Here is a 57,671-nt window from a genome sequence, read left to right as displayed (position 1 = left end):
GGTGTGATATCGAGGTTACCGGAAAGGTACATGCCTTTCAACCGGGTAGTCTGGTATTTGAGGCTGTCTTGTTTTGCCAGTAACGCCGAGTCGATGGGATTAGACAGGTCCACGAATTCTACGATTCCTTCCCTGCTGGCCAGGCTGGGTTCATCCTGTGGCAAGGTCATAGTGACACTGGATTTATCGCGCAGTTTTACGGTTGCGTCAATCCTTGGAAGGTCCAGCGAGCCACGGATTTTCACTTTGCTATCTATATAGGCCGGACCATAAATCCATTGATCGGGGTTTTGTTGTCTGCCAAGGGCCATGAAGTTATCAGCAGTAACATCCAGGTTGAAGCTGTAACGGGTATAGTTTTTTGTATTGATACGGCCATTCACTACCAGCTCATTATTGGCGCTGTCGGCCACAACGAGATTGTTGAGCAGAATACCTTTTTCGTCAATTACGATATCTTCATCTGGCAGGTGGAAGGTACTACCAATCATGGTGACCATGCCGGAAGCATTATCGAAATGCAGGCTGCCGGCAATTTTGGGAGAAGCCGTGGTACCGGAAATATTAAACTGTCCATCGGCGCTACCAGACATGTGTGTTACACTCCCCATGGTAAAAGGTTCCAGCGCGGCCATGCTCAGCTTATTGATATTGAGCTGGGCATTGATGGTGCTATCGTAGGTACCTTCTACTTTAATATCATTGTTGTTGCCATTTAATCCGGCTACCAGTTTATATTGGCCTGGGCCATTGTTTTCCACATTAGCATCCAGTGTACCCATGTGAGTATTTTTAACGGTCAGGCTATCTACTTTTAGCGTAGCATGTATAAGGGGAGATTTATCCCAGTTGCGTACTGCTGCATCTGCATTCAGTGTACCGTTGGCGAGTAAGGTATCTGTGGCCAGTAGCCCTGTAATGGTAGACAGCTGGAAATTTTTAATACTCGCCAATAAGGCTGGTACGGCGCCGGTGTCTTGCTGTGTGGCTATCTGAATGGATTGTTCCCCATACGACAGTTTGATGTTAGCGGTATCCGGTGCACCATGTTTTATACGCAGTATATTATCATCGGCTACAGTCCAGAGCTGTTTGTTGAGCAGGAGGCCTGGCTTCAATGATAGCTGCATGGCGTTATCTTTCAGGAAGGTGAAAATACCGCCCAGCTTATATTTAGCTTTTCTGTTAACATCATCCAGCTGGAGATTAAAGTCTACTACGCCGGTATTAGCGGTAGCCCTCAGGAACGTATGTTGCAGCGGAAACGTAGGATGCATCATGTGGGCCAGCGAGATGTTGGTTTGCATGGAGGTATCCAGGATACGTGCAAAAAAGCGGAGGCTATCTACCTGGATGGAATCGTAAGTTACTTTAGGTAGATTGGCATGCAGTACCAGCAAGCTACTATCGCTGTTTAAGCGACCATCCACTACCAGGGGAACCTGCATGTGCAAGGTGGGTAATAGGGCCTGCAGGCTTTTGGGCCATATCAGGGAAGCATTCCAGGCGAGTAATTGTCCGCCGGGAATTTTTATGATGTTAGTAGAATCTGGTGGCAATAATGGCTTGTTGATTACCCCAGTAAATGCGCCAGCTACCTTTCTATAATCTATATGTCCATATGCATTGATTAAACCAAGCGGGCTTTTCAGGGTGATGTATTGTTGATCATCGTATTTGGCCACTAGCGCAATGCTATCCAGTGGAAAAACCTGCCCATTGGTGCTAATTTGCCAGTTGGTTAAAAAGGCGTTTCCTTCAATGCGCTGAGGTTCAATACTATTGAAGTCGGCGATTACCTTCCCTTGAATAGTTAATGGTTCGGTGTACCAGTGTGTAGCGTACAGATCTGCTTTAGTCAGGTCCATATCTACTTTAAGTCCTTGTATGGTGGTGTCTATCAGCTGACCGCTGACGTTAAAGGTGGTGGTAATATTGCTGTCGGCGCTTTCCCCTTGCGCTTCAAAATCGCCTTTATTGAGGCCTGCATTTACGCTGACATCATGATAGGTGTATGCGTTATAAGTAGCTTCGCTTAACTGGATAGTTGCCTTGGCTGCCATTTGTTTCAGCGTATAGCCCTGACCGGTAGCGCTCAGTTTCCCTGACATCCAGCCATAGGTGGTATCGTATAACATGATACCGGGATTGGCACGGAAGTAGGGAACGCTGATGGTATAGCTACTGCGAATACTGTCGGTTATATTTATGAGGTGCGCATTAACAGACGCGTTGGCGTAATCGCTTTTAAGTTGTAACTGTGTAACCAGGTCTTTCATTCCTCCCTTGAACATCCCGGTGATGAGCATATTTTCCGGCAAGCGGGGGGTATCTGGCAGGGTGCCTGCTGGCAGCCAGGAACGCAGGGCCTTGTTACCAGACTGGATATAAAGATTGGGTAAATTGGCACTGAGCAGATCAGGGTTGGTGGCATGTTGTACCTGGCCATTGTCTGTTTTAATGAGATTTCCCTGGTGATCGTTGACGTATAATTGTTTGATGTTTAAATCGCCCAGGGTTCCTTTTAGTATAGCCGCCAACGTTAGTTCCTTATTCCATAGCGGAGCAAATGATTTATTTTTCCGTGCATCTAGTACAAATGGGAGCCATTCTCCCAGCGCCACATGGACGGAGTCGAGATTAGCGTCGAGGCCTAGTTGGTCTAACTTATCGGCAATACCTGACCAGGATGGAACGGTAACCGTGATTTGTTTGCGGAGAATGCTTTTGTTGGTTTGTAACAGGAAGTTGCGCAATGCCAGGGTATGTGGTGTAAACAGTACATCCATATTGGCTTTACGGATAGCAAACCCTGATTTATCCTGCGCGGTGAGTGATTTTATGGCCACCGTAATGCTGTCGGGCTTATACCGGATATCATTTATTTTTCCGGAGAAGCGGGTCAGCATGAGGTGATTATAATCCGGATCAGGCCCCGCGGCTTTGGGTGCTGGTCCGCCGTTATCGTATTTAACAGCCAGTTTATCGAGGTTGACTTGTGTAGCAAAAACCTGCCAGGTATTCGGAGTGGTGTCCTGGGGAGCAGTGGGAACAGTATCTTTTCCTGGTACCATCATCACCAGGCCGGTAGTGCTTCCAATGGTGAGGTCGCCCACTTGTATATGAGTAGAGTCCTGATCGATGCTGCTGTTGCGGAGCAGCAGGCTGCCGATGTTCCAGGCGGTGGAAATACCGCTACCCTCATCGGAGTAAACGAAGCTGCTATTACTGATTTGCAGTTTTTTCAGCAGCAGGTGCAGGGAAGCGCTATTGGTATCCTGGGCCGGTGGCGGCGGTGGGGCCGCTGATGTTATTGCTGGGCCTACATAGTTTTGGCGGAAGAAACCTTTGAGGCCATCCAGTGAAATACCTCTGAAGGCATAGATGCCGTCGTCTATGAGCAGATCGTCCGGATCTACGTGCAGGCTATCCCAGGTTACTACGGCATTCATGCCTCCGGGGGCGTCTGCATAGCTTAGTTTTACTTTGCGGAGTGTAATATCTTTCAGTCGGAACTGCATGGTGGTCCCTGTTTCCGGGGCCAGTGTATCTGGTTTTTTGGAGGGGCTTACAAAAGCGTCGATGGCAAACTGAAAATTGAAAGCGGAGTCGCCGGGGTGTTTGTATACATTGATCAATACAGTATCCCAGTCGAGCTTATCTATTCTGAGTTCATTGTTAATAAGTGACAGGAGGTTGTAATGTACTGTCAGTGTGCCGCTATAAAGGAGTGCCTGGTTGGCGGTATCGCCCACGTATACGTTGCGGAGTTCGAGGTATTGCCAGCCTCTTGCCCGCAGATAGCCAATTTGTACTTTGGTGTGTAATTTTTTACGCAGGTAAACTTCCCCCTGTTCTCTTAAATAATTCTGAACACCATCGAGTTGTAGCAATAGCACTGCCATTACGGGCAAAAGAAGCACCGCAACAATTATCCATAAAAGCCATCGCCACCAGGGGCGGCCGCGTTTTTCTCCGGTTTCTGCTGGTTCTGTCACTATGATGTATTACAAAATCAATTACTGAATATAAACGTAAAAGCACGCTTATAGTTTACTTCACCGGCAGGATAGTTTTACCGGGGCACATGCCTTCGGGGAACAACAAAATCCATACCTGAGGGGGTACCGGGAATAATAGTTAGTGCAAGAATACGTCAAATACGGTAACGGACACACTATTTTTGGAAAGATGCTGCGATTGAAGTGAGTAGGAAAATGCACAGGTTGGCGGAAAACAGATGGATCGGACGGAGTATAGGATTAATTATTCTTCTTTTCGTGTGCCCTGGTGTAAGGCGTGTTTATCTTCTTTTTCGATTCGCTTTTTTACTTTATCCACATCTTCTGCGGGAGGAAGGGTTTCGGGTTTAACGCCTCTTTCCAGCAGTATTTTTCTGACGGCGGAGTTATTATCTACGTGTTCTTCGGTGATATCGACTTCCCCTTCCAGATCTTTTTCCACCACATTATGACTCGTAAGCTCCGTTGCAAAGTCTTTGGCTTTGATGGTCAAGGTTGGTAAAAATCAGCCAGGGGCCTATTATCAGGCACCATCAGTTTTTTCTTCATATCACGGGTGTTGAATCCACCAAATAAGGCCTGGTCTCCCTTGGAGCGAATGTTGGCGAAACCTTTTTCATCAACGCCTCTTTCATACAGGATTCCAGACAGCACTTTCTCTGATTTTGATAATTTTTCGCGGGCATTAATCCGATCAATGTCAAGGAGTCTTTTTTCAATAATCTCCTGTTTACGGGTTTGCACAGCGAAGTACGTTTGTGCAAAAGCAATGGGATCTTTTTGGGAATCTCCGTTTTGAGCAATGAGGTAACAGGCGTAACGGGTAAGTGCGATGTCTTGCAAGTTTCTTGTTGCCTCACTTCCCACGGTGACCATTTTGCTGATGTCAGCAAAATGGTCAGAAACCGCCACCCCGCTGTTTTCACAAGCAATTTTTGCTTTCTCAATTACCTTAGTAAAGTTTCGCCACTGAGTGTATCCAAGAATTTCCTGCAATTCTCTGGCACTCCAGCATTCAATTTCTTTGTGGTCGTAACGGGCTTGTTCAAACTGAGCAAACAGTGCTTCAATCAATTCTTTTTTCATGAAAAGAAGTGTTTAAAATCATTTCACAATATTGTGAAGCACAAAAGTAAAATCAGTAAAAAGGAGTTTAGTTAATGAGGCTCAAATAGGCTCAAAAGGATAAAAATCAGATCGGAGCAGCGGAAATAGTATCTTATTGCAACACGGGTTTATTCCGTTCATTAAACCGATAAATATAATTCACCAGTTGGTCCTTCTTTTCTTTATCTGCCCGGAATTCATCCAGCAGTGCACTATCCTGTGGAAGAATATATTTTTTTAGATTATAGGCAGATAAATCCAGTATTTGCCCGGTAACCACATTCAGTACTTTTTTAAACACCACCGGGCTGCTAATGCTGTTCGTTGTCATGTCGGCCTGGTTAAGATAACTACGGGAAGGCTGGATGCCGTGCAGGGTGTAAATGCAGTAGTAGCCGGTTTCTTCGAGTTTATTAAGGCCGTTGTCTCTGATATAGATATTGATGCCATCACAGAAGCCCCAATAGTTTTTTACTTTATGTTCCTGGCCGGCGCCATCGCGGAGTACCAGTTCATTTCTATTGGCCAGCAGATAGATTTGTGCGGCAGAGCTGCGGTTTTTGATTACCAGGTCCCCTTCTTCAGAAGGGCTGTTATGCTGAAATTCTTCAAAGGTTTTGTATAGCCCTTTTTTCAGTGGAGCGCCATTCGTTATGAACACGGCATGCTGTGCMTGTTGCTGCGCAGCGGCGGCAAGTGTCAGTAATAAAAAGCTCCAAAAGCACCCCCATTTTTTCATAATGAACAAATGTATTGGGTTTAGGAGGAGGCTATTAGCAGAAATAGCTGAACAGACTTATTTCTTCTACTGAGATGGTAATTGTATCGCTGATTGTGTGGATAACTATTTTTTAGTGTTGGAGATCAACTTATTTTCCTGCATTTCCGCAATTAGGTTGCGGCTGATACCAACAAATACTTTTTGTGCATCCTGCCTGATATCGGTTTGAAGCATACCACGCCACACGGGTTCGCTATTCAGGTTTTCAGTGACCAGTAGCTCCACTTTTTCTGCCAAACGATCCTCAACACGATAGGGATAAGGATTTCCTTGTGATGCTATTTCGCTACCGTCTTGCATTCGCATTGTTGAAAGGGATTCTTCTTTATAGACGATTGTCTGTGTGATAGAACGTAGAGGAGTGATCATGAGGATGGCATCATACTTACCAGACGACACACTCTTTTTAAGATTGTCGTTAATGATCGCTTCCTCCGCACCAAGATAGACATAAGTATACGTGATATGGTAGTCTGCCAATTGTTTATCCAGTTCATAAATGATATCATGAATAAATTTTCTACTGGCCATGGAGCCGGAGCTAAGGATTAGCAAGGATTTATAATCCTTTGTAACAGTATTTTCCTTAAGCGTTTCAATGGTTTTGGAGCTTCTGTAATTCTTCTTCTGGTGTGTTTGTGCCTGGATACTGCAGCGCAATACCAACAGCAACATTACAAGGGATAACTGCTTCATTGTACAGGGATATAGATGTTAACAGCCCCGAATATAGACAATTTTAAAAAAATATAGGCCGGGTAAAAACCCGGCCCGGCTGAAGGTTACAACAAAATCTAAACCTGCTTATGAGAAAAATTTAATTACAGTGCCATAGCCTGTAAGGAATGGTCCTTGCTTTCCAGTTGGGAGCTGCCCATCAGGAATTCATCTACTTTTCTCGCACACTCGCGACCCTCGCTTATTGCCCATACCACCAGTGATTGTCCGCGGCGCATATCGCCGGCAGTAAACACCTTAGGGATGGATGTCAGGTAATCTTTTTCGGTAGCTTTTACGTTACCGCGTTCATCTTTTTCTACTTCCAGCTGATCCAGCAAGCCAGTATGCTGCGGATGTACAAAGCCCATTGCCAGGAGTGCCAGCTCGCAAGGTACATCTCTTTCCGATCCTGGGACCTCAGTGAATTTGGCTGGTCTGCCATCAGCGCTGGCGGTCCATTGCAGGTCTACCAGGCGCAGGGCTTTCAGGTTACCGTTCTCATCTCCTATAAAGGATTTGGTAGCGATGGCCCATTTACGGTCTGCTCCTTCTTCATGAGAAGAAGACGTTTTTAATATCATTGGATAAGTAGGCCAGGGCATATACGAAGTTCGTTCGCCCGGCGGTTTTGGAAGCAGCTCCAGTTGCGTAATGCTGGTAGCACCATGACGGTTGCTGGTACCTACGCAGTCGGACCCAGTATCTCCACCACCAATAACAATTACATTTTTTCCGGTTGCCCAGATGTCGTTGCCATCTACTGTTTTATCGCCTACTCTTTTGTTCTGTTGTTTCAGGAAGTCCATCGCATAATGGACGCCTTTCAGCTCACGACCAGCAATCGGCAGGTCGCGGGGAATAGTAGATCCGCCGGCTAGTACAATGGCGTTGTATTCTCTCAACAGGTCATTGGTACTAACGTTTACGCCTACATTGGCGTTGCATTGGAATACTACTCCTTCTTCTTCCATCAGCTTCACCCGACGGTCAATCACCCATTTTTCCAGTTTGAAGTCAGGGATACCATAGCGTAAAAGTCCGCCTGGCGCATCATCACGTTCAAATACGGTAACGGTATGGCCGGCATAGTTTAACTGCGCCGCCGCTGCCAGACCTGCCGGTCCGGAGCCAATAACAGCAATCTTCTTGCCGGTACGCATGCGGGGCGTTTTGGCCTGTACCAATCCTTTATCGAACGCTACCTCAATAATATGTTTTTCTATTTCCTCAATAGCTACTGGTGGCTGGTTAATGCCCAGTACACAAGCGCTTTCGCAGGGCGCCGGACAAATACGTCCGGTAAACTCCGGGAAATTATTGGTAGAAGTAAGAATATCGTACGCTTCTTTCCAGTCCTGGCGATACACGGAATCATTGAATTCCGGTATCACATTACCCAGGGGACATCCGCTGTGGCAAAAAGGCACGCCGCAATTCATGCAGCGCGCAGCCTGCTGATTTAGCTTGTTATCAGGAAAGCGTTCTACAAATTCATTATAGTGGCCAACCCTTTCCCGGGGGTCTGCTTTCCCGGGCAGCTCGCGTGTAAATTCCAGGAATCCTGTAGGTTTACCCATAAATTTCCTCCACAAGTCCCTTACCTGAAAGGGATATTTTGATGATGAATGTTATTGTTTCTTTTAGTGACCTACTTTCTGGCCTTGTGTGACACCTGCTTTCAACACTGCCTTGTATTCTTTCGGGAATACTTTCACGAAATGACGCAGTTGGTTTTCCCAGTCTTTCAGGATAAACTTCGCTACGGTACTATTCGTGTAGGCGTGGTGTTTAGTAATCAGGTCCTGCAGTTGTGCTATATCTTCCTGTGCCAGCGGATCGAGGTCGATCATTTCGCGGTTACAGTGATTAGCAAAAGTGCCTTTCACATCGTATACATATGCAATACCGCCACTCATACCTGCGCCAAAGTTGCGACCGGTTTCACCCAGGATCACTGCTTTACCATTGGTCATGTACTCGCAGCCGTGATCGCCTACTCCTTCTACTACTACGGTAGCACCGGAGTTACGTACACAGAAGCGTTCACCAGCTTTACCACGGATGTAGGCTTCACCGGAGGTAGCTCCGTAGAAACAAACGTTGCCCGCAATAATATTTTCTTCTGCCTTAAATCCAGCTTCTCCTTGTGGATAAAGGATCAGTTTGGAGCCAGACAAGCCTTTACCGAAGTAGTCATTGGCTTCTCCTTCCAGTTCCAGCGTTAGGCCTTTCGTCGTGAATGCGCCGAAGCTCTGGCCTGCAGATCCAACAAATTTGAAGTGCAGGGTATCTTCCGGTAATCCCTCGCTCTTGTAGCGTTTGGATATTTCGTTAGACAGGATAGTACCCACTGTACGATCCGTATTTTTTACGGGATATTGCTGATATACCCTGGCTTTCTTTTCCAGCGCAGGCTGTGCAGCCTTCAGCAACTGCCAGTCAATTACTTCGCTGATGCCGTGATCCTGTTCTTCCTGTTTGTACAGGCCAGTTTCGCCGGCAGGTGCTTCATTGAATAATATTGGCGACAGATCCAGTTTTTGTGATTTCCAGTTGGTGATGTTATCACGTACCTGTAAGCAACCCACCTGGCCTACCATTTCGTTTACTGTGCGGAAGCCCAGTTCTGCCATGATTTCGCGGAGTTCTTCCACGAGATAGGTGAACAGGTTTACAACGTGCTGTGGATCTCCGGTGAAGCGTTTACGCAGTTCCGGGTCCTGGGTAGCTACCCCAACAGGGCAGGTATTCACATGACATTTACGCATCATGATACAACCTTCCACTACCAGTGCAGCAGTGGCTACACCCCATTCTTCTGCACCCAGCAGCGTAGCAATAGCAATGTCACGGCCGGTTTTCAGCTGACCATCTGTTTGCAGTACTACACGGGTACGGAGTTTATTTTTAACAAGTGTTTGATGTGTTTCCGCCAAACCAAGCTCCCAAGGCAAGCCGGCATGTTTAATGGAGCTTTCCGGAGATGCACCAGTACCACCATCAAATCCGGATACCAATACTACATCCGCATGTGCTTTCGCCACACCGGCAGCAATGGTACCTACTCCTGCTTTAGATACCAGTTTTACACTGATACGGGCAGCACGGTTAGCATTTTTCAGATCATAGATCAGCTGCGCCAGATCCTCGATAGAATAGATATCGTGGTGAGGCGGCGGTGAAATCAAGCCCACGCCTGGTGTGGAGTGTCTTGTTTTCGCAATCCATTCATCTACTTTATGACCTGGTAATTGTCCACCTTCACCGGGTTTAGCACCCTGAGCCATCTTAATCTGCAGTTCATCAGCATTGGTCAGGTAGTAGCTGGTAACCCCAAAACGGGCGCTGGCAACCTGTTTGATGGCGGAGCGCATAGAATCACCGTTAGGCAGTTCTGCATAGCGCATTTCATCTTCCCCTCCCTCACCGGTATTACTTTTAGCGCCTATGCGGTTCATGGCAATGGCCAGTGTAGAGTGTGCCTCATGAGAGATAGAGCCAAAGCTCATGGCACCGGTAGCAAAACGCTTGAAGATGCTGGTAGCTGGTTCTACTTCATCAATAGAAATAGATGGACGGTTAGGTTTAAATGAAAACAGGCTACGTAAGGTGGCTGCTTTTTCACTTTGGTCATTTACCGATTTGGAATATTTCTTGAAAGCAGCGTAGTCGCCCATACGGGTTGACAACTGCAGATAGTGAATAGTAGTAGGATTAAAGAGATGGAATTCTCCTTTACGTTTCCACTGGTATACACCACCTTCTGTTAAGCGCTGAATAGGCGTTTCTTTACGACCATATCCCATCCAGTGTTTTGCCAGTGTTTCACGGGCAATATCATCCACGCCTAATCCCTGAATACGGGAAACGGCGCCGGTGAAATATTTATCAACCGTTTGTTGATTGATACCGAGTATTTCAAAAATTTGCGCACCCTGGTAAGATTGCAGGGTTGAAATGCCCATTTTAGAGAATACTTTCAGGAGCCCATCGCAGATGGCTTTGATGTAGTTCTTTTTCAGCTTGTCTACATCATGGGAAGTGTCCAGTTTGTTGTTCAGCTTCATATCGCGTATGGTGCTGAGTGCCAGGTACGGGTTGATAGCGGTTACGCCAAATCCGAGCAGGCAGGCAAAGTGGTGTACTTCCCAAACGTCGCCGGCTTCCACAATGAGGCCTACCTGACCACGATAACCCTTGCGGATCAGGTGGTGGTGAACCGCTGAAGCAGCGAGTATAGATGGAATAGCAGCATGTTCAGAGTCGATGGCACGGTCAGACAGAATGATTACTTCAAAACCATCTTCCACGGCATCTACCGCATAACGGCAAAGACGGGCCAATCCTTTTTCCATGGAGCCGGGCTTGCCGTCTGCCTTGAAGTAGGTATGTAATGTTTTAGCCTGGAATAAACCGGTATCGATACTGCGTATTTTTTCCAGTTCATGGTTGTTGAGAATGGGATGACGCAGCGCCAGTCCATGGCAATGCAGCGGGTCCTCATTCAACAGGTTACCATTGTTGCCTACAAAGGTAGCCAGCGACATCACCAGTCTTTCCCGGATAGGATCAATTGGTGGGTTGGTTACCTGTGCAAACAGCTGTTTGAAATAGTTACACAGATGTTGCGGCTGATTACTCAGTACGGCCAATGGTGTATCGGTACCCATAGAGCCCACTGGTTCTTTGCCATCAATAGCCATTGGGGCGATGATGTGATCCAGGTCTTCTGTGCTATAGCCAAATGCGCGTTGGTATTTAAAGATCTGCTCATGTTCCAGATGAGTAAAGGTGACTCTTGGCTCAGGCAGTTCTTCCAGACGGATTTTATATTTATTCAGCCACTCGCCATAAGGTTGCTGAGAGCAGATTTGTTGTTTCAGCTCTTCATCACCAATGATGCGGCCCTGTTCCATGTCTACGATAAACATTTTACCAGGTTGCAGGCGGCCTTTTTCTTTAACATTTTTGGGATCTATCGGTAATACACCAGCTTCAGAGGCCATGATTACGCGATCATCTTTTGTTACCACAAAGCGGCTCGGACGAAGCCCGTTACGATCCAGGGTAGCACCAATGATTTTACCATCGGTGAAAGAAATGGAAGCAGGACCATCCCATGGCTCCATCAGAGAAGCATGGTATTCGTAGAATGCTTTCTTTTCTTCTCCCATATCTTCATTACCATCCCAGGCTTCCGGTACCAGCATCATCATTACATGTGGTAAGGAACGGCCGGTCATGGTAAGGAGTTCAATCACATTATCCAGGCTGGCGGAGTCGGATTGTCCTTCTTCTACAATAGGAAGGAGCATGTCCATTTCCTCTGTAGTGAAGAATTTAGACACAAAGTCTCTTTCACCGGCGCGGAGCCAGTTGAGGTTCCCTTTGAGAGTATTGATTTCACCGTTGTGCGCAATGTAGCGATACGGGTGCGCCAATCTCCAGCTGGGGAAAGTGTTGGTAGCAAAGCGGGAGTGGATGAGTGCAAAGGCAGATACCATTTTCTCATCACTCAGGTCAGTATAATAATGACGTACCTGGTAGGTGGTCAGCTGACCTTTATATACGATTGTTTTATAAGAAAGTGACGCAATATAGAACAGTGACTTTTCTTTAGGCACTGTATTGCGTACTGTTTTGGAAACGTAGTTGCGGAGCACAAATAGTTTGCGCTCAAAAACTTCCGGGTCGCTGATATGATAAGGACAGGCAATAAATACCTGTTCAATTTCTGGTTCTACAGAAAGGGCGGTTTCACCGATGCCATCGGGGCGTACTGGTACTTTACGGTAGCCCAGGATTTCCAGGCCTAATTTCTCTGCGCTACGTTGGAGTATCTCACGACACTCTTCGCGCCAGCGTGGTTCTTTCGGAAAGAAGACCATGCCTACACCGTATTTCCCGAATTCTGGCAGGCGAATACCCAACTTCAGGCACTCGTCGTACAGAAATTCGTGGGGCGTTTGAAACAAGATTCCTGCACCATCTCCCGTGTTTTGCTCACAACCGCAGGCTCCGCGGTGTTCCATGTTTTCCAGCATGGTTAAGGCATCACGAATAATATGGTGGGATTTACGACCCTTTATGTGGGCGGTAAAACCTGTTCCGCAGGCGTCATGTTCAAATTCCGGACGGTATAAACCTTGCGTTTGCTTCACTTCATCCATTTGGTTTAGATTTTTTGCTTTGGCACACTCTCCCCTCTGACTTACGCCGCGGGTGATGGTGTACGATATAATTCGGGAACGGTTTAAAGATACTAAAGGAATGCGGTATTTTTTATACAAACTTTTGTTAGATGGTTAAAATTTAGAAAAAAATAAAAAGATGGCGTTATTTGTTAGAATATTTGAAAAAATGAATGGCCGGTCAAGGTAAATTGGGGTCATTTAATGGTAGCGACAGCTGGTTTTGGACCCTATTTATTATTCTTATCTTGTCATATAAGAAGGAATCAGTATTTGTGTTTGTGCAAAATCGGGTGCTGTGCGGCAAGTTGGGGAAACAATCGTCAACCGGGGTGTTGTGTTAGGGAGGGTTTATTTACAGGTATTAAAAGGTATTGGGAGAAGAAGAAGTTTGTTGGCGCCATGCACATTAACGAGCATGGCGCCGGTATTTTATTCAAAAAGGAACAAAGCCTTGCCATTCTTTATCTCCATCCTCAACGGCTGACTGATTTGACTTTCATTCTGAAAACGGTCAAGGGCCGTAACTACGTAAGTATACGTTTTCCCTTTTACATAGGTAATATCTTTATATACGGGGTCAGGCATCTGTTCCAGGATAGCGAGTATTTTCGTAGGGTCGCTGACGTTAACCGCCTCGTTTTGCTCAAACCGATAAAGGACATACTGTTTGGTGTGACCGCTGGTATCATCATCAGACCAATGTATTTCCAGCCCGCCAGGGCGTTCAAAGGCATCAATGAAGTAAGGCGCCTCCGGCGTTTCTTTTGGTAGCCACGGCATAATAGGCCGCAACGCCGGATATTTATACACACCATTCCGCAACAGCGTTTCTATGCCCTGGGGATTGCCCCTGAAGGAAGCAGCGCTATAAAAGATGCTTCCCTGGATAGTGTTGAGTGTTCGGGCTTCTTCAATCTGCGCAGGTATTTCATTTGGATTCTTCCAGGCGGCGCTACTGTTGATACGGTACACGCCGTGTCCAATATACACCTGCCGGCCATAGCCATGCTGGCTCCACCAGTTCAGTAATATTTCATAATCTGCCAGCCGGTGCCCCCGCTCCCAGTATAGCTGAGGCGCTACATAGTCGATCCAGCCATTTTTCAACCATTTCAGGATATCGGCGTATAGGTCGTCGTAGTTGGTTTGCCCGCCTTTTGTATAAGAACCTTCAGGGTCTTTGTCTTTATTCCGCCACACGCCAAAAGGACTGATACCAAATTTCATCCAGGGCTTTTCTGCTTTAATGGCAACACTTAGCTGCTGTATAATAGCATCCACATTAGACCGGCGCCAGTCGTCTTTCATCATATTTTTACCATACAGCCGGTAAGAGCTGTTGTCAGGAAACTCTTTTCCTGGCGCGCGATATGGATAAAAGTAGTCGTCGAAATGTACGGCATCAATATCATAACGCTTTACTACATCACGAATTACCGCGGTTACATAGTCGCGCACTTCCGGAATGCCCGGATCAAAATATTTTTTGCCATCATAGGTAAGAAACCATTGTGGTTTAAGACGGGTAATGTGGTTTGCTGCAATGCTGCTACGGCTTACATTAAACACTGCGCGATATGGATTAAACCAGGCATGGAATTCCATTCCGCGTTTATGCGTTTCTTCCACCATAAATTGCAGTGGATCATAGTAAGGGTTAGGTGCTTGTCCCTGTACGCCGGTGAGGTATTCAGACCAGGGTTCGTAAGACGACTGATAGAAAGCATCTGTAGCAGGACGAACCTGTACCACAACAGCATTCATACCATTACGCTGTTGCTGATCCAGTATAGCGATAAACTCTTGTTTTTGTTGCTCTGTACTCAATCCACGCCTTGACGGCCAGTCAATATTTTCAACAGTCGCGATCCAAACAGCTCTTAATTCGCGTTTAGGAGGCAACTGCGCCCATGCCTGCTGTGCCAGAATGATCCATAGAAAGATACCTGCTATAAATTGCTTCAACATCTGCCTTACTTTTATCCGTAAGATGCGAAAATAGCAAAAACCGGGGGCTGATAGGATACAAATATGTGATTCTTATGAAGATAGAAGGAAATGGAGTGAATATTATGGGAAAAGTTTCTGGATAACATGGGTGATGAACCATTGAGGTAGTTGGTCATCCAAAATGTTTAGATCTTCTCCGTCCTTGGTAGCAATCATTTTTAAATCGGATGAATTATCAAAAAAATATGCTTTATCTACCATCAGCGTTGCTTTCGCGAGATTATCTAAGGATTTAGGATAGCGACTAACAATACTTGACTCGGGGACATAGTGCCCAGATTTTGAAATGCGATTTTGCACCCGGGAGACATTGATTGCAGGAGCGGTTGTTGCAATAAAATATAAATAAGTCTTATATCCAAGATCCTTGGCATGACTAATCTCCGCTAGTTTTGAAGGGTGGGACATGACTGTTTCAAACGAAAATGTTTGTCCCGAAGTTATAAGTTGATTCCGAAGAAAATCCGCAATTAACGCTCCAATATACCCTCCTGGAATGGCTAATGGCTCAAGAATCTGAAGCAAATTATCTTTGACTAAAACTGCGGATTTGAAGAGGTCGAGATCTAATTTCTCAAAAAAAGAGCTTTTACTTAAGAAAAGATTCCATTGATCAGGAAAGACAGAAAGTTGGTAATTTTCGAAATTTAAGAATCGCTTTTCTTCCAATTCTTTTTCCAGATTATCAGCATTAATGAAGTACCCGGTTCGTAATGGTTTCCCGGTAACCTCATTAACTTCCTGACAAAGGGAGTTAAACAACGTGGACGTGCCGGAACCATTGGGCCCGGCAATAACTCTCATCCGTTTAGTTAACACGTTTAATAATGTATTTTTTCTGTGTTACTTTAATAAATGGGTTTTTCAACTCTTCAATGACCTCCTCTTTGCCATCGGGGAAAAGATTAATAACCTTGGAATCTTTAAGAATAGCAATGGGAAGCCCCAGTGCGAGAGATTCTCTCGCAGCTCTGCCACCGGCTTTTTCTGCGGCTCGCTTGACCAGTTCATCTTCTTCCTGGTCTTCCTCTCTTATTTTATTGGTATTTTCCATCAGATTCATTTTCTTAAAGATACATAGAAAAACACTAGAGGTCTTTCTCCAACTTTACTTTAAATACTGGTGGTGCATAGTCTTCAGGGAGGTGATCTTTTGGCACGGTACTGGTATTCCCATCCCTATGCGCAATAAAATGCGGCGACATAATCTCCACTCCTGCACCATTAAAGTGATCAATAATATTTCGATGTAAATCCGAATAAATCACCGCCATTTTATGCGAATGATCTGTATACACATTGATTTCATAAGCAATGGCAAAATCATCGAGGCTTGTTTGCAATACAAAAGGTGGTTTATCTTTCAAAACTCCATCAGTAGCCAGGGCAGCGCCTATCAGCATTTCGTGTACCTGTTTCCAGGGAACATCATAGCCAATAGTGACGGTGGTGTGTAGAATCAGTCCGAGATCCTTACTGGAGGTAGTAAAATTGATGGTATGGCCGTTTAAAATACTGGCATTAGGCACCGTTATTTCTTCATTTTTTATAGTGCGGAGCCGCGTTACCAGCAGGTTTTTTTCGATTACATCACCGGTGATCTCCCCTATTTTAACCCGGTCGCCGATCTTAAAGGGACGCATATACGTAATTACAAAACCCGCTATCACATTGGAAATAGCGGAAGAAGAGCCGAGTGAAAAGAGTATCCCMAGAAAAACAGATACTCCCTGGAATATTTTAGAATCTGATCCGGGCAGATAAGGAAACACCACAACAAACATAAAGGCATACAACAGAAACTTGATGCCGCTAGCAGTGGGCCTTGCCCAGTCGGGATAGAAGCCATTTATAGTGAGATTGCCGACGGCTATTTCTTCTGCGAGGTAATTCACAAACTTCACCAGGTAACGGGTAATAAAGTATATCACCAGTATAGTGAGTAATTTAGGGAGATAATGAACAAAGCTCAGGACAATGGATTTAACCGGAGATAATGTCCAGCTGATGAGTTTATCCGCAATCCCTTTGGTCCAGGGGAATATGCTGAACACAAATGGCAGGGTGATATAGAAAATAAACAGGATAAGGATGATCCTGGCGATACGCAGTGCAGTGAATACGATCCCAATTTGTTTCTGTTGGTTCAGCAGGGCGTATTCCTTCACTTTTACGCCCTTAAAATACTGGTCTTTTTGCCTGACGGCTTTGTTCCGCAGGCGTTTAAACAAACGGTTGATGCCGAATACAATCGCCGAAAATACCACGATGATTAATAACAGCCAGGCGATGCGGATCAGTATACTTTTTAGGCTGGTATCTTTCTTTTCCTTTATCAGGGCAGACTTGATGGTGTCTGCATATTGTTGGGCTACTATTAACTTATCCTGATTGAGCCAAAGGGCGTCGTCGTCAGTAACACTGAGCAGTACCAGATCGTTATAGATAACGTCTATATTATTTTCATTGGGTATAGGACGAATGGAGTCTGCTGCAAAAAAGGGATCACTGGCTAATTGTGCCAGCTTATGATTAATGTTTTGTGCGCGGTCGCTGGGTTGCAGCGGTCCTAGTTTATTATAAACATAAAAGAGGGTATCACCGAATGGAACAACCGGAATACCGGTGTGGGTGGCTTTCAGCTGATTGATACGTTGCAGATTCGCCACCTTCTTGAGTGAGTCAGCTTGTTCAATAGCACGGAGTTTTTCCTGCAATTCTTTTTTCTGGTGATCATTATTGCCAAGGAGGAGCTGTTGCTGCAGCGCTTTTTTCTGTGCCTCGTCTGCTTTTTGGAGAGAATCGTTTTCCCGGAGCAGTCGGGTGGTCAGTACCAGCTGTGAGTCTGCCGCCGAATCGCGGGAGGCGGTACTGCTATCAGTTTGCGCATTGGTTTGCAGCGTAATACCCGCCAACAGGGCAGCGAAGAAAAGGGTAAAAACAATTCTCATTCCCGAAGCTTTTATTTAAAGTACGGAAAATTCAGCTAGCGCTGCTGTTGGCGACATGAAAATTTTATAAATATCCGGCGCTATACCTTTCTTTTGGTATACTGGCTGTAGTCCGGCAGACTGGCTTCATATTCGTCGTGCATGAGGGGGGAAGTAAGCAGAAAGTCTGCAGATGCCCGGTTCATGGCCATCGGAATATTCCAAACCACGCCTAAACGAAGCAGGGCCTTGATATCCGGATCATGCGGCAGTGCTTCCATGGGGTCCCAGAAGAAAATAATGACATCCAGCTCGCCGGTGGCTACCAGCGCACCAATTTGCTGATCGCCGCCCAGAGGGCCACTCAGCAACTTTCTGACAGATACGTCCAGCGCCTGCTCTATCAGCATGCCGGTGGTGCCGGTAGCATATAGTTCATGACGACTCAATACCGTTTTATTATAAACGGCCCATTCAATGAGCTCCGCCTTTTTATGATCGTGTGCAATGAGTGCGATCCGCTTACGTGCTTTTAATACTTTCGTGGTTTGCATATCTGATACAAAAGTAATAAGTGGCAGCAATAAATGGAATGTGGATTTTTTTAATGTCTTTCGTTGGTATCCAGTGTAGCCAGATCGCGATCAAAAATATACAGACCGCCCTTATCCTCGCCTATCAGCTTTAATTTGTCGAGAATATGCCGGGCAAGACGCTCTTCTTCGATTTGCTCTGTTACATACCACTGTAAAAAGTTATGTGTGGCGTAATCTTTTTCGCTGAGGCACATATCCACCAGGTTATTAATCTCTTTTGATACAGCCAGCTCATGACTAAATACCTGCTCAAAAATCTCGTGGATGTTTTTGAACTTCACGGTAGGCTGCTTTAACGCCGGTACCAGGCCGTGTCCGCCGCGTTCATTGATAAATTTCAGCAGCTTCAGCATGTGCGTGCGCTCCTCATCAGAGTGCCGGTACAGGAATTGGGCTATCCCATTATAGCCTTCAACTTCAGACCAGGAGGCCATTGCCAGATAATATTGGGAAGAGGCGGCTTCCATTTCTACCTGCTGATTTAAGGCCGTCTGAATTTTTGGTGAAAGTTCTTTTAATAACATAACAAAAAAATTGTATAATTATAAAGAAGAAGGCAGGGAAAGCGGGGTATCAGTAATACCTATAAGCAAATTGTTATTTTCAATAGCAAACAGTGAGATCTGTCCCAAAAATCTGCCTGAAAAATGTTACCTTTGCTTAAGTAAATTAGGATAAAATGATTAAAACAGGAAATCCAATCATCAGCATATATACAGAAATGACGCCTAACCCGGAAACCATGAAGTTTGTGGCAAACAAACTCCTGTATCCTGGTAAAAGCATTGATTTCCCGGATGAAGCCAGCGCTAAACCATCGCCATTGGCCGTTGAGTTGTTTAGCTTCCCTTTTATCAGAGGGGTATTTATCATGGCTAACTTTATTACTCTTACCAAAACCAGCGAAACTGACTGGAACGATATAATTCCTACGGTAAAAGCCTTCCTGAAAGAATATCTGGAAGACTCCCGCCCTGTTATCAACGAAGATGAGGTAGTGATTACTAAATCTACTGCCAGCAACGAAGTGAGCGCAGATGATACAGATGTGGTAAAACGTATCAAGGAATTACTTGAAAACTATGTGAAACCAGCTGTTGAAATGGATGGTGGCGCCATTCAGTTCAAAGATTACGACAACGGCACGGTTACACTGATGTTACAAGGTTCCTGCTCAGGCTGCCCCTCTTCCATGATTACGCTCAAAGCCGGTATTGAAGGCATGATGAAGCGTATGATCCCTGAAGTGAAGGAAGTAGTGGCAGAAGCAGAATAAGCCATAGTTGAGTGAATGATAGTGTTAAACGAAAGCACAGTCTTTATGGCTGTGCTTTTTTTAGTTATTAGCCGTTAGTATGTAGGCTACGGCCTTTTTTTATTATTAAACCAGAATGCCAGCATGAAGTTTTTAGTGTTATTGGCCGGTATCGCAGTGGCAATACAACCGGCATGGGCCCAGGGCAAAAAAAGAGTAGATAGTACAAGCGCCGTTATCACCTACGGTTTTGGCAGCAACGGGAAAGCCATTCCTGGCAATGAACTGCAGTTGTTCATCGATCAGCAACGTGCACACATCGTTACAGGCAAAGGCAAACAAAAAGAACAACAATTCCTGCAATTACAGGATCAAGCCAGCCTGCAGGTGTTAAGTCTTCCTAACAATGACGTATACACGCTGAAAAAAAACTTTAGTGAATACGCTACACCGGAACTCCTCCCCGATACCGCTACCATCCTGGGATATGTATGTAAGAAAGCAAAACTATTTATCCGCTCTAATACCATTGAGGTATGGTATACCAATGCGCTGGCGCTGAAAGGCACGCCTAATATCACTATTGCTCCAGGTTTGGGACTCGTTCTCAGAATTGTGCGGAATGGTAACAGCGAAACCATCGCCAAGAAAATCACGTATCGTAAAATTACGCCAGAAGAACTGGCCTGGCCAACCAATACCGGCGCCCTGGTTGACGATGCCGCCTATATGCGGCAGGTAATCGATAGCCGTTACACTACCCTCCCGGTATTTAATCAGGAGCAAATCAGCTGGGGAAATAATACACCTAATCCCACCGGAGAACAAATGAACCAAACCTATCATTACGCTGGTGGTACTGTGATACTGAAAAAAGTGTCCTTGCCGGCAGTAAAGAAGGGGGAAACGCTTTTCGCAGAACTGACCCAATACTCCAACGGGGACGCGTACGACAGAACCGGTTCCGTATTTATGATTCCGGCAGATAAAGCCACCTCTTTCCTGGATGGTCTGCAAAAAGGCGTACAGGCGTTACCGTTGTTTACTGCTAATAATGGAAACAGCTATCATGGTATGGTAGCCACCGACAACTATTTACCAACCCTGGAAATATTGCGTTTCTTCACACCATTTGGCGTGCGGCAGTTTAATAACCAGGTAAAAATAGCAGGCTACAACTGGGCGGATTCTGTTATCTATAAACAGGATATTACCGAACTGCACAACCGCCTGCAGGGCGATGTATGGCTGGGTGTATATATTGGCAACTACGACAAGGGAGGGCATAAAGTAAGCCTTAGCCTTAAATATTATCCAGGTGATCCGGAAGATGAGAACCGCTCTGCGCCAAACTGGATCTACCCGGTTTTCAATACCACTAACCTGATGGAAATGGCCGGACAGGAATACGCAACCCTGTTTGATAAAGACTCCCTGAAAGTACGGGTAAACATTCCCGAAGGACTTAAAAATGTACAGTTACGTTTCCTTACTACCGGCCATGGTGGCTGGGGTGGCGGCGATGAATTCAATCCTAAACAGAATGAAATTTTTGTAGACGGTAAACGCGTATACCATTTTATTCCATGGCGTACGGACTGTGCTACCTATCGCCTCTCTAATCCCGCTTCCGGCAATTTCGGCAATGGCCTGTCTTCTTCAGATCTGAGCCGTTCTAACTGGTGCCCGGGCACGCTCACCTCTCCGGTAATTATTTCACTGCCGGATATTACGCCGGGCTGGCACACCATCCAGGTGGCTATTCCACAAGGCAAGCCCGAAGGGACCAGCCAAAGCTTCTGGAACGTGTCCGGTACACTGATAGGAGAAAAGAAATAACATTTTGCATATCGTTGTTGTGGTAGGAAGCCACAACAACGATGTGCAAAATCTGGAAATAATTATCCACTTTCGCACCATGAATGATTTATACCAGGGCTTTTTAGAAGGACTGCAGCACATGACTTTACTGGAAGGAACAGCGGTGTTTTTTGCTGTACTGTCGGTCATCTTCCAAAAAAATAATAACATACTGGTATACCCTACCGGTATTATCAGCACTGGTATTTACACTTACCTCTTATCACAGGAGCATTTCAAGCTCTATGCAGATGCTACGCTGAATGCGTATTACCTTATTATGAGCGTATATGGCTGGATATATTGGGCGAAGAAAGGCCCAGCAGAACCAGCTACGCCTATTACACGCAGTAATCGCCGGGAGCTGATTACTGCCATTATTATCGCGCTGGGGGGCTGGGGGATTTTTTATTTCCTCCTCACTCATTTCTCCGATTCTAATGTACCAGTGATGGATGCATTTGTTTCTGCCAGCGCTTGCGCTGGGATGTGGTTATTAGCTAAACGGAAGCTGGAAAACTGGATATTGCTCAACATTTCCAACCTGGTAGCCATCCCGTTGTTGTTTTATAAGCACCTGTATCTGACTGCTTTACTGACCGTCTTTTTGTTTATCATTGCCGTATTTGGATACTTTGAATGGAAAGCGATTGTACAGCAAAAAGAAAAGTCTGATAAATGAAGAAAGTAGTTGTTATAGGGCCTGAATCTACAGGTAAGAGTACACTCAGCGAAATGCTGGCTACCCACTTCAACACGGTGTGGACGCCGGAATATGCCCGTGAATATATTGATCAGCTGGATCGTCCTTATGAGCAATCCGATTTGCTGGAAATAGCAGCCGGACAATTGGCGCTGGAACAGCAACAGGCCCGGAAAGCGCATGAGGTGCTTATTTGCGATACCGATTTACACGTGATAAAAGTATGGAGTGAGCATAAATATGGAAACTGTGATCCGCGTATATTAAAGCAGGTGGCGCTGCAACACTGCGACCTATATCTGCTTACTTATATTGATTTGCCCTGGGAAGAAGATCCGCAAAGGGAATACCCTGATCCGGCCATGCGCAGCTATTTCTATCAGGTTTATAAGGATATTGTTATCGCCTCCGGTGTTCCATGGCTGGAAATAAAAGGAACTTATGAGGAGCGGGAAGCCCTTGCCATAGCGGGTGTGCAGGCACTGTTGCAGTAGCCGGTATTATTTAGTGCCCACTACCAGTTCCATAATATCCGGATCAGGCGCGAGGTTGCGCATTTGTATCAGGATTTTGCGTTGGCGGTAGCTGGTAATTCGAGCGGGTGGATTAATCGTGTATTTAATCGGATTAGGTAAGCAGGCAGCAATCATGGCAGCCTCTTCGCGGTTAAGACTGGCCGCATTTTTATTGTAATTGGCCTGGGCTGCGGCTTCTACTCCAAATATGCCCTCTCCCATTTCGGCTACATTGAGATATACTTCGAGAATGCGTTGTTTCCCCCATATTTTCTCAATCATGAACGTGAAATATACTTCCAGTCCTTTGCGGAACCAGCTGCGTCCCTGCCACAGGAATACGTTTTTAGCTACCTGCTGACTGATGGTGCTGGCCCCTTTTATCTTTTTGCTTTGTTGGTTATGCTTCATGGCTTTTTCGATGGACTTAAAGTCGAAGCCATTGTGATCGGTGAAGAGCTGATCTTCACTGGCTATTACGGCGAGTTTGGCGTGTTGTGATATCTCGTCGTAGCTCACCCATGTTTTGTGCAGTTTTTTATCTGTGCCCCAGAGGCTGAACCAGCTGGCGATTTCAGTAATGGTAATAGGCGGATTCACCCATTTCAACAGGATGATATAAACAAATTGTGCAACAATTAAAACCAGTAGTACCCTCTTCAATCTCCTCCACGTTCTGGGAACAATKCCTTTTAAATTCATCGCGTAGGTTTACAAAAATCGGGACGAAAGGTAGGCTAAAAAGCTGAAAGTGAAACACAATCATTAACTTTATATATGCTATTAAACGTACACCCGGATAACCCGAATCCGCGCCATTTAAAAACAATCATTGAATGTTTGAAGGATGGAGGGATTATTATATATCCTACCGATACAGTATATGGTTTGGGTTGTGATATTACACAACACAAGGCCATAGAACGGATAGCGCGGATTAAACAGATAGATCCGAAAAAGGCAAACTTCTCTTTTATCTGTTATGATTTGAGTCATTTATCTGACTACGCTAAAAGTGTGGATACGCCTGTGTTCAGGATGTTGAAAAAGGCATTGCCAGGCCCATACACGTTTATTTTGCYCGCCAGCCGGATGGTGCCTAAGCTGTTAAAAACAAAGAAAGATACGGTGGGTATCAGGGTGCCGGATAATAATATTTGCCGCACCATTGTAAAAGAGTTGGATAATCCGCTGATGAGTACCACCCTTCCCATAGAGCATTATGTAGAAGAATATACAGACCCAGAGATTATTTATGAGAAGTTTGGAAAACAGGTGGACATCGTGATAGATGGTGGTCCTGGTGGTATGGGCTTTTCAACGGTGATAGATTGTACCGGACCGGAACCGGTGCTGATTCGTGAAGGAATTGGTAGTTTTGAAGAAATATCCTGATAAAATATTTTTATGAAAACGTGCGGATGGATATGGATGATTGGGCTTTTGTTGACCAGCTACGCGGCCAGCGGGCAAACTTTTGCCCTGAAGCCGGTGAAGTTATTTCCTGCTCCTAAACCCGCTTATATTCCCCCTGCTCCTCCGCCGGTGTACCCCACTTATAAGCTTGCACCTGATGCTTATTACCAGCAACACTTTGGTTTTTTCTGTAAAAAGGAATGGGTTTGGCAAAAGAGCACCGGGCTGCCCGTAAAACTCCGTTTGGGCAACTATTCCTACACGCAACAACTGGAAGGCAAACATTAGAATCTTTTGCCATATTGGTATTGGCGAATAAATATTGACAAAGTCAAGTAAATATACTTGCCTGTAGCAAATATATTTTTCGGGAGATAAATACCTTCGGAGAATGCTAAAAATGCGGTCAGCGCCCGGGGAAAAGGGCTGGTATTGGCTAACGAAAAAGAGGTGGCCCGGCATCACCGAACCACCTCTCTGTTGCTTTTAAAAAGCGATTATTTAATACCCAGTTTCTTGGCTACATCTGCAGGTAAAGCTTTTTTGTTTACCATGAAGCAGGTGGTTTTGTACGCGAAGTAAGGCTCAGAAGCGTAGAAATATCCTGATCCTGGATTATCAGTACCCCAGGAGTTTTTCACACGGAAATATTTGTTGCCATGCTGATCTTTTACCAGACCTACAATGTGCATACCGTGATCGTCCTGTGTTTCGTAGTTATCGAAGGCCTGCTGACGCAGTTCAGGTGTGATGGTTTTTTCTTTACCTGGTTCCAGGAAAGCATTTCTTCTTTCTTCTGCAGACATGTCAGCCCAGTCTTTTTCAGGAACAATGGCCAGGCCGTCTTTAAAGTTGAAGCCTTTTTCGCTTACATCAGCAGCCCATGCAATGGTGTAACCATTCTGGATGGCATTTTCAGCGATGTTGGTAAAGTCATTCAGGTTTACGTTGTATACTTTTTCCCAATTCCAGTTGTCTGGTACTTCCAATACAAACTGTGAATTGTAAGGATGATGCGTAAAAGAAGAAATCAGTACATAGTCGTCTGCATTGAGGCCCAGTTCTTTAGCAAAAGACTGCGGCGTGTAGCTTTTACCGTTATACTGGAATTTTTCAGGTGCTTCTCCCATATATGCGTTCAGTACACCATCAAATGCTTTACTCCAGTTAGGATTGATGGTGCCGTTAGCATTACCTATTTTATTGACCATACCTTCCAGGAGGCTTTCCATTTCAGCATGGTTATACATTTTGTCTTTGTTGCCATCATATACGCTCTGTGGAACCAGGCCGTATTCGCGGAGGCACAACAGATCGTCCGGGAATCCGCCACCTTCACCGAAGTTGGCTTTACCGTGCATGCGTACATAATTAGCTGCTTTCAATGGATACATTTTACGTACCACAAACATTTCGCTGAGATTCAGCCCTTTGTTTTTACCATTGCGCAGTAATTCTGATTCAAAAAAAGACAAACCAGAGAAAGACCAGCAAGTACCGGTGCGTCCTTGATTTTGTACATCTCCTGCATCCAGGTTTTTAACTACTGTGAACTGGTATTTACTTCCCTCCACATTGGTACTGTTTTGTGCAAATGCGCCTACGCTGCAAAGCATGGCTGCACACATCATCCATTTCTTCATGAGTGTAAAATGATAAGTTTTAAAACAAGGATCAAAAATAAGGGAAAGCAGGTATTTGACCGGCGAAAAGATGGATGAACGGAGCTTGCTACAGCTTTTGGGGATACAGGCGTTATTTTTCCTGGTATTGATCCCGGGTGATCTCCCACTCCCAGAGATCTTCTCCTTCTTTATTTTTCATTGTTCCCACAAATCGCATTCCTGCTTTTTGTAATATTTTAACGGATGCATTGTACTCTTCTTCTGTATGGGCAATCACGCGTTTTACATAAGAATGTCCGAATGCAAAGCGAATCAGGGCTTCGGCCATTTCGGTACCCAATCCCCGTTCCCGGTAGTCGGCGGTTATTTCATACCCCATTTCTACGAGGCCTTCTTCATTGGGCTTGCCTTTAAACCCACCCGCCCCAATAAGGCGCTGGTCGGCGCGATGCACAACGAGATAAAAGAACCAGCCCAACATGGCCGGATCATTCCGTAACTTATCATATGCTACCAGGACCATCTCCGGGTATTCGGTCCATCCTTCCTGTATAGAAATACCAAGCAGGTCGGCCAGGTGATCGTTGCCCTGTAATAGCAATTCGAAATGCTCCAGTGAGCACGGCAACAATTGTAGTCGAGGTGTTTGGATCATGTTTGAAAACTAGTAAACTGTTTTGGGAAATACAAGTATGCCAGCACTTACCATTAGTCATTAGCAATAATTTAGCCACTAGCTTTTAGTTTTTAGCAAATACAGTGGATAATCTTCGCTGTATTTGCTAAAAACTAAAAGCTAGTGGCTAAATGCTGTATTAGTGCGCCTCCAGCCAGTTATTACCAGTACCTAATTCCGCTTCTACGGGAACTGATAGTGGCAGGGCATTGCGCATAAGATCTAATATAAGGGGTTTAATAATCTCTAATTCTGAACGATGGGCATCAAAAACCAATTCATCATGTACCTGCAACAGCATACGGGACTTGAAGTTCCGCTCTTTAAAGGTCTTGTGAATGGATATCATGGCCAGCTTAATCATGTCGGCCGCTGTACCCTGAATAGGCATGTTAATGGCGTTCCGCTCTGCAAAACCACGTACCACCGCGTTGGATGAATTGATGTCTTTCAACCATCTTTTTCTGCCTAATAACGTTTGTACATAGCCGTTTTCCTGCGCATATTTCACCTGGTCTTCCATGTATTGCTTAATAGACGGATACTGCGCGAAATAGTTATCGATCAGTGTTTTCGCCTCCGCACGTGGAATCCCCAGGTTTTCTGATAAGCCAAAAGCACTTACGCCGTAAATGATACCGAAGTTCACGCTTTTCGCATTACGACGCATATCAGACGTCACCGCATCCAGCGCTACATTGTACACTTTCGCTGCCGTAGCAGTGTGAATATCTATGCCATTCTGGAAAGCAGCAGACATCTCCTTATCTCCACTGATGGCTGCAATAATACGCAGCTCTATCTGCGAATAATCGGCAGACAGCAACACATATTCTTCATTGCGGGGAATAAAAGCCTTGCGAATTTCACGGCCCCTGTCTGTACGAATAGGAATGTTTTGCAGGTTGGGGTTGTTGGAGCTTAAACGGCCGGTAACCGCCACTGCCTGATTATAGGAAGTGTGTACCCGGTTGGTCCGCTTGTTAAGCAATAACGGTAACGAATCTACGTAGGTAGATTTCAGTTTACTCAGCTCTCTGAAAATGAGGATATCCTCTACAATTTTATGTTTGTTGGACAGCTTCTGTAGCACGTCTTCGCCGGTAGCGTATTGCCCGGTACGTGTTTTCTTGGCTTTAGGGTCCAGCTGTAATTTTTCAAATAGCACTTCTCCCAGCTGTTTGGGAGATGCCAGTTTGAAACGCACGCCTGCCTGTTGGTAAACACTTTCTTCTGCCCGTTTTATTTCTGTTTCCAGCTCTTTCGAATAGTCGGCCAGTGCCAGGGTATCGAGGGCAATACCTTCGTACTCCATATCAGTGAGTACCGGTACCAACGGATTTTCTATATCGTAAAATACTTTGTCCACCGCTTTTTCAGGCAGCATGGGCAAAAATTTGTCTTTTAGCTGGAGTGTAACATCGGCATCTTCCGCAGCATATTCTTTAATCTTTTCTATTTCCACATCCCGCATATTGCCTTGGCCTTTCCCTTTTTTGCCAATGAGTGTTTCTATGGAAACCGGCTCGTAGCCCAGGTATTGCGCGCTTAGTACATCCATGCTCCGGCGGCCTTCCGGCTCAATCAGGTAATGCGCCAACATGGTGTCAAATACAGTGGCGGTAATATCTACGCCGTACCATTTTATGATCAGCATATCATACTTCACATTCTGTCCTATCAACACAATGCTTTTATGCTGAAACAAGGGGATAAATTCATGAATAATGGCGCGAGCGGCGGTATGGTCGGCTGGTAAAGGAATATAATAAGCTTCCCCTTTTTTAAAGGCGAAACTCATACCCACAATATCGGCTTCGTTGGCATCGGTACCAGTCGTTTCCGTATCAAAAGACACTTCCTTTTGCTGTAATAATTCTTGCAGCAAAGCCGCTCTTTTTTCGGGGGTATCTATTACCTCGTACTGATGGGGCGTGTTGTGGATATTTTTATCCGCCATCAGGATGTTACCGGATTCAATCACTTCGGTGGTGACGGTAATTTCTTCCGTTATAATAGCGGTTCCAAACAGGTCCGTTTGCACGACCTTTGGTTTGGCTTCAACAGCAGTACTGCCGCCAAATCCATCTCCCAAAATCCTTTTACCAAGGGTCTTAAATTCCAGTTCAGTAAAGATGCTGGTCAGCTTTTCTTTATCACAGTCTGTAATGCAGAAATCTTCTTCGTGAAAGGAGACTGGCACATCGGTGATGATGGTGGCCAGTTCTTTCGACAGGATAGCATCTTCGCGACCGGCTTTGATTTTCTCGCCCATTTTACCACCAATGGTATCCGCATTTTCGAGGACATTTTCCAGAGAGTGATACTGGGCCAGCAGTTTCATGGCTGTTTTCTCGCCAATACCGGCAATACCGGGAATGTTATCCACGGCATCTCCCATCAGGCCAAGGATATCAATTACCTGGTGAACATTTTGGATCTGCCATTTATCGCAAATCTCTTTCGGGCCCATGATTTCCTCTTTATTGCCCATGTACGGCGGTTTGTAGATAAACACATTATCTCTCACCAGTTGTCCGTAATCCTTATCCGGGGTCACCATATACACCGTGTATCCGGCATCGGCGGCCTGCCAGGCCAGGGTACCAATCACGTCATCCGCTTCATAGCCATCCAGCTCCACTACCGGGATATTAAAGCCTTCAATGATGCGCTTAATATCAGGCAATGCATCCAGCAGATCTTCCGGAGCGTCCTGCCGGTTGGCTTTATAATCAGTGTAAGTAGTATGCCGCTCTGTAGGCGCGTGCGTGTCGAACGCAACGGCCATATGAGTAGGTTTTTCTTTATTGATGAGATCCAGTAAAGTAGTGGTAAATCCAAACTGCGCATTGGTATTTCGACCCGCGCTGGTGATGCGGGGATTTCTGATAAGGGCGTAATAAGCCCTGTATATCAGCGCCATGGCGTCCAGTAAAAATAATTTCTTTTCCATCGCTAAACCTACAAGATTTAATTTTAATCCGCAAAATTAAGATAGTACCACAATATACGGTGAGGGTGTAACTTTAGCACAGAAAAAAAAGAAAGGAATGAATAAAATTTATTATTTGTCGACCTGCAGTACCTGCAAAAAAATATTGGAAGAAACGGATGCAAAAGCCCGTGGGTTTGTTTTACAGGATATCAAGAAGGACAAAATTACGCCGGCACAAATAGACGAAATGCATGCTTTGTCCGGTAGTTATGAGTCGCTGTTCAGCCGCAGATCCCAGCAATACCGTCCTATGGGCTTGCATGAGAAAGATTTAAAAGAATCAGACTACCGCGATCTGATTTTGCAGGAATATTCTTTTTTGAAACGTCCGGTAGCGATTGTGGGAGATAAAATTTTTATTGGAGCGGAAGTAAAAAATATTTAGGAAGAAGATCATTGTTTTTTCCGGCAGTGTTGCTACTGCAGCGGGTTTAGCGAATTTTGAATTTGCGTTGCCGCCAAAAGAATGAATAATGATATCATCCTTATGCCACTAACGGGAGGCTGTCTGTTTTAATTACAGGCAGCCTCTTTTCGTATTACTTAAAGGGATTGTACAAATTCCTGTACTACTTTTTTATACTGGAACATGTCCTGGTCGTGATGAAAAGACCGGAATGGGAAGCGGGATGCAGCTTCCAGTGCTGTTTTCAGATTGAATTGTTCCTGCGGGAGCGAATAGAAATATCCTTTTTCCATCAGGTATTCACCGAGGTATACCTGTTCCGATTGTCCGGGAGTAGGAATAAGAATCGCTTTTTTATTCAGTTTCGCGAGGTCCATTAGGGTGGTATAACCAGAGCGGCTTAGTACCATATCAGACGCCAACATGGCTTCATTCAATTCACTTGCATTCAGGTGGTTTACCTGTGTAACGCCGGGGGATACCTCTTCATGTTGGGGAGTACCTGGTTTGCCACTTACAATCAATGCTGTGATTTGCAGGGACTTAATYTGGTCCAGGACCATTTTTTCCAGGTTAGAGCGTTGCGGCTCCGGTCCGGAAATCAATACCAGCAGATCATACTTCTTTTCCACATTGTTGCGTGGCTCAAAGCGGCTCAGGCAGCCAATGTAGGTAGTATGAGGCGGTAATTGGGCCGGGTGTGCCAGTTCACCGGAAAGGTGATTGTCGCCCGCAAAATCCGGAATCCAGCAAGCGCTGTATTTGTTAATAAAACGATAATTTATTTTTTGCAGCGTTCGCTCTATCCATCTACCGAAAGGTGTTTTTATCAGCAGTTGGTGTGTAATAAAAACAGTGGGTATATTTTTATGATACAAGCCGAAGCGATTATCAGAAATCACTGCATTTATTTGATACTCAGCGACTACCTTTTTTAGCCAGCGTTGCTCATACTGTATAGCCCGGTAAATTTTTGGAATTTGCTGAATAATTTTCAGCCCAAAAAACTGTCCTTTTTGCGCGTATTGAATGCGATAACCCGGCAGCGGAAGTACGGTCAGCAGCGGAAATTCCTGTTGTAGCAGGGCAGCATGCTTGCCTTCTGCAGCAATAAATACCTGACAACCTGCGTTTAGCATTTCATGGATCAAGGGAATATCTCGGGTGGCGTGGCCAAGGCCCCAATCAAGGGGAACTACAAGAATTTTTCGGTCGGTTCGGATTGTGGACAAATAATTTAATATTTTTTACGAATTTAGCTTAAATTACAAAAGAGGATTGTTAAGAAAAGGTAAACTCTTTTAGACCGGATTTTAATCACAGCTAAGTATATTAAACTGCAGTATGAAAAGTATAAAATGGATGGTGATCATTTTTCTTTGTGGAAGTTTAGCAATGGAGGGGTGTAAAGTTTTTAAGAAAAACGATTGCGGATGTCCTACCATGAATAAAAAAAGAATGCACTKATAGCGATCTGTTTGACAACTAACGAAGACTTTAGCAACGACTGACAATAAACAATTTTACCTTATCTTTTGAGATTATCCTTGATACCTGGCCAAACAATATTTCGGGGAACAGTCAAATTTTTTATTCATGAAACCTGTAGATAGAGATTTACTAATCTTGCTACATGAAGATAGGTACACGGAGCAGCAGATACAGTCTGCGGTTAGACAAATCAGCGAAATGCTTTCGTTGATTGAGACGATGGATTATCTCTGTGCTGTTATGGAAGTTATGGATTGTAACAAGAGCAGGATTACCAGCAAACGATCGGTGCTGGAAAAAGCAATTTCACGTAAGTCACATAAGCCTTTCGAGTTTATTATTCACAAGAACTAGTAGCCTTACCTCTACAAAATTCCCGTTGTAATAGTTTTGACCCACAGTCTTATCTATCCGACTTGCTTTTTTAAATTCTTGTTGTAAGTTCGCCATCAATTAAATCTAATTTACTGATGGCAGATTTTTCACACCTGCAGGATTTTCTATATCCTGTTTCTAAGGCTTTTCTCAACGATGATCAGGAATATGACCCATTCCAGGTTGGCGGTGTGATAGATGCGTATGAAGACAATCACCAGCCAGATATAGATGAAGCCGATATCATTTTATTAGGTGTAGGAGAAGAAAGGGGAAGTTCTTCCGGCAAAACAGCTACCGGAGGACCTGACGCCATACGCCGTGAATTTTACCGATTATATAACTGGCACGGCAGTATTAAGTTGGCTGATGTGGGTAACCTGCAATCAGGCGCCTTTCTGGCCGATGCATATGCTGCTATGAAAACCGTATTGGCAGAGCTTTTGGCCGCTAATAAAACCGTCATTATTTTAGGCGGATCACATGATCTTACTTATCCACAATATAAAGCCTACGCGTCCCAGCAATTAATTATTGAGGCTACTGTAGCCGATGCCCTGATTGATCTGAAGGAAGATTCCAATGTTCGCAGCGAGCGGTTTTTAATGGATATTCTAACGGAGCAACCCAATTATCTCCGGCATTATAATCACCTCGGCTTTCAAAGTTATTTCGTACATCCGCGCATGTTAGAAACGCTGGATAAACTACGCTTCGATTGCTACCGTTTGGGACGTATCAGGGAGAATATGGAGGAGGCCGAACCAGTGTTGCGGCACTCCGATTTATTCAGTCTGGATATTAACATCATCCGGCATACAGATGCGCCAGCTAATCAGCTTTCTCCTAATGGATTCAGTGGTGAAGAAGCCTGCTCCCTGGCCCGATACGCTGGTATGAGCAGTCGCCTTTCCTCTTTCGGCATTTACGGATATCGTCCGGAAAAAGATAAAGAACAGCTGACTGCGCGGCAAATTGCCCAAATGCTCTGGTACTTTATGGATGGACGCGCAGTGAAAAATAAGGAAGCGCTGTTGGAAGACAGAGACGCTTTCTGGGAATTTCATATAGCCTTCTCCGATATAGAAACCGTGTTTCTGAAAAGTAAAAAAACGGGTCGCTGGTGGATGCAATTACCTGACAGAGAATTTGTTCCCTGTGCTTATAACGACTATCTCATGGCCAGCAACAATGAAATGCCGGAGAGATGGTTGAGGCATCAGGAAAGACTATAAGTGAAGCTAAAAGCAAAAAGCGCAAAGCAAAAAGCTATTGTCGCGAATGATCAGAGCGGATTATTTAACCACGCGCTTTCATCATTCGCGACAATAGCTTTTTGCTTTGCGCTTTTTGCTTTTGGCTCTATATAGTAAGCAGTGTTTTTATGCGTGCTTTTAGAAAAGCGGCTTTGTTATCTGTAGAAATCATTTCATCGTCGAGGCCTTCCATGGTGCGTTTATGCATCTTTTCTACGCGCTCATCTATCTTCTTAAAATATTCTTCTTTTTTCTCTTCCCATGCTCCTTGTTCGGCTTGTAACTGTTGTTGCCGGCCGGGAGCCAGATTGGAATAGAGATTCTGAAGGGTATGATTTAGCAGGCTATCCAGTTGTTTGTAATAGGTAACTGCACAATTATACATACTATGGCTATTGCCAAGGCATTGCTGGTAGCGGTTTTCAAGTGTGTCCAGTGCTGATTGCCGGGTTTGCGAATACGCTTCTGTGCACAGGAAAACCAATAGGAATAGGATTGGGTTTCGCATAGGTACTGGGTGAACAGCAAACATACGAAATTTATATTATATAAAATAGTAAGATTATTAGTGATCCTCTTTATCGCCAATGGAGCCGGTGCATACATCGCCTTGTGGTAATCCGTTGAGCCAGACCCTGAGTGCATCAGTTCGCTGGTGAGTAAGCTCCGCGAGGTAATTGGCTTTGCACATAGGAAACACGGTTCCATAGCTTTTGGTGGCGGCCGGGAACATGGCTTTAACCTGTGCGTCCCGGAACTGTATCCACAGACGTTGCGCGTCTTTCAGGTTTTGGGTAAACGTCTTGTTGGCAGCATAATCTTTCAAAATAAGCTGATAAATTTCATTCAGCTTTTTATCTGCGTCTTTATATTCCTGTGCCGCTTGTCTATTCAGTTCCGCCTGGGATTGTGAGAAAGCAGCGAAGCCTCCAGTCATCAATAGCAGGAAAATTAATAGTGATTTCATATGTTACGGTTTGAAGAATTTAAATGCATATACCATGGGTAATTTTTCTTCCAATCCCCGGATGTAGAAACGTCCCTCCCGCTCTACGGTGTTGGGAAAACAATTATAGGGAGAATAATTGAACTCCTGAAATACCTGTAGCTGCAGGCCCTGCCCAAGCAATGCCGTGATGATTTCACTCAGCGGATGGTTCCAGGAATACGACTTATTTTGAATATTGCTGCTACGGTCTGTATAAGTACCCTCCGTTTCTTCTATGATCGTTTCTGTATTGAAGTAGTCGTAGGCAATTTTTTGAAACTGATCATCCAGCATCCACAGTACGGGATGAAAATCTGCCATAATAAAATCACCTCCAGGCTTCAGGAAGTGATGAATAACCGCCGCCCATTTATCCAGGTCAGGAAGCCAGCCAATAGTGCCGTAAGAAGTGAATATGCGGTCAAATGAGCCCGTTAAATGAGCCGGGGCGCTGTAGAGGTCACAGCAAACAAAACGGGCGCTGTTTTCCAGTTGTAATTGCTTTGTGAGTTCGTTGGCCTGGTGGATGGCCGCATCTGAAAGGTCCACACCTGTAACGTTTGCTCCCATTCTGGCCAGCGACAAGCTATCCTGCCCAAAGTGGCATTGCAGGTGCAGGATATCCTGCCCACTTACATCTCCCAGCAGGTTCAGCTCTATTTCTTTTAAGGAAGTATGGCCATTCATGAAGCCGGGAACATCGTAAAAGTCGGATGTAACGTGAACGCCTGTACGTTTATTCCAGAGTTCTTTATTCGTTGACAGATAGTCTGCGGAAATGTCCATAAGGCTTGATTTATATGAAAAGATACTCTTCATTTTCCATTTGTACCTTGAAAGTTACTTTTGCTTTCAGGGCGTTKAATACTTTTAGGATGGTGTCGAGACGCGCACTGGTGGTGTTGTTTTCTAACTTTGATATTTGTGCTTTCTGTACTCCAACCAGGCTGCCTAATTGTTCTTGTGTGAGGTGTTGGGTTTCCCTGGCTTTTTTGATGATATCGCCGAGTAGGTCCATTTGTAGATCGAATTCATACTTATCTCTTTTGGGGCTACCAACAGGGCCAAGAAATTGGTCTTTTACYTCTTCGAAAGTATGGGTGTTTAATGGTTTCTTTTTCATTTGCGTTGTGATTTTGCGTTAATTTTCAAAAAATAGGGTTCTTAGTTTAATTGCTTTGTCTATTTCTTTTGCAGGCACTTTATGTTGTTTTTTTATAAAACCATGGGAGGCAATTACCAAAGTGGTATTCGGTTTTCTTTTATCCCAGAAGGCTAGCATCCGATATTGGAGGCCCATGTAAAGCGTTCGTATTTCCCATATATCATCTCTCAGTTTCTTAAAGATCTCAGGGTCGTTCTTTATAATAACTTTATCAATATTGTAGAGAATTTTTTCTCTTGCATCTTCATGGATGCTTGTTAAAAAGGTTAGTGCATCATCTAGTAAGATGACTTTAAATCTGGGGTCAAACATGAATGATATGGTTTACCCAAAAATAAAGAAAGTTTCCATAAATGGAAACTTTCTCAAACACTTTCTTTTTAGATATTTTCTAAATTACCACCAATTCATAAAAATCACCAGGCGTAAAATATTGTTTAGCTAGGTGTTGTAACTCCTCTGCGGTAATCGTCTTGATGGTTTGAATATTATTGTAGAAGTAATTTTCATCGAGGTCATTCAGGATCAGGTTTTTCCAGCGTTGAATAAGCTGGAATGCACCATCGAGGTCGCCCAGAATAGATCCGATCATATAGTTGCGGACCAGATCCAGTTCTTCCTGTGGTACCGGCTCTTCCTGCAAGCGTGTCAACTCTTTGTAGATTTCCGCAATGGTCGCCTCACAAACATCCCGCCCCGCTTCTGTTTGAATATTCAGTGCGCTGGTTTGACGAAAGTTGTAAAGCTGAGAATAGATGCCATACGTATAACCTTTTTCTTCCCGGATATTACTCATTAAACGGGAACCGAAGTAACCACCAAAAATGGTGTTTAATACAAGCATCTTGGGGAAGTCAGGATGATAGCGGTTAGGGAAATGGCGGGCTATCCGCACAGCGCCCTGAACGCCATTTTCATCATTGAAGATCCTGAATTTTTTTTCTTCTGCAGGCTGAATTGGAAGATCCAGCTTTATCAGGCTGGCTTCTCCGTTCCAGGGTGTACTGCCGAAGAATTTATTCAGCAAGGCAATCATGTTGGCAGGCATGTTACCGGCCACAAATATTTTGCAGTTGTTGTAAGTATAATGTTTCTTGTAGAAGGCTTTCAGGCCTTCTGTTTGCAGCGCATCATACGCCATCATGGTGCTTACGCGGCCATATGGGTGGAAATCGCCAAACAGGTATTTGTCAATAAAGCGGTTGGCAACAAAGTCGCATTTCAACAGATTTACTGCCAGTTTTTGCTTCTGGTTTTGTTTGTAAAGACTCAGCTCTTCCTCTGGAAATATAGGATCAAGGATTACTTCCTGCAGTATGGGCAACAATACTTCCGCATGTTTCGTCAGGCAGTGCAGGGTATACGTCGCATTTTCATGGAAAGCACCACGGTTAAGGTAAGCGCCATGGTAATCGATATTTTCGTTTATTTCCTGAGCAGTATGTTTGCTGGTACCATTTTTCATGAGAAAGTTGGTCGCCGCGGCTTCCAGGCTCTCACTTTCATACCAGCTACCGGCTGGAAATACCAGCTCCAGTTGCAGTGTTTCCTGCTCATCGGACTTCATCACATATACGGGAATACCATTGTCCAGTTTGAACTGTTCATATGGTTTCAGTTTTATATCAAATTCCACCGCATCTTTAATGGGAGGGGCTATCGTTCTGTTCATGGGTCGTGTTTAAACGGTAATGGGCTGTAAACAAGCCACAGATTTAGTTTGCAGCGTGATAGTAAATAGTATTTGAATTTTTCTCATCAAAAAGCAGTTTTGCTTCTTCATGTAATTCAGCCGCTGTAACCACTTCGTAATTTTCAAATTCGTGGTTCATCAGCGCAGCATCGCCGAGCAATTCATAAAATGCCAGGTTGTTGGCGCGGCTCAGTAAACTCATATCTTCAAAAGCGAGGAGGCTTTCTACGCGGTTTTTAACTTTTTGCAGCTCCCGTTCTGAGATCACTTCATTTTGTAGTTTTTCCAGCTCCAGCTGAATGGCTTTTTCAGCGTCTTTCATTTTTATACCTTTCACCAGCTTACCTTCAATGGTCAGTAATCCGGCATCCAGGCTTCCGAAATGATAACACTCAATATTGCTGAATAGTTTCTTTTCTTTTACCAATACCTGGTGTAAGCGGGAAGAACTACCTCCACCCAGGATATCTGAAATAAGATCAGCTGCGTAGTAACGCTTGTCTGTGCGGGAGTACATATGATAGCATTTGTACAACGCATCCAGTGGCACATTGGCTTTTACTTCCAGTTTGTGTGCAGCTGTTTGTGGTGGTTCTACTGGCAGGTTGCGTTGATATTTCTCGCCGGATGGAATGTCGCCAAACCATTTCTCGGCAAGGGCTTTTACTTGTTCCGGCGTTACATTACCTGCAACAGTCAGGATGGCATTTACAGGTCGGTAGTATTTAAAGAAAAATGCTTTTACATCTTCCAGCTTTGCATTTTCAATATGCGATAACTCTTTACCAATGGTCATCCAACGATAAGGGTGGGTGCTGTAAGACAGCTCACGCATTTTATGCCAAACATCGCCGTAAGGCTTATTGATATAGTGTTCCTTAAATTCTTCGGACACTACTTTGCGTTGAACATCCAGGCTTTTTTCGTCGAAGGCCAGTGAGAGCATGCGATCGCTTTCCAACCAGAAGGCTGTTTCAATATTTTCTGCCGGTAGCTGTATGTAGTAGTTGGTCAGATCGCTGGTAGTATAGGCGTTATTCTCGCCACCAGCCATTTGCAGAGGTTCATCGTACGATGGAATGTTGATGGAACCACCAAACATCAGGTGTTCGAAGAGGTGGGCAAATCCCGTTTGTGCAGGGTTTTCATCCCTGGCGCCTATATCATACAGTACATTTAAGACCGCCATAGGCGTGGTGTGGTCTTCATGAACAATTACTCTTAGTCCGTTCGCCAGCGTAAACTTATTATAATGGATCATATCTTTTTGTTGGTCAATATGGTAAAAATAGGGAATTACGGGTAGCTTTTGACAGCTTTTGGCGTTTAGCATTTAGCTTTTAGCAAAAAATTGGGAATACTCCCGGTAATTATCCGCTGTATCGACCTGAAAATGGGCAGTTAACGGGCCAGGGCTTATTCGAGATATAGTTCTTTGCGGTCGTAATTGATGGTGAGCGTAAAGTCTTTCCACACGTCATAGCCAATGGAGCCGGCCATTTCCGTGAATACGCCCAGATCGTCGATGTCTTTGCTATAGCTGATAGGTACATTTTTTAAGCTGCGGCCGCCCATTTCCAGTGAGGGAACCGAACTATTGATATAGTATAACACTTTCAGCATGTCCTGAACCCGGTCTGTATTGATGGTAGGAAGCAGGGTGTTGAGTTTATTTTTATCCACATAAGGCCAGTTGAAAAGAATGCCATAGTCGCCACCAGTGGTGATATGGTAATTGCCTGGCAGCCGGGTTCCATTGGGTAGCTGTATGGAAGCATCAATTACCGGCGTAGTATAGTTCAGCTGGAAATGCAGTAAGCGTCCGGCATTGCCTGTAGGGGTTTTCCCTGCTTTATACAGTATGAGTTGTTGCTGGCGGTAATCAATTTTTACGATAAATGTTTTCATCAATGCCACGCCTATAATGCCATCTACGGGGCCGAGGTCGTCCAGGTTTTCCAGGTAAGCTTTTACATAAGGGAGGCGTTGGTTACCCAGGTACAACACATTGAGGGTGGTCACCGACGTTTGTGCCATAGCGTTATTGATACCGCTCATATAAGCATTGGCGCCGCTTTTGAGATGTAGCCGGGCAGCCGTATTTATGTGTAACACGGTTACTTCTGCCCCGGTATCGAAAATAAAATGAAGGGTATCTGTACTGCCGGAAACCAGTACAGGAATAATCACATGTTTGTCCACCAATTGAAAAGGGATCACTGCTACCGGTTTCTTATTTTCGCCTGCATCTGCCGATGTAGTGCTTTTACGCTGTGCATGGGCATACATAAGGCTATTACAAGAAATCACGGTTACTATCCATAAAAAACGCCACATGACACAAATAACGTCAAAGTATGCTTTTTATTGGCAACTTTTTAATGAGCAGGTCTTTATCCCGGCTGACCAGGCAAACAGCTTTGGTGCCGATATTCTTTAGTAATTCCCTGAACAGCTGCAGGTTTGGGCCGAGGTTATTGTTGATGGCCATGATGATATCGCCTTTTTTGAATCCGGCTTTTTCTGCTGGTGAGCCTTTGATGATATCCGTAACTTCTACCCTGCCATTGATCAGGTAAATGATTAAGCCGGTATAAGAATAGTCGAACATATCGCGGTAATGCGAATTAGGTATCATGTATATTTCCTTCTTGCCGTAGTTGAGGGTGATGTTGAAGCGTCGCAGCAAGTCGTTACCGATCATCCCTCCTAAAAAAGGATAGGCGGTAACGTTAGTTTTGTCATCAAAAATGTAAGTAGGTACATTCCGGAAGTTATAGTTGCCGATACGGAATTCATTCACGGTTGTGAGTGACATGCTCATCTTCCCTCCCAGCCCCTGGGCTTCCGTTTGAATCATTTTTTTGGTGCGACGTCTTCTGCCCTGCAATATGCTGCTGTCGTTCACAAATTGTGATGAGAGCAACAGGCACATGCCGGCGCCGGTATCAAAGTAATAGCGGTTAGTAATGGTTCTTAGGCTGGTTTTCAGCGGAGCTGATATCAGCGGAATTTGCGTGAGTGAGGGTTTTAGCAGTTGTCCGCCTTTGGGATAAGTAAACTTCCCTTTGGAATAAATGATAATCTCTTCAGTATCATAGTCTACGGTTACAATGTACCTGCTCAGGAGGCTAAATCCCATAATCCCATCTACCTGAATCCCGTATACCTGGCTAATTAATTCATAATCATTGATATGGAAATCGAGACTATCTACGGTCAGGCCGGGTAATCTGAGTGCATGGTTGCGGGCAAATGAAACTGGTTTGGAGCTTCCCAGGCCTTTGATGATCCGGTCGGAAGGTTCCATTTTAATGCCTAACCGGATGCAGGTGGCGGTGTCGAGCGAAATACCTGCGCTGCCGGTGTCGAGAATAAATTGCAGGGTATCAGGATAATCGCCTACCAGTGCCTGTACTATCACTACGCCTCCGTAGTATTGTCTGAAGTGGAAACCGGTGATCAGCGTAGATTCGCGGGTGCTATCAGAGCAGGGTGTGGCGATACCGGCGAAGGTGTTGGTTGATGTACCGGCAATGGCTGCCAGAAGCAGCATAACGTGTAACAGAATTGGTCTAAGCATACTGGGAGATGCAGGGATGTATATAATTCTAAATTTAACATTAAAAAGTGTTCGTATAAAATATATTTATTACGGGCGGTTATTTACCTAAATACTACCTTTGCTAAAGTTTATTCCCGGTTAGAAATATAGCAAATGGAACTTCAGGATTTATACAAGAAAGCGCAGGATTTCGGATTTCTGACAGCAGCAGAGGGTGTTTATATGTTTGAAAACGCACCGCTGGCGGAACTGATGGAGATAGCCAACGAGTTACGAAAACAACAGGTACCGCATGGTAAGGTTACCTGGCAGATAGACAGAAACGTGAATACCACCAACGTGTGTACCGCCAACTGCAAATTCTGTAACTTCTATCGCATTCCTGGCCACAAGGACGCATATATTACCCCTATTGAAGAGTATAAAAAGAAGATTGAGGAAACGCTGAAGTATGGCGGCGATCAGCTGTTACTGCAAGGCGGCCATCACCCTGAGTTGGGACTCAGCTTCTATGTGGATCTCTTCAAAGAACTGAAACAACTATATCCGGAATTAAGATTGCATACCCTCGGGCCCCCCGAAGTAGCACATATTACCAAGCTGGAAAAAAGTACACATATTGAAGTACTCCGCGCCTTACAGGAAGCGGGTATGGATAGCTTGCCCGGTGCTGGTGCAGAAATTCTGAATGACCGCGTTCGTCGTTTGATTTCCAAAGGTAAATGCGGTGCACAAGAGTGGCTGGACGTAATGCGTGCCGCACATAAGCTGAATATTGCTTCTTCTGCAACGATGATGTTTGGCCACGTGGAAACCGTACTGGAACGCTTTGAACACCTGGTAGACATCCGGCAGGTGCAAAGCGAAAAACCAGAAGGCCACTACGGCTTTACCGCTTTTATACCCTGGACATTCCAGGACGTAGATACCTTGCTGGCAAAGATTCGCGGTGTGCATAACATGACTACTGCCGAAGAATATATCCGCATGATTGCGATGAGTCGCATTATGCTGCCAAATATCAAAAACATCCAGGCATCCTGGCTTACGGTAGGTAAACAGGTAGCACAACTGTGTTTACATGCCGGTGCTAACGACTTCGGTTCTATCATGATCGAAGAAAACGTGGTAAGTGCTGCAGGTGCTCCGCATCGTTTTACTTACCGGACCATGCAGGATGCGATCCGCGAAGCTGGTTTCGAACCACAGCTCCGTACGCAACTGTACAAATTCAGGGAGCTTCCTGCTGCTATAGAAGAGCAGGTGATCAATTACTAGAAGCTATCATTTATATGAAAAAGGCGTTCCGGCATCCGGGACGCCTTTTTTCTTTTTAAACTATTCATTAGCAAATCATTAACAACTGAGAAAGAATTGTTAAAACTGTCTTGTGCGTGTTACAAAAAGCCTCTTTCCACGTCTAACAGATAGAAACTAATCAAACTAAAGGAGGGAATATGAAAAAGCTGGGACTTTTCATGGCAGGATTAGCAATCATCGCCATGGCAGCCTGTACAAGCACCAAAGTAACGTCTTCCTGGCGTTCTAATGATGCCCAACAGCTGCAAAAGGATAACAAAATAATGGTAATGGCACTGGTACCTCAAAGAGATCGTACACTACGTAGCCAGATGGAAAACTATACAGTGGCAGAACTTAGGAAAAAGGGATACAACGCTGTATCGGCATTGCAGACTTATGGCCCTCAGGAATTAGGAAAATTGACCGAGAAACAAGTTGTGAAACAATTACAAGGCAGTGACGTAAACCAGGTGATGACCATTGTAATGCTCGATAAAGGCAGAGAAAGAACTTTTGTTCCTAACTATCAGCCTTATGGCTATTATGGATTCTGGCCTTATTACTCTTCCTGGTATTCCAGGATGTATGCCCCCGGATACTATAGCTACAACACTAAATATCAGTGGGAAGGTAATTTGTATGACCTGAAGAGTGGACAGATGTTATACTCTGTGCAGTCACAATCTTTCGATCCGCCAACTACAGAAAGAATGGCTGTTTTGTATGCACAACAGGTGGTGAAAGATATGGCCAAACAACAGTTATTGGCGAAACAATAAGCGGGAATCAGTGCTCAGGATTTAGCCGTTGGTTTTTAGGTTGCTCGTAAGCGATACTAAGAGCCAGCGGCTAATTAGTAAATGCTGGTTGGATTTTACGTTAAATCGATGTAAGTTTAACGCCCCTTTTAAATCCAGCTATGTTCGAAATAACAGTCAATGAAAACGTATACCTGCGGCAATTGCAATTGCAGGATGCCCCACAGGTGTATAAGCAGCTGGACCAGTCGCGGAAAAGTCTGCGTAAATTTTTGCCCTGGGTAGATTACAATACCAACGAAGAACACTCCCTGCGTTTTATTCAACTCATGCTCCGCAAAGCGGAAGAACAGGAAGCCGTTGCACTGGGAATATGGTACCAGCAACAGTTTTGTGGCGTGATAGATTTGCATGGCTGGGATCATCAACTACAGAAGGCGGAAATAGGCTATTGGATAGGAGAAGCCTTTCAGCGTAAAGGTATTGCTACCACCGCTTGCAGAGGTCTGATCACATTTGCATTTAAAAAGTTGCACCTGAATAAGATTGAGATCCGCTTTGTGCTGCAGAATGAGCGAAGCGGGCAAATCCCAATTAAGCTGGGATTTGCCAAAGAAGGTACCTTACGCCATAGTGCCAAACTGCATGGGCAGTATGTGGACATGGTAGTAATGGGGATACTGCGGTCTGACTGGAAGGGTTAAGGCAGTTGTGATTGCCGCACCTTGCTGTGTTTTTTACCATAAAACTCGTAAATCAGCATGCCAATGACCATCCAGATAATGAGGCGCAACCAGGTATCCCACGGAAGGAATGCCATCATCACGACGCAGCAAAGTATTCCCATTATCGGAACAAAAGGAACCCAGGGTGTTTTGAAGGCACGTGGTGCGTCCGGCATAGAATGCCGCATGATCCATATCCCCGCGCATACGATTACAAAAGCCAGCAGGGTGCCGATGCTGGTCATCTCTCCTACTACCCTTATTGGTACCAGGGCGGCAAACAAGCTTACAAATACACAAAAGAGCATATTACTTTTCCACGGGGTGCGGTAACGGGGATGTACCTCCGAAAATACTTTTGGCAACAGCCCGTCTTTAGACATCGCGTAAAATACCCGTGATTGTCCCCATAAATCCACCAGTATCACAGAAGTATAACCCACAATAATCGCCAGGATGATCATTTGTCCCAGCCAGTGAAACGGCGTATGTGCAATGGCTACTGCCACCGGAGCAGCATTGTTTTTGAACTCCTGGTATGGCGCCAGACCGGTAAGAACATGGGCAAAAAGAATGAACAGGATGGTACATACTGCCAATGAGCCCAGGATGCCGATGGGCATGTTGCGGCGTGGATTTTTGGTTTCCTGGGCGGCGGTACTTACAATATCAAAGCCCAGGTACACAAAGAAAATGACGCCTGCACCCCGCAGTATGCCGGAAATGCCATATTCTCCGAAAATGCCTCTATTTTTTGGAATATAAGGGGTAAGATTAGCCGGCTGTATGTACTTCCAGCCGAGAATGATGAAAACGAGTACCACACCTACTTTCAGGGATACCACGACGGCGTTCCACAGGGCAGATCCTTTGGTGCCGCGTATCAGGATGGCCGACATCAATATGATGATCAGGGCTGCCGGCAGGTTAAAATACCCATGCGTGGTGACTCCATTAGCCAGGGTAACCGTTTCAAATGGAGAATGCACAAATTGCGCGGGGATGTAGATATTGTATTTAGCCAGAAAGGCAATGAGATAGTTAGACCAGCTAATGGCCACCGTGGCGGCGCCTACGGAAAATTCAAGCACCAGGTCCCATCCAATAATCCAGGCCAGCCGCTCTCCCATGGTGGTATAGGCGTAGGTATACGCGCTACCTGCCACTGGTATCATGGAGGCAAATTCAGCGTAGCAGAGGCCCGCAAAAGCGCAACCAACGCCGGCTACTATAAAGGAAATAGTGATGGCTGGTCCGGCGTTATTACCGGCAGCGGGGCCTGTTAAGGAAAACAACCCTGCTCCGATAATAACACCTAATCCCAACATTAAGAGCTGGAAACCATTTAGCGTACGTTTCAGCGTGTGCTTACTTTCTTCGGCCGACTCCTGAAGCAGCCATGCTAAAGGCTTTTTGTAATAATCTTTCATTAATATACCCTACTGTTTTGGTGGACTATTGCGCGAAAGTAGGATATATTTATGAATTAAGCGATATCGCAAATTTCGATGCCCTGCTTGAGAGAAGCTATCTGGTCTTTGTGTGCAGGGATAAACTCCTGAGCCACATGCCCTTTGAAGCCGGTTTCATAAATTGCTTTCATAATGGCAGGATAGAATAATTCCTGGGTTTCATCAATTTCATGACGACCCGGTACTCCACCAGTATGGTAGTGGGCAATATATTCATGATGATCGCGGATGTTGCGGATTACATCTCCCTCCATAATCTGCATATGGTAGATATCATAGAGCAGCTTAAAGTTAGGAGAACCCAATGATTTACAGAGTTCTACGCCCCATGCGGTGTGGTCGCACTGATAATCATGGTGGTCTACTTTACTGTTCAGCAGCTCCATTACCAGGGTTACTTTTTTCTTTTCTGCATAGCCAATAATGCGTTGCAGGCCTTGGGTGCAGTTCTTAATGCCTTGCTCGTCGCTCATGCCATTACGGTTGCCTGAAAAGCAGATGAGGTTGGAGAAGCCGGCTTTGGCCGTTTCATCGATATAGTGTTTGAAATATTCTTCCAGTTTATCGTGGTGTGCAACAGTGTTAAATCCTTTGGTGATGCCCCATTCAGGGCCATTGCTGGCCACCATGGCGGTAATCATGTCATTCTTTTTCAGAATGGAAAAATCTTTCGGATCTACGAGGTCAATAGAGTGGATGCCGATTTTTTTAGCGGCTTTACAGAGGTCATCCAGCGACATGTCATAACACCAGGCACAAACCGAGTGGTTAATTTTACCTTTCAGTGCCTCGTCTACGGCCTGTTCGTGGGCAGAAACCCTGTTGGTGAGAGAAGATAGCGCAGTGGATGCCAAGGCCATGGTGGCTACTTTTTTAATCATATCGCGGCGTGAGTTTTCCTGGTGCATAAAATGGTTTGCTTTAAGAGAGGTCAATGTAGTCGAAATTATGTTTACTTGCAAGCCCCTCTTGCCTTTAGAAGTAAAAAAGGAGTGGAAATACGGATTTTAATTTTCACGTAGAACTATCCGCGGCCAGGCTGCGTTTATATGTTAAATTGCAGGTAATATTTGAAAGTTGGTAAGTAATTTGTTTAAGTATCGAAAAGCGGAGGTTGATATGGAAAAAAAATATACTCCCAGTTTATGGTTTTGCATTCTGATGGACTTATTGGGATGCGCCAGTTACGCAGTGCCGGTGTTAGGTGAGGTCAGCGATTTTATTTGGGCGCCCATTTCCGCCATTATTTTCTATCGCATGTTTGGCGGTACCCTGGGTACCTTTGGTAGTGTTTTTAACTTTATGGAAGAATTATTCCCCGGAACAGATTTCATCCCCACATTTACAATTTCATGGGTATTGAAACGGGTATTAGCAGGGAGAAGGAGTACGGTATCTGCCTAAAAAATTATTAAAAGAGAAAGGGCTATTGTTTAGCAGTTATTTTGCTAAACAATAGCCCTTTCTCATGAATAGTGGTTATCAGATGCCCCGCATCTGACGGAATCCTCCGCCACCACCCCGGCCACCGGGGAAGCCCATACGATTTCGGCTGTCTCCCGGTTTGTTGTTGCCACCAAAGCGGTTTAGGAAATAAGTAAAGCTCACCATAAAATATTGTTGCAGCACGTTGCTTTGCGTATCCTGTATATATGTATCTGCCACGGTACGGGTAACACTCACATACTGTTTCAGCAAGTCAAAAGCCTGTACTTTAATCATCCCCTGCTTTTTGGGGAATACATATTTTGCAATATTCGCATTCCACATGGTAGAGGTAAGATTGTAGCCCACCGGCCGATTGCGGTTTAGCATGCAGGTAATATCACTCCCAATCATAAATCCTTTAGGCAGGTTGATGTTGAAGTCAGCATTGATGTTATAATCAAAGTAACGGGTATCCTGCTGGTTTGTATTGATCGCCTGCGTATAGTGGACTCCGTTATAGTTAACGCTGCCTCCCAGTGCTACGTCCAGTAGTTCCTTGTACGTATAATTCACATTGGCAGACTGAGAAATCTGTAACGTTCCTGTATAACTGGTTTTACTGTTTACTATCGTAACATCCCGTGTGTAACTCACACTGCTTCCGGTATTCAGGTTTTGTCCGGGCGTTTTTGATAAAGGAATGGAGTTGTGTACCATCCCACGTAAACTGAAGTAGCCATTTACGTTAACTGGTTTTACTGTTTGCTGTCCGGTTTTGTTGTTTATAGTGGTGGCGTTGATAATTTTATTCACCGCGTAGGAGCCGCTCAGCATAGCAAACATTCCACGGAACGTAATGTTGTTAAACTGATTGAAATTGATGTTCAGGTTATTATTGAAAGATGGTTTCAGATCCGGGTTACCCAATTGAATGTACAATGGGTTACTGTTGTCCGGAACAGGCGCCAACTGCTGTACTGAGGGCTGTTGCGTACTTCCGTTATAGTTAATACGTAACCGTTTGCTCTTGGAAAACATATAATTAAAAGACGCCTGCGGCGCGAAATTAATTGTATGCTGCTGGATAACTGTATCCTTTGCCTTAAGGAAAGAATAGGTGGTATTATCCAGGTTATTGAACAATACATTTAAACCAAAAGAGTAGTCATATTTCAGTTTGGTAGTGCGCACAGATAGCCCTGCCTGCTGGTTCAGGGTTTTGTTGGTAAAAATGTTACTCAGCGAGTCATTCATGATATTATAATTCTTACCGGAAGCATCATAATCATACGTATACTTTGTACTGGTATTAGTATATCTGGTAATGCCATAGTTGGCCTCCAGGTATCGGTCTTTTCCAACGGGCTCTGTATAAGTCAGGTTTACTCCTTCGTTGCGACTATCAGTATTGACCTGGTTTCTCTGGTCAAAAGCACTGATACTGTCTTTCTTGAAGAAGAAGAAATTGGACTTCACGTAGTTTTGCTGATCATTGCTACTGTTGTTATAGCTGAAGTTAGCACTGAGTGAACGACCGTGTTTTTTAAATTTTTTGCGGAATAAAAGCGTCCCACCGATGTTGGTATTGGTGCCCTGTCCGTCGTTGATAGTACTACCTCTGTTCACGGAGTCGGTGGTGCCGTTAAGGACCGACGAGCTGTTTGTAACACTATAGCTATTCCCATTGGTGAGGGAATAGGTGGGTGAAAAAATCAGCGAGTGCAGGGAGTCGATCGTATATTCGATGCGGGCGGAAACGCGGTTATTGCTATTATCTGTTTGTGAAACCGAGTTGGAGTTATCGTAGGTAGTACTTGGCTTTCCCAAACTATCTGTAGAAAAAGTTTGTCGTTGCTGTTTTTGTGTTACATCGGTTTTAGTATCATTGAAGAAGTAACTACCATTCACAATAAGGTTTTTATTGAAATCCTGGTTAAAGTTCACACCTGCATTCCAGTTGCGGGTAATACCCGGATTGTTGCTGGCCCCTATGTTTGTAGACATACCACGCATGCCCCCTCCACCGCCGCGGCCTCCTCCTCTCCCGCCGCCGGCAGAGTTAAAGCTCATCTGATCCTGTATGGTATAGCCAGTATTGTTCACGTTATTACCGCCACCTAACAGGKACATCTGTTGGTTTTCACGGAAGCGGTTTAAGCTGATGGAACCACCGAAGCGGTCATCCGTACCATAGCCGGCAGTAGCGCGGCCAAACATGCCTTTCTTCTTATCTTTTTTGATGGTGATATTGATCGTTTTTTCTGTTTGCCCATCATCGATGCCGGTGAATTGTGCCTGATCCGACTTTTTATCTATCAGCTGTACTTTATCGATGATGTTGGCAGGAAGGTTTTTGGTGGCCAGTTTCGGGTCGCTGCCGAAAAAGGGTTTACCATCTACCAGTACTTTTGTAACGGTTTCGCCCTGTGCGGTGATAGCGCCGTCTTTGTCTACGGTAACCCCGGGTAATTTCTTCAGGAGGTCTTCTACTACTGCGTTTTCGCGTGTTTTGAAAGCGTCGGCATTAAATTCAAGCGTATCTTTTTTTACTACAATGGGTGGTTTTTCATCTACAATTTCCACGGTATTCAGGTCTACACCTTTATGTCCCATGGCAATGTTGCCGAGGGTAATATCTCTGTGGTCGGGAGTGACTTGTATTTGTTTGTTGAGGGGTTTATAGCCCAGGAAGCTCACATAGAGCCTGTAGGCGCCATCTGCTACATTGGTCAGTTCAAAATTACCTTTGGTGTCTGTCATGGTGGTACTGGCAACGCTGGAGTCTTTCGCGTTCAGTAGCGCCACGGTGGCGGCCGGCATGGCCTCCTTTGTGGTGGAATCAGTCAATTGGCCTTTAATCTTTCCTTGCTGGGCCTGGGCTTGTGCATATAGTATGCTCAAGCCCAATACCAGTAAGAGTTGTATAAGTTTCTTCATAAATGAATTTAACAGCAGAGGGGGAAGTTAGGATGAAATTTACTATTGTTGTTGCCGCTTACGTAATTTATCCATCTCTTGTTTTCTGATCTCTCTCATTTGTTCCTGCGTTACTTTTTCTGCACCGGCAGGAAGGCTAAGATCTGCGTCTGTTACAGGTTTTAGGTTGACGCTCTTTGCCGTGAAAGATCGTTTGCTGCCTTCTGCCGATAGTACTACTGCATTATTTTCAGGTAACAAACCATTCACCGGAGCGAAGCTAAACGGTAGTTCAGTAGTATACCATACGGTGTAAGTATCGTCTTTAAGCTGTATGGTGGCCTTTTTACAGTTGTACCCGGCTATTTTTTTAGTTTTGTCTGACGACTTGGTATTAGCGGTAAAAATAAAGTCCTCTTCGGTGTAATACGTTTTTTTATCATCGCCGAAGGTGCTGAAAACCTGTTCATATTTTTTGTTGGCCAGGTCTACATATTGAGCGTTGTTACCTCTTGGTCCCATGCCGCCCATACCGGGTCTGCGGCCAGAACGGTTGCTGGTATCGCCTTCCGGACGTTGCCTGCGGCCACCGCCAAAGTCGGGGCGCTCTGTGGTGATTTTACCGATGTTGTTGTTGAAAGTAAAAGTTTGCTTGAAGGTGATTACATCGGGGATTTCCGGGGCATCATCGCCACCGCGTTGAAAGCCACGCATACGCTCAGGATCTGTCTTAGCAGTTACTTCGTATTCGATAGTACCTGATTGCTGGGCTAATACCGGGCTGCTTGCGGAAAGCAGCGTGGCTGCTGCAAAAAGTAAACGGATAGTTCGGTTCATACCTGGTTGTTTTTATTGTAACAAAATTGCTCTTTCGCGTTCGTTTTTTCGGTTAAAAAGCTTTATTTACTGTTATTTACTGTTAAGGCTGGTTTATAACCGTTAATCTTCCTTATTTACTGTTAATTACTGTTAAGGGATTAGCCGGTATTCAGCCCGGAATGGATAGTTTTGTATGGATCTTAAAATATTCCATGAGACAACGAATTAGAAATATCCTCATCCTGATGTCTGTTTGTATACTGGGTATATTTCTATTCCAGGGATATTGGCTGTATAACTCTTTTAAACTAAGACAGGAGCAGTTTAGCAAGGAAATCAATGAGTCGCTGCGTCAGGCAGTGTTTAATAAACAGTTTTCAGACGTGCGGCGCTATATCCGCTATTTTGGAAAAGACAAAGATTCGTTGAACAAGCCTATGCGGGGATTGGCAGATCAGCTGGAAGAAATAGGTGTACCTAAAGGAAAGCGATTCAGAGGCCACCGGGAATTTGACCACTTTCCCGGACCTCCCCCACCAGAGGCTTTCCGTGGCGATTCTCCCAACAAAGTATATGCAGATACCCTGGCCAGGCAAATTTCAGAATTCCTTATCACCAGCACTTTACATAACGATAGCACTAATCTTATTAAACTGGATTCTGTATTCAAAGTAGAGTTGGCAAGCCGGCAAATAGCTACACCATATGAGCTGGATACCTTCCACCTCAGCTATAGTGGCTTTGAAAGGGAAACCTTCCGGGATAGTATCCGGAAACGGGAGCCCCGTCAAACCTCCAAGATTCCGTTTAACCCGGCCAGCAACCTCTTTGTGCAGGCCAGCTTCGATTCTCCCCTACAATTTATTCTGCAGAAAATGATCTGGACCCTCCTGAGTTCTGTGGTGTTACTGGTACTTACAACGCTTTGTTTTACGTATATGCTGAGAACAATTTTGAAGCAGAAGCGGCTGTCGGAAGTAAAGAACGACTTTATCAACAATATGACGCATGAACTGAAAACGCCTATTGCTACTGTGTCTGCGGCTGTAGAAGCGTTACAGAATTTCAATGCATTGAATGATCAGCGGAAAACGCAAACCTACCTCGACATTTCCAAAAACGAATTACAGCGGTTATCGGACCTGGTAGAAAAAGTACTGCATATTGCCGCTGAGGAAAAAGAAGACATTGAGTTATTCCGGGAGGAAACAGACTTAAATGAAGTAATCGATAACATCCTTTCCAATCACCAGCTGAAAGCCGGGAAACAGCTGCAGCTGCGCTATGATAATAATCTGGCGGGGAAAATGGTGTATGTGGATAAAACACATTTATCTAACGCCATCAATAACCTGGTAGATAATGCGATTAAATATTCCGGGGAACAGGTGCAGTTATATATACAAACCAGCCTGGAAAATGGTATCTTAAAGATTAAGGTGAAAGATAACGGCATTGGTATTCCGAAAGTGTACCAGGGCAACATCTTTGATAAATTTTTCCGGGTGCCTACCGGCAACCTGCATAATGTAAAGGGCTTTGGTTTGGGCCTAAGTTATGTGCAAAAGATTGTGGAAATGCACAATGGTACCATTCATGTGCATAGTGAACCAGATAAAGGCAGTGAGTTTATCCTGATCATCCCCTCTGCATAACCAACATAAACAAAAGAAACTATGGCAAAAGTATTATTGATAGAAGACGAAGTACAGCTTGGACAGATCGTAAAAGATAGCCTTGAAATGCGGGGCTTCGAAATGTTGTATGCAGCCGATGGCAAAGAAGGACTACGTTTATATCAGCAGGAACACCCGGATGTGGTGGTGCTGGATATCATGATGCCGAATATGGATGGATTTACGGTGACGTCCGAAATCCGCAAGCAGGATAAATTCACACCTATCATCTTTCTCACGGCCAAATCGCAAACAGTGGATGTGGTAAAAGGGTTTGAATTGGGGGGTAATGATTATCTGAAGAAGCCCTTCAGTATGGATGAACTGATTGTGCGCATTACCGCGTTGCTGAAGCGTTTTGCAGATAATCCCGGCACCCGTGAAGTGGAGGAAGGCGCCGTATCTATTGGTCAATATGTATTCAACTATACCAAGCAAACACTTACCCGAAATAATACCGTTGAATTTCTTTCTCACCGCGAGGCCGCTATTTTGCAACGGTTGTACAACAACAAAAATGAGGTAATRGAGCGGAAGACGGTATTACTGGATTTATGGGGAGATGATAACTTCTTTAATGCCCGCAGTATGGACGTTTTCATCACCAAGTTGCGCCGGTACCTGAAAGATGATTCCAGGGTACAGATTGTGAATATCCGCGGTGTTGGGTATAAGTTGATTTTCTAGCCTGGCGTATTCATGGCAGGTGCTACTTCAAAGGTGATGTATACGCGGGTGCCTTGTATGGTGTTTTCTTTTCCTGACAGGTCTGTAATTTCTATATTGAATTGGGTATGGTACATCGAGCGGTAAAGCGAAGCTCGTTCCATACATATTTCCATGCCTCTGGAGTGATGGTTGTGCGTTTTTAAGCCTTCATGATGATATTGCAGGGCCTGTACCCGGCCTATTCCGTTGTCGGTAACCTCACAGGCATATAAATTTTGTTGCAGCTGCATCCACTCAATATGCAGCTGCCGGTCTGTTGCTTTATGCATTAACCCGTGCCAGATGGCGTTTTCCACAAAAGGTTGTATCAGCATACAAGGTACTGGCAAGGCGGATGGTGAAATCCGCGGATCTGTTTTGAGGGTGTATTCAAATCCCTTGTTGGTGCGTAGTTGCTCCAGTTTCAGGTATAGTTCCAGCGTATCAGATTCTTCCTGGAGGGAGATGAAGTTTTTGTCGGCCACGAGGAGTACTTTCCTGAGCAGCAGTGCCAATCCGGAAATATATTCCTGAGCCAGGGAGGTTTCGCCGGTCATCAGGGCGGTATAAATGCCATTCAGGCAATTAAACTGGAAATGTGGATTCATCTGTGATCTGAGGCTGAGTAGTTTTAGCTCCGACAGCTGTTTCCGGAGTTGCAGCAATTCCTTCTCCTGTTGGTTGGTGTGTAACACCATAGCTCTTTCATTGCCTTTGATCAGAAGGTAACGGGATCTGTAATGGACAAAAAGAAGTAAAAGGGCGCCAGATATGGCTATGGCCAATAGTAACCAGGTAATGTGTATCGTGACAGGCATACCCCCACTGATTTGCTCATGAAAATATACGTCATTTCGGGCAAATATGGTGGTTACCCCCCACAACAGTTTACTCCTAATCGCTTATCTTTGTTGTTTATGGAACAGTTAGTACAGCAAATAGCCACCTACAAAGAAGAAATAGCGGCTTTTACGCCTGCGGGCGCCGCGGATCTGGAACAGTACCGCATAAAATTCCTGGGTACAAAAGGTATCGTGAAAGCTCTTTTCGGGGAGATGAAGCAGGTACCGAATGACCGTAAGAAAGAATTTGGGCAGATATTAAACGAATTTAAACAACTCGCGGAGTCCCGCTATGAGCAGTTCAGTGAACTGAAAGATGCTTCCGGCGCAGATGCAGGCGATATTGATTATACTTTACCAGCGGCGCCACATCGTCTGGGCACCCGTCATCCTATCAGCCTGGTGCGGAATAAAATTATCCGCATTTTTGAGCGCCTGGGCTTCAGCATTGCAGAAGGACCAGAAATTGAGGACGACTGGCATAACTTCACGGCATTGAACTTACCGGAAAACCACCCGGCCCGTGATATGCAGGATACTTTCTTTATCAGCAAAAATCCCGATTGGCTGTTGCGTACGCAAACTTCTTCCGCTCAGGTAAGGGTGATGGAAGCGGGCAAACTGCCTATCCGTATCATCAGTCCGGGAAGGGTATATCGTAATGAAACCATTTCAGCCCGTGCACACTGCTTCTTCCACCAGGTAGAAGGATTGTATATCGATGAAAATGTGTCTTTCGCGGACCTTAAGCAAACGCTGTATCACTTCGTAAAAGAGATGTTTGGCGAAAATACGGGTATCCGTTTCCGTCCTTCCTACTTCCCATTCACGGAGCCAAGTGCAGAGATGGACATCGTGTGTTTCATTTGCGGAGGTACAGGTTGCCCGGTATGTAAACAAACCGGCTGGGTAGAGATCCTGGGTTGTGGAATGGTACACCCGAAAGTGTTGGCCAATTGCGGCATTGATCCGGAAAAATATACAGGTTTTGCCTTCGGTATGGGAATAGAACGTATTACCATGCTGAAATACCAGATTAAAGATTTGCGCCTTTTCTCTGAAAACGATACCCGTTTCTTAGAGCAATTCGAAGGTGCGGTATAAACTATGAAGCATAAAGCGAAAGCATAAAGTAAAGCTATTGTAGCGGATCACTGGTCGCTGCAATAGCTTTTTTTCTGTACGAAAAAACCTCAGATAGTGATGCAATCTATAGCCGTATGTGGCGCGGGCACCATGGGTGCCGGAATAGCACAAATAGCAGCTTATAGCGGATTTAATACACTGTTGTTCGATATACGGCAGGAGGGGGTGGATAAGGCGAAAGCGCAAATAGAGAAGAGCTTGTCCGTGGCCGTAACAAAAGGAAAGCTAACAGCTGAAGAGCAGGCGGCCACCATGCAGCGGCTTCGTTTTACCACGGTATTGGAAGATTGTGTAGCCGACATCATCATAGAAGCGATTGTAGAGAAAATTGCCGCCAAAACAGCCTTGTTTAACCAGCTGGCAGCTATCAATTCACCAGATACTATTTTTGCCACCAATACCTCCTCTTTGTCTGTATCAGACATTGCGGCGGCGGTAGATAGCCATGCTTCCAGAGTGGTAGGAATGCATTTTTTTAATCCAGCGCATCTGATGAAGCTGGTGGAAGTGGTAAGTGGAAAGCACACGGCGCCTGAAGTAGCAGAAACGGTGTATGCGCTGGCAAAGCAGATGGGTAAAGTGCCCGTGCGGGTGAAAGATGCCCCCGGATTTATTGTTAACAGGGTAGCCAGGCACTATTACCTGGAAGCCATGCATGCGGCAGAACAAGGCGTGGCCGACTTCAGTACCATTGATCAGCTGTTGGAGAGTGCAGGCTTTAAAATGGGGCCTTTTGCGTTAATGGACCTGATCGGTAATGATGTGAATCTGGCGGTAACACAGTCGTTATACGATGCCTTTGCACATGCTTCCCGCTTTAAACCGAATGCACTGCAGGAGCAACGGGTGAAAGAAGGTAAGCTGGGACGCAAAACCGGATTGGGTTTTTACAGGTACGAACAATAGTTTTATTACTTTTGGGCCTCTTATAGCATTAGAATTTAATCTTCATGATTTTAGTAACCGGCGGAACAGGTTTTTTAGGTAGTCATTTAATTCGGGCATTAGTTGCTGCAGGTAAACCTGTAAGGGCATTGTACCGTCAACAACCTTCTCCCCGGTTGCAGGATATTTCCGATAAAATAGAATGGGTTCCGGGCGACATCCTGGATATTTTTACCCTGGAAGATGCCCTGGTGGGCGTTACGCAGGTATATCACTGTGCGGCGATGGTGTCTTTTCAGGCGGCCGACAAAGACCGTCTGCTGAAGATCAACGTAGAAGGAACGGCTAATGTGGTAAACATGGCGCTGGATGCCGGCGTAAAAAAGTTGCTCTATGTAAGCTCTGTGGCAGCTATTGGTCGTGCAAGAGAAAATGCGGCAGTGAATGAAGCCTGTGAGTGGGAAGACAGTAAGAACAACTCGCGCTACAGCATCAGCAAGTTCCAGGGAGAAATGGAAGTGTGGAGAGGAATAGCAGAAGGGCTGGATGCTGTGATTGTAAATCCTTCTATCATCCTCGGCGCCGGMTTCTGGGATGATGGTTCCGGAGCACTGTTGAAGAATGCCTGGAAAGAATTCCCATACTATACAGAAGGGGTAAATGGCTTTGTAGATGTAGCCGATGTGGTGAAAGCCATGATAATGCTCATGGATAGCGATATCCAGGGAGAGCGCTTTATTCTTTCTGCCGACAACTGGGGGTATCAGCGTCTTTTTACCACCATGGCGCATGCATTGGGTAAGAAACCGCCTCATATAGCCGCGAAGCCATGGATGGCAGAAGTGGTGTGGCGCCTGGAAAAGGTAAAGGGTATGTTGACCGGCAAGCATCCGCTGGTAACAAAAGAAACTGCCCGTACTGCACAAATGAAAGTAACCTATGAAAATACCAAGGTGCTGGATGCATTGCCGGATTTCCGGTTCCAGCCATTGGAACAAACGATTCAGCAAATTGCTTCCGCTTTTTTAGCGGAACGCTCCGGCCAATAACAGCTGAAGTTATATCACCATAAAAAAGCGGCCATCGCAGCCGACAGCGTTTTCGTCATCTCAGGATCTGTCTCCTTACTTACCCATACTTTGGGTTTACTGCCCGTTGATTTATCGCCAGGTTTTACAGCGGCTATTGGTTGCCCGCGATACTGGAATTCATAGCAGATGTTTTCATAAGAATTGACTTTGCCAAAACGATTATGGGCGGTAATACGAATATCTGTGTCGGCCGACCGGAGCACACCTACTGCTTTGTTTTCGTTTAGCTCCAGGTAGTGAGGCGACTTAACAATCATTTCCCAGCGCTTTAGCGGCTCGTTTTTGGTGCCATTGATTAAAGTATAGCGAAGGTCTGTGTTGCCGGGTAAACTACTTAAATAAGCAGGCAAATTGCGATTGGTAAAGGCAATGGCAGTTGTATTCATGGTTTGCACCAACATATGCTCGTCATTGCCATTCAGATAGAAATTAAAGGCGTTTTTAGGGTCTTTAATGAAGGTGGCCTCTGCTACTCCGTTTTTACGGGAAGTAGTGGTATATGCACCTAAGGAGAGCGTTTTGGCAGATAGCCAGCTGTCTTTCACCCCGGTGGTCCATTGCTGATCAGTACTGTACAGAGAAGGGGTGGTATGGGTGTTGTTAGGGGTGCTGCAACTCCAGAGCAGTATACCCATTAAAGCGGCAAAGAATGGTTTCATGAAGTGAGTGGGTTTAGAATGACGGGGGCGCTTGTGGTGACGGGATGTTTATCTGCGCTGCAGGCAGATAAACATCCCGTTGTTGAGTATGTTATTTAAGATCTTTTACTTTTTCCCAGATTTCAGGGATACGTCTGATCCAGCTAATTTCCTTCTTTTTTACACGGGCATCATCTACCGGAGTTCCGAAGTATACCTTACCTCCTTCAAGACTGGAAGGTACACCGCTTTGCGCGAGTACCACCGCACCTTTTCCGATGGTGAGATCCTTGTTCACACCTACCTGTCCCCAAAGGATTACGTTGTCTTCAATGTGTGCTTTACCGGCAATACCTACCTGTGCAGCAATGAGGCAGTTCTTGCCTATTATGGTACCATGTCCAACATGAATCATATTATCCAGCTTGGTACCGCGACCGATGATAGTATCTCCACTCACGCCTTTGTCGATGGTACAGCCGGCGCCTATTTCCACACTGTCTTCTATGATCACTCTGCCACAGCTTTCCAGTTTATCATATATCACTTCCCGCTCTGCTCTTTTCTTAAAGTAAAAAGCATCGGCGCCAAGTACAGTACTGGCATGAATGATCACGTTATCGCCAATGACACAATGATCGTAAATGGTAACGCCAGGATGTATGAGACAGTTACGTCCAATGCGCACATGGTTCCCAATGAATACGTTGGGTTGCACCACAGTTCCCTCTCCTATTACCGCGCTATCGCTGATGGCTTTGGTTGCCGGTTCAAAAGGTCTGAATCTTTTTACCAGTTTTACATAAGCACTGAACGGGTCATCAAGTACCAAAATCGCCTTGCCTTCGGGGCAGTCTACCTTTTTGTTAATGATGATGATGGTTGCTGCGGAATTAAGACTGGCACTGTAGTATTTCT

Annotated in this window: 51 protein-coding genes (2 of these 51 only partly in view); 17 read left to right on the top strand and 34 right to left on the bottom strand. The window is 45.0% G+C overall.

Annotated features, from left to right (window positions below):
* The 13 genes from AC1DFM_RS15730 to AC1DFM_RS15670 all read right to left on the bottom strand — a co-directional run.
* Window positions 1-3,998 carry the 5' portion of a translocation/assembly module TamB domain-containing protein gene (locus AC1DFM_RS15730; protein WP_477077682.1) on the bottom strand. The gene continues 1,084 nt to the left of window position 1, outside the view, so the window shows 3,998 of its 5,082 coding nt (coding positions 1-3,998); it begins with the start codon at window positions 3,996-3,998; its stop codon lies beyond the left edge, outside the window.
* A 268-nt stretch (window positions 3,999-4,266) separates the two neighbouring features.
* Complete coding sequence (locus AC1DFM_RS15725; protein ID WP_477077681.1) at window positions 4,267-4,515, bottom strand: hypothetical protein; 249 nt, start codon at window positions 4,513-4,515, stop codon at window positions 4,267-4,269.
* Complete coding sequence (gene dinD, locus AC1DFM_RS15720) at window positions 4,512-5,108, bottom strand: DNA damage-inducible protein D (RefSeq protein WP_477077680.1); 597 nt, start codon at window positions 5,106-5,108, stop codon at window positions 4,512-4,514. The genes AC1DFM_RS15725 and dinD overlap by 4 nt, the downstream gene beginning before the upstream one ends.
* Before the next feature lie 133 nt (window positions 5,109-5,241).
* Entirely contained in the window at window positions 5,242-5,868 is a 627-nt protein-coding gene (locus tag AC1DFM_RS15715) for a hypothetical protein (RefSeq protein WP_477077679.1), read from the bottom strand.
* A gap of 105 nt (window positions 5,869-5,973) precedes the next feature.
* Window positions 5,974-6,606 carry a hypothetical protein gene (locus AC1DFM_RS15710; RefSeq protein ID WP_477077678.1) on the bottom strand — a complete coding sequence of 211 codons (633 nt, stop codon included), beginning with the start codon at window positions 6,604-6,606 and terminating at the stop codon, window positions 5,974-5,976.
* 125 nt (window positions 6,607-6,731) lie between these two features.
* On the bottom strand, window positions 6,732-8,207 hold the full coding sequence (locus AC1DFM_RS15705; RefSeq protein ID WP_477077677.1) for a glutamate synthase subunit beta: 1,476 nt from the start codon (window positions 8,205-8,207) through the stop codon (window positions 6,732-6,734).
* Between the two features lie 63 nt (window positions 8,208-8,270).
* The gene (gene gltB / locus AC1DFM_RS15700; RefSeq protein WP_477077676.1) at window positions 8,271-12,800 is read right to left on the bottom strand and encodes a glutamate synthase large subunit; all 4,530 of its coding nucleotides are present in this window, start codon (window positions 12,798-12,800) and stop codon (window positions 8,271-8,273) included.
* Between the two features lie 453 nt (window positions 12,801-13,253).
* Window positions 13,254-14,792: a glycoside hydrolase family 10-like protein gene (locus tag AC1DFM_RS15695; RefSeq protein ID WP_477077675.1), complete on the bottom strand. Its 1,539-nt coding sequence runs from the start codon at window positions 14,790-14,792 to the stop codon at window positions 13,254-13,256.
* A gap of 102 nt (window positions 14,793-14,894) precedes the next feature.
* Complete coding sequence (locus AC1DFM_RS15690; protein ID WP_477077674.1) at window positions 14,895-15,638, bottom strand: ATPase; 744 nt, start codon at window positions 15,636-15,638, stop codon at window positions 14,895-14,897.
* 4 nt (window positions 15,639-15,642) lie between these two features.
* Entirely contained in the window at window positions 15,643-15,888 is a 246-nt protein-coding gene (locus AC1DFM_RS15685; RefSeq protein ID WP_477077673.1) for a hypothetical protein, read from the bottom strand.
* A 34-nt stretch (window positions 15,889-15,922) separates the two neighbouring features.
* Window positions 15,923-17,785: a mechanosensitive ion channel family protein gene (locus AC1DFM_RS15680; RefSeq protein WP_477077672.1), complete on the bottom strand. Its 1,863-nt coding sequence runs from the start codon at window positions 17,783-17,785 to the stop codon at window positions 15,923-15,925.
* An 80-nt stretch (window positions 17,786-17,865) separates the two neighbouring features.
* A complete protein-coding gene (locus tag AC1DFM_RS15675) occupies window positions 17,866-18,318 on the bottom strand; it encodes a methylglyoxal synthase (protein WP_477077671.1) in 453 nt (150 codons plus the stop codon).
* Between the two features lie 50 nt (window positions 18,319-18,368).
* Complete coding sequence (locus AC1DFM_RS15670) at window positions 18,369-18,884, bottom strand: ferritin (protein WP_477077670.1); 516 nt, start codon at window positions 18,882-18,884, stop codon at window positions 18,369-18,371.
* 155 nt (window positions 18,885-19,039) lie between these two features.
* Here AC1DFM_RS15670 and AC1DFM_RS15665 point away from each other — a divergent pair, with 155 nt between their 5' ends.
* From AC1DFM_RS15665 to AC1DFM_RS15650, 4 genes are all read left to right on the top strand, one after another.
* Window positions 19,040-19,636 (top strand): NifU family protein, encoded by a 597-nt coding sequence (locus AC1DFM_RS15665; RefSeq protein WP_477077669.1) that lies wholly within the window; start codon window positions 19,040-19,042, stop codon window positions 19,634-19,636.
* A 123-nt stretch (window positions 19,637-19,759) separates the two neighbouring features.
* The gene (locus AC1DFM_RS15660) at window positions 19,760-21,454 is read left to right on the top strand and encodes a PNGase F N-terminal domain-containing protein (RefSeq protein WP_477077668.1); all 1,695 of its coding nucleotides are present in this window, start codon (window positions 19,760-19,762) and stop codon (window positions 21,452-21,454) included.
* 4 nt (window positions 21,455-21,458) lie between these two features.
* Window positions 21,459-22,157: a nicotinamide riboside transporter PnuC gene (gene pnuC / locus AC1DFM_RS15655; protein ID WP_477077667.1), complete on the top strand. Its 699-nt coding sequence runs from the start codon at window positions 21,459-21,461 to the stop codon at window positions 22,155-22,157.
* Entirely contained in the window at window positions 22,154-22,672 is a 519-nt protein-coding gene (locus tag AC1DFM_RS15650; RefSeq protein ID WP_477077666.1) for an AAA family ATPase, read from the top strand. The genes pnuC and AC1DFM_RS15650 overlap by 4 nt, the downstream gene beginning before the upstream one ends.
* Window positions 22,673-22,678: 6 nt before the next feature.
* On the opposite strand, the gene mtgA is transcribed toward AC1DFM_RS15650, so the two are convergent.
* On the bottom strand, window positions 22,679-23,395 hold the full coding sequence (mtgA, locus tag AC1DFM_RS15645; protein WP_477077665.1) for a monofunctional biosynthetic peptidoglycan transglycosylase: 717 nt from the start codon (window positions 23,393-23,395) through the stop codon (window positions 22,679-22,681).
* A gap of 75 nt (window positions 23,396-23,470) precedes the next feature.
* Here mtgA and AC1DFM_RS15640 point away from each other — a divergent pair, with 75 nt between their 5' ends.
* Together AC1DFM_RS15640 and AC1DFM_RS15635 are read left to right on the top strand one after the other, a co-directional pair.
* Window positions 23,471-24,088 (top strand): L-threonylcarbamoyladenylate synthase, encoded by a 618-nt coding sequence (locus tag AC1DFM_RS15640; RefSeq protein ID WP_477077664.1) that lies wholly within the window; start codon window positions 23,471-23,473, stop codon window positions 24,086-24,088.
* Window positions 24,089-24,100: 12 nt separating this feature from the next.
* Window positions 24,101-24,397, top strand: coding sequence for a hypothetical protein (locus AC1DFM_RS15635; RefSeq protein ID WP_477077663.1), 297 nt, complete (start codon window positions 24,101-24,103; stop codon window positions 24,395-24,397).
* Between the two features lie 209 nt (window positions 24,398-24,606).
* On the opposite strand, the gene AC1DFM_RS15630 is transcribed toward AC1DFM_RS15635, so the two are convergent.
* The 3 genes from AC1DFM_RS15630 to polA form a co-directional block, all read right to left on the bottom strand.
* On the bottom strand, window positions 24,607-25,752 hold the full coding sequence (locus AC1DFM_RS15630) for a C1 family peptidase (protein ID WP_477077662.1): 1,146 nt from the start codon (window positions 25,750-25,752) through the stop codon (window positions 24,607-24,609).
* A gap of 112 nt (window positions 25,753-25,864) precedes the next feature.
* Window positions 25,865-26,389 (bottom strand): GNAT family N-acetyltransferase, encoded by a 525-nt coding sequence (locus AC1DFM_RS15625; protein WP_477077661.1) that lies wholly within the window; start codon window positions 26,387-26,389, stop codon window positions 25,865-25,867.
* A 160-nt stretch (window positions 26,390-26,549) separates the two neighbouring features.
* Window positions 26,550-29,366 carry a DNA polymerase I gene (gene polA, locus AC1DFM_RS15620; protein ID WP_477077660.1) on the bottom strand — a complete coding sequence of 939 codons (2,817 nt, stop codon included), beginning with the start codon at window positions 29,364-29,366 and terminating at the stop codon, window positions 26,550-26,552.
* Window positions 29,367-29,463: 97 nt separating this feature from the next.
* Between polA and AC1DFM_RS15615 the strand changes: the two genes are divergently transcribed.
* Window positions 29,464-29,793, top strand: a complete 330-nt coding sequence (locus AC1DFM_RS15615; RefSeq protein WP_477077659.1) for an arsenate reductase family protein — start codon at window positions 29,464-29,466, stop codon at window positions 29,791-29,793.
* A gap of 158 nt (window positions 29,794-29,951) precedes the next feature.
* Here the strand turns inward: AC1DFM_RS15615 and AC1DFM_RS15610 are convergent, their stop codons facing one another.
* Window positions 29,952-31,046, bottom strand: coding sequence for a glycosyltransferase (locus tag AC1DFM_RS15610; RefSeq protein WP_477077658.1), 1,095 nt, complete (start codon window positions 31,044-31,046; stop codon window positions 29,952-29,954).
* A gap of 729 nt (window positions 31,047-31,775) precedes the next feature.
* Between AC1DFM_RS15610 and AC1DFM_RS15605 the strand changes: the two genes are divergently transcribed.
* Window positions 31,776-32,915, top strand: a complete 1,140-nt coding sequence (locus AC1DFM_RS15605; protein ID WP_477077657.1) for a formimidoylglutamase — start codon at window positions 31,776-31,778, stop codon at window positions 32,913-32,915.
* A 127-nt stretch (window positions 32,916-33,042) separates the two neighbouring features.
* On the opposite strand, the gene AC1DFM_RS15600 is transcribed toward AC1DFM_RS15605, so the two are convergent.
* The 9 genes from AC1DFM_RS15600 to AC1DFM_RS15560 all read right to left on the bottom strand — a co-directional run bounded on the left by AC1DFM_RS15600 (window position 33,043) and on the right by AC1DFM_RS15560 (window position 40,338).
* Entirely contained in the window at window positions 33,043-33,444 is a 402-nt protein-coding gene (locus AC1DFM_RS15600) for a lysozyme inhibitor LprI family protein (protein ID WP_477077656.1), read from the bottom strand.
* Window positions 33,445-33,501: 57 nt separating this feature from the next.
* The gene (locus tag AC1DFM_RS15595; RefSeq protein ID WP_477077655.1) at window positions 33,502-33,903 is read right to left on the bottom strand and encodes a lysozyme inhibitor LprI family protein; all 402 of its coding nucleotides are present in this window, start codon (window positions 33,901-33,903) and stop codon (window positions 33,502-33,504) included.
* Window positions 33,904-33,906: 3 nt separating this feature from the next.
* The gene (locus tag AC1DFM_RS15590; RefSeq protein ID WP_477077654.1) at window positions 33,907-34,710 is read right to left on the bottom strand and encodes a class I SAM-dependent methyltransferase; all 804 of its coding nucleotides are present in this window, start codon (window positions 34,708-34,710) and stop codon (window positions 33,907-33,909) included.
* Between the two features lie 10 nt (window positions 34,711-34,720).
* Window positions 34,721-35,047 (bottom strand): helix-turn-helix domain-containing protein, encoded by a 327-nt coding sequence (locus AC1DFM_RS15585; protein ID WP_477077653.1) that lies wholly within the window; start codon window positions 35,045-35,047, stop codon window positions 34,721-34,723.
* A gap of 18 nt (window positions 35,048-35,065) precedes the next feature.
* Complete coding sequence (locus tag AC1DFM_RS15580; RefSeq protein WP_477077652.1) at window positions 35,066-35,401, bottom strand: type II toxin-antitoxin system RelE/ParE family toxin; 336 nt, start codon at window positions 35,399-35,401, stop codon at window positions 35,066-35,068.
* 79 nt (window positions 35,402-35,480) lie between these two features.
* The gene (locus tag AC1DFM_RS15575) at window positions 35,481-36,761 is read right to left on the bottom strand and encodes a M16 family metallopeptidase (protein WP_477077651.1); all 1,281 of its coding nucleotides are present in this window, start codon (window positions 36,759-36,761) and stop codon (window positions 35,481-35,483) included.
* A 43-nt stretch (window positions 36,762-36,804) separates the two neighbouring features.
* A complete protein-coding gene (locus tag AC1DFM_RS15570; RefSeq protein WP_477077650.1) occupies window positions 36,805-38,043 on the bottom strand; it encodes a M16 family metallopeptidase in 1,239 nt (412 codons plus the stop codon).
* A gap of 155 nt (window positions 38,044-38,198) precedes the next feature.
* Entirely contained in the window at window positions 38,199-39,071 is an 873-nt protein-coding gene (locus tag AC1DFM_RS15565) for an aspartyl protease family protein (RefSeq protein WP_477077649.1), read from the bottom strand.
* A gap of 61 nt (window positions 39,072-39,132) precedes the next feature.
* Complete coding sequence (locus tag AC1DFM_RS15560) at window positions 39,133-40,338, bottom strand: aspartyl protease family protein (RefSeq protein ID WP_477077648.1); 1,206 nt, start codon at window positions 40,336-40,338, stop codon at window positions 39,133-39,135.
* 162 nt (window positions 40,339-40,500) lie between these two features.
* Between AC1DFM_RS15560 and mqnC the strand changes: the two genes are divergently transcribed.
* The 3 genes from mqnC to AC1DFM_RS15545 all read left to right on the top strand — a co-directional run bounded on the left by mqnC (window position 40,501) and on the right by AC1DFM_RS15545 (window position 43,111).
* Window positions 40,501-41,625 (top strand): cyclic dehypoxanthinyl futalosine synthase, encoded by a 1,125-nt coding sequence (mqnC, locus tag AC1DFM_RS15555; RefSeq protein ID WP_477077647.1) that lies wholly within the window; start codon window positions 40,501-40,503, stop codon window positions 41,623-41,625.
* A 179-nt stretch (window positions 41,626-41,804) separates the two neighbouring features.
* Entirely contained in the window at window positions 41,805-42,428 is a 624-nt protein-coding gene (locus AC1DFM_RS15550) for a hypothetical protein (protein ID WP_477077646.1), read from the top strand.
* A 140-nt stretch (window positions 42,429-42,568) separates the two neighbouring features.
* Window positions 42,569-43,111, top strand: coding sequence for a GNAT family N-acetyltransferase (locus AC1DFM_RS15545; RefSeq protein WP_477077645.1), 543 nt, complete (start codon window positions 42,569-42,571; stop codon window positions 43,109-43,111).
* Here AC1DFM_RS15545 and AC1DFM_RS15540 read toward each other — a convergent pair.
* Both AC1DFM_RS15540 and AC1DFM_RS15535 read right to left on the bottom strand, forming a co-directional pair.
* Entirely contained in the window at window positions 43,108-44,562 is a 1,455-nt protein-coding gene (locus AC1DFM_RS15540) for an amino acid permease (RefSeq protein WP_477077644.1), read from the bottom strand. The two genes, AC1DFM_RS15545 and AC1DFM_RS15540, sit on opposite strands and share 4 nt — an antisense overlap.
* A 56-nt stretch (window positions 44,563-44,618) precedes the next feature.
* A complete protein-coding gene (locus AC1DFM_RS15535; RefSeq protein ID WP_477077643.1) occupies window positions 44,619-45,512 on the bottom strand; it encodes a hydroxypyruvate isomerase family protein in 894 nt (297 codons plus the stop codon).
* A 211-nt stretch (window positions 45,513-45,723) separates the two neighbouring features.
* On the opposite strand from AC1DFM_RS15535, the gene AC1DFM_RS15530 reads away from it, so the two are divergent.
* Entirely contained in the window at window positions 45,724-46,008 is a 285-nt protein-coding gene (locus tag AC1DFM_RS15530) for a hypothetical protein (RefSeq protein ID WP_477077642.1), read from the top strand.
* A 78-nt stretch (window positions 46,009-46,086) separates the two neighbouring features.
* Here AC1DFM_RS15530 and AC1DFM_RS15525 read toward each other — a convergent pair whose 3' ends face one another.
* Together AC1DFM_RS15525 and AC1DFM_RS15520 are read right to left on the bottom strand one after the other, a co-directional pair.
* Window positions 46,087-48,969 carry an outer membrane beta-barrel protein gene (locus tag AC1DFM_RS15525; protein WP_477077641.1) on the bottom strand — a complete coding sequence of 961 codons (2,883 nt, stop codon included), beginning with the start codon at window positions 48,967-48,969 and terminating at the stop codon, window positions 46,087-46,089.
* Between the two features lie 42 nt (window positions 48,970-49,011).
* Window positions 49,012-49,785, bottom strand: a complete 774-nt coding sequence (locus AC1DFM_RS15520) for a GLPGLI family protein (RefSeq protein WP_477077640.1) — start codon at window positions 49,783-49,785, stop codon at window positions 49,012-49,014.
* A gap of 194 nt (window positions 49,786-49,979) precedes the next feature.
* Here AC1DFM_RS15520 and AC1DFM_RS15515 point away from each other — a divergent pair, with 194 nt between their 5' ends.
* Together AC1DFM_RS15515 and AC1DFM_RS15510 are read left to right on the top strand one after the other, a co-directional pair.
* The gene (locus AC1DFM_RS15515) at window positions 49,980-51,422 is read left to right on the top strand and encodes a sensor histidine kinase (protein ID WP_477077639.1); all 1,443 of its coding nucleotides are present in this window, start codon (window positions 49,980-49,982) and stop codon (window positions 51,420-51,422) included.
* A 21-nt stretch (window positions 51,423-51,443) separates the two neighbouring features.
* On the top strand, window positions 51,444-52,130 hold the full coding sequence (locus AC1DFM_RS15510) for a response regulator transcription factor (protein ID WP_477077638.1): 687 nt from the start codon (window positions 51,444-51,446) through the stop codon (window positions 52,128-52,130).
* On the opposite strand, the gene AC1DFM_RS15505 is transcribed toward AC1DFM_RS15510, so the two are convergent.
* On the bottom strand, window positions 52,127-52,969 hold the full coding sequence (locus tag AC1DFM_RS15505) for a sensor histidine kinase (RefSeq protein WP_477077637.1): 843 nt from the start codon (window positions 52,967-52,969) through the stop codon (window positions 52,127-52,129). The genes AC1DFM_RS15510 and AC1DFM_RS15505 overlap by 4 nt on opposite strands.
* A gap of 99 nt (window positions 52,970-53,068) precedes the next feature.
* Between AC1DFM_RS15505 and pheS the strand changes: the two genes are divergently transcribed.
* The 3 genes from pheS to AC1DFM_RS15490 all read left to right on the top strand — a co-directional run bounded on the left by pheS (window position 53,069) and on the right by AC1DFM_RS15490 (window position 56,073).
* Window positions 53,069-54,097 (top strand): phenylalanine--tRNA ligase subunit alpha, encoded by a 1,029-nt coding sequence (gene pheS, locus AC1DFM_RS15500; RefSeq protein ID WP_477077636.1) that lies wholly within the window; start codon window positions 53,069-53,071, stop codon window positions 54,095-54,097.
* 99 nt (window positions 54,098-54,196) lie between these two features.
* Entirely contained in the window at window positions 54,197-55,045 is an 849-nt protein-coding gene (locus AC1DFM_RS15495; protein ID WP_477077635.1) for a 3-hydroxyacyl-CoA dehydrogenase family protein, read from the top strand.
* A gap of 44 nt (window positions 55,046-55,089) precedes the next feature.
* Complete coding sequence (locus tag AC1DFM_RS15490) at window positions 55,090-56,073, top strand: NAD-dependent epimerase/dehydratase family protein (RefSeq protein ID WP_477077634.1); 984 nt, start codon at window positions 55,090-55,092, stop codon at window positions 56,071-56,073.
* A 14-nt stretch (window positions 56,074-56,087) separates the two neighbouring features.
* On the opposite strand, the gene AC1DFM_RS15485 is transcribed toward AC1DFM_RS15490, so the two are convergent.
* Window positions 56,088-56,774 carry a hypothetical protein gene (locus AC1DFM_RS15485; protein ID WP_477077633.1) on the bottom strand — a complete coding sequence of 229 codons (687 nt, stop codon included), beginning with the start codon at window positions 56,772-56,774 and terminating at the stop codon, window positions 56,088-56,090.
* Between the two features lie 91 nt (window positions 56,775-56,865).
* A protein-coding gene (locus AC1DFM_RS15480; protein ID WP_477077632.1) for a UDP-3-O-(3-hydroxymyristoyl)glucosamine N-acyltransferase crosses the window boundary here: on the bottom strand, window positions 56,866-57,671 show its 3' portion. Its footprint extends 142 nt past the window's final position; 806 of the gene's 948 nt are visible here — the last part of the coding sequence; its start codon lies beyond the right edge, outside the window — the gene reads right to left on this strand; it ends in the stop codon at window positions 56,866-56,868.

The organism is Chitinophaga sp. 05T412 (assembly GCF_056396465.1).
Note: the sequence above shows the minus strand (reverse complement) of the source record. Positions and strands in the feature narration are given on the sequence as shown.

Coding starts and splice junctions, on each gene's coding strand:
- dinD (WP_477077680.1), bottom strand. CDS start 5,108: ATGAAAAAAGAATTGATTGAAGCACTGTTTGCTCAGTTTGAACAAGCC.
- AC1DFM_RS15710 (WP_477077678.1), bottom strand. CDS start 6,606: ATGAAGCAGTTATCCCTTGTAATGTTGCTGTTGGTATTGCGCTGCAGT.
- AC1DFM_RS15705 (WP_477077677.1), bottom strand. CDS start 8,207: ATGGGTAAACCTACAGGATTCCTGGAATTTACACGCGAGCTGCCCGGG.
- gltB (WP_477077676.1), bottom strand. CDS start 12,800: ATGGATGAAGTGAAGCAAACGCAAGGTTTATACCGTCCGGAATTTGAA.
- AC1DFM_RS15695 (WP_477077675.1), bottom strand. CDS start 14,792: ATGTTGAAGCAATTTATAGCAGGTATCTTTCTATGGATCATTCTGGCA.
- AC1DFM_RS15690 (WP_477077674.1), bottom strand. CDS start 15,638: ATGAGAGTTATTGCCGGGCCCAATGGTTCCGGCACGTCCACGTTGTTT.
- AC1DFM_RS15685 (WP_477077673.1), bottom strand. CDS start 15,888: ATGGAAAATACCAATAAAATAAGAGAGGAAGACCAGGAAGAAGATGAA.
- AC1DFM_RS15675 (WP_477077671.1), bottom strand. CDS start 18,318: ATGCAAACCACGAAAGTATTAAAAGCACGTAAGCGGATCGCACTCATT.
- AC1DFM_RS15670 (WP_477077670.1), bottom strand. CDS start 18,884: ATGTTATTAAAAGAACTTTCACCAAAAATTCAGACGGCCTTAAATCAG.
- AC1DFM_RS15665 (WP_477077669.1), top strand. CDS start 19,040: ATGATTAAAACAGGAAATCCAATCATCAGCATATATACAGAAATGACG.
- AC1DFM_RS15660 (WP_477077668.1), top strand. CDS start 19,760: ATGAAGTTTTTAGTGTTATTGGCCGGTATCGCAGTGGCAATACAACCG.
- AC1DFM_RS15650 (WP_477077666.1), top strand. CDS start 22,154: ATGAAGAAAGTAGTTGTTATAGGGCCTGAATCTACAGGTAAGAGTACA.
- AC1DFM_RS15635 (WP_477077663.1), top strand. CDS start 24,101: ATGAAAACGTGCGGATGGATATGGATGATTGGGCTTTTGTTGACCAGC.
- AC1DFM_RS15630 (WP_477077662.1), bottom strand. CDS start 25,752: ATGAAGAAATGGATGATGTGTGCAGCCATGCTTTGCAGCGTAGGCGCA.
- AC1DFM_RS15625 (WP_477077661.1), bottom strand. CDS start 26,389: ATGATCCAAACACCTCGACTACAATTGTTGCCGTGCTCACTGGAGCAT.
- polA (WP_477077660.1), bottom strand. CDS start 29,366: ATGGAAAAGAAATTATTTTTACTGGACGCCATGGCGCTGATATACAGG.
- AC1DFM_RS15615 (WP_477077659.1), top strand. CDS start 29,464: ATGAATAAAATTTATTATTTGTCGACCTGCAGTACCTGCAAAAAAATA.
- AC1DFM_RS15605 (WP_477077657.1), top strand. CDS start 31,776: ATGGCAGATTTTTCACACCTGCAGGATTTTCTATATCCTGTTTCTAAG.
- AC1DFM_RS15600 (WP_477077656.1), bottom strand. CDS start 33,444: ATGCGAAACCCAATCCTATTCCTATTGGTTTTCCTGTGCACAGAAGCG.
- AC1DFM_RS15595 (WP_477077655.1), bottom strand. CDS start 33,903: ATGAAATCACTATTAATTTTCCTGCTATTGATGACTGGAGGCTTCGCT.
- AC1DFM_RS15590 (WP_477077654.1), bottom strand. CDS start 34,710: ATGGACATTTCCGCAGACTATCTGTCAACGAATAAAGAACTCTGGAAT.
- AC1DFM_RS15580 (WP_477077652.1), bottom strand. CDS start 35,401: ATGTTTGACCCCAGATTTAAAGTCATCTTACTAGATGATGCACTAACC.
- AC1DFM_RS15575 (WP_477077651.1), bottom strand. CDS start 36,761: ATGAACAGAACGATAGCCCCTCCCATTAAAGATGCGGTGGAATTTGAT.
- AC1DFM_RS15570 (WP_477077650.1), bottom strand. CDS start 38,043: ATGATCCATTATAATAAGTTTACGCTGGCGAACGGACTAAGAGTAATT.
- AC1DFM_RS15565 (WP_477077649.1), bottom strand. CDS start 39,071: ATGTATGCCCATGCACAGCGTAAAAGCACTACATCGGCAGATGCAGGC.
- AC1DFM_RS15560 (WP_477077648.1), bottom strand. CDS start 40,338: ATGCTGCTTCTGGCAGCCATTGCCGGTACATCAACCAACACCTTCGCC.
- mqnC (WP_477077647.1), top strand. CDS start 40,501: ATGGAACTTCAGGATTTATACAAGAAAGCGCAGGATTTCGGATTTCTG.
- AC1DFM_RS15550 (WP_477077646.1), top strand. CDS start 41,805: ATGAAAAAGCTGGGACTTTTCATGGCAGGATTAGCAATCATCGCCATG.
- AC1DFM_RS15545 (WP_477077645.1), top strand. CDS start 42,569: ATGTTCGAAATAACAGTCAATGAAAACGTATACCTGCGGCAATTGCAA.
- AC1DFM_RS15540 (WP_477077644.1), bottom strand. CDS start 44,562: ATGAAAGATTATTACAAAAAGCCTTTAGCATGGCTGCTTCAGGAGTCG.
- AC1DFM_RS15535 (WP_477077643.1), bottom strand. CDS start 45,512: ATGCACCAGGAAAACTCACGCCGCGATATGATTAAAAAAGTAGCCACC.
- AC1DFM_RS15530 (WP_477077642.1), top strand. CDS start 45,724: ATGGAAAAAAAATATACTCCCAGTTTATGGTTTTGCATTCTGATGGAC.
- AC1DFM_RS15520 (WP_477077640.1), bottom strand. CDS start 49,785: ATGAACCGAACTATCCGTTTACTTTTTGCAGCAGCCACGCTGCTTTCC.
- AC1DFM_RS15515 (WP_477077639.1), top strand. CDS start 49,980: ATGAGACAACGAATTAGAAATATCCTCATCCTGATGTCTGTTTGTATA.
- AC1DFM_RS15505 (WP_477077637.1), bottom strand. CDS start 52,969: ATGCCTGTCACGATACACATTACCTGGTTACTATTGGCCATAGCCATA.
- pheS (WP_477077636.1), top strand. CDS start 53,069: ATGGAACAGTTAGTACAGCAAATAGCCACCTACAAAGAAGAAATAGCG.
- AC1DFM_RS15495 (WP_477077635.1), top strand. CDS start 54,197: ATGCAATCTATAGCCGTATGTGGCGCGGGCACCATGGGTGCCGGAATA.
- AC1DFM_RS15485 (WP_477077633.1), bottom strand. CDS start 56,774: ATGAAACCATTCTTTGCCGCTTTAATGGGTATACTGCTCTGGAGTTGC.